Origin of the sequence: Siphonobacter sp. BAB-5405 (assembly GCF_002872335.1) — a bacterium.
Classification (GTDB): Bacteria; Bacteroidota; Bacteroidia; order Cytophagales; family Spirosomataceae; genus Siphonobacter.
In genome coordinates this window covers 1-57,671 of the sequence record NZ_NJAG01000010.1, presented here as the reverse complement: position 1 = coordinate 57,671, position 57,671 = coordinate 1, and the positions used below count along the sequence as shown (strand labels likewise).

At 48.6% G+C, this 57,671-nt stretch carries 44 protein-coding genes (1 of these 44 running past the window's edge); 22 read left to right on the top strand and 22 right to left on the bottom strand.

The window, feature by feature from the left end:
- Positions 1-369, top strand: the 3' portion of a protein-coding gene (locus BWI97_RS09845; protein WP_094810483.1) for a helix-turn-helix domain-containing protein. 6 nt of this gene lie to the left of the window's left edge; only the last 369 of its 375 coding nucleotides appear in the window; its start codon lies off the left edge, out of view; it ends in the stop codon at positions 367-369.
- A gap of 158 nt (positions 370-527) precedes the next feature.
- Here the strand turns inward: BWI97_RS09845 and BWI97_RS09840 are convergent, their stop codons facing one another.
- Positions 528-1,163: a hypothetical protein gene (locus BWI97_RS09840; RefSeq protein WP_102200890.1), complete on the bottom strand. Its 636-nt coding sequence runs from the start codon at positions 1,161-1,163 to the stop codon at positions 528-530.
- A gap of 149 nt (positions 1,164-1,312) precedes the next feature.
- Between BWI97_RS09840 and BWI97_RS09835 the strand changes: the two genes are divergently transcribed.
- The 3 genes from BWI97_RS09835 (at position 1,313) to BWI97_RS09825 (ending at position 4,089) form a co-directional block, all read left to right on the top strand.
- Positions 1,313-2,059, top strand: a complete 747-nt coding sequence (locus tag BWI97_RS09835; RefSeq protein WP_102200889.1) for a LytTR family DNA-binding domain-containing protein — start codon at positions 1,313-1,315, stop codon at positions 2,057-2,059.
- A gap of 286 nt (positions 2,060-2,345) precedes the next feature.
- The gene (locus BWI97_RS09830) at positions 2,346-3,377 is read left to right on the top strand and encodes a DNA cytosine methyltransferase (RefSeq protein WP_102200888.1); all 1,032 of its coding nucleotides are present in this window, start codon (positions 2,346-2,348) and stop codon (positions 3,375-3,377) included.
- Positions 3,340-4,089 carry a type II restriction endonuclease gene (locus tag BWI97_RS09825; RefSeq protein ID WP_102200887.1) on the top strand — a complete coding sequence of 250 codons (750 nt, stop codon included), beginning with the start codon at positions 3,340-3,342 and terminating at the stop codon, positions 4,087-4,089. The genes BWI97_RS09830 and BWI97_RS09825 overlap by 38 nt, the downstream gene beginning before the upstream one ends.
- A gap of 103 nt (positions 4,090-4,192) precedes the next feature.
- On the opposite strand, the gene BWI97_RS09820 is transcribed toward BWI97_RS09825, so the two are convergent.
- From BWI97_RS09820 to BWI97_RS09805, 4 genes are all read right to left on the bottom strand, one after another.
- Positions 4,193-6,730, bottom strand: coding sequence for a TonB-dependent receptor (locus BWI97_RS09820; protein ID WP_369826555.1), 2,538 nt, complete (start codon positions 6,728-6,730; stop codon positions 4,193-4,195).
- 368 nt (positions 6,731-7,098) lie between these two features.
- Positions 7,099-8,946 carry a hypothetical protein gene (locus BWI97_RS09815; RefSeq protein ID WP_102200886.1) on the bottom strand — a complete coding sequence of 616 codons (1,848 nt, stop codon included), beginning with the start codon at positions 8,944-8,946 and terminating at the stop codon, positions 7,099-7,101.
- A 78-nt stretch (positions 8,947-9,024) separates the two neighbouring features.
- Entirely contained in the window at positions 9,025-9,456 is a 432-nt protein-coding gene (locus tag BWI97_RS09810; protein WP_094810473.1) for a hypothetical protein, read from the bottom strand.
- An 82-nt stretch (positions 9,457-9,538) separates the two neighbouring features.
- Positions 9,539-10,012: a septal ring lytic transglycosylase RlpA family protein gene (locus tag BWI97_RS09805; RefSeq protein WP_102200885.1), complete on the bottom strand. Its 474-nt coding sequence runs from the start codon at positions 10,010-10,012 to the stop codon at positions 9,539-9,541.
- Positions 10,013-10,903: 891 nt separating this feature from the next.
- Between BWI97_RS09805 and BWI97_RS09800 the strand changes: the two genes are divergently transcribed.
- From BWI97_RS09800 to BWI97_RS09765, 8 genes are all read left to right on the top strand, one after another.
- The gene (locus tag BWI97_RS09800) at positions 10,904-14,119 is read left to right on the top strand and encodes a SusC/RagA family TonB-linked outer membrane protein (RefSeq protein WP_233207797.1); all 3,216 of its coding nucleotides are present in this window, start codon (positions 10,904-10,906) and stop codon (positions 14,117-14,119) included.
- 45 nt (positions 14,120-14,164) lie between these two features.
- Positions 14,165-15,643 carry a SusD/RagB family nutrient-binding outer membrane lipoprotein gene (locus tag BWI97_RS09795; protein ID WP_102200884.1) on the top strand — a complete coding sequence of 493 codons (1,479 nt, stop codon included), beginning with the start codon at positions 14,165-14,167 and terminating at the stop codon, positions 15,641-15,643.
- A 49-nt stretch (positions 15,644-15,692) separates the two neighbouring features.
- The gene (locus BWI97_RS09790; RefSeq protein ID WP_102200883.1) at positions 15,693-16,187 is read left to right on the top strand and encodes a hypothetical protein; all 495 of its coding nucleotides are present in this window, start codon (positions 15,693-15,695) and stop codon (positions 16,185-16,187) included.
- A gap of 41 nt (positions 16,188-16,228) precedes the next feature.
- A complete protein-coding gene (locus BWI97_RS09785) occupies positions 16,229-17,353 on the top strand; it encodes a histidinol-phosphate transaminase (protein ID WP_102200882.1) in 1,125 nt (374 codons plus the stop codon).
- A 131-nt stretch (positions 17,354-17,484) separates the two neighbouring features.
- Entirely contained in the window at positions 17,485-17,838 is a 354-nt protein-coding gene (locus BWI97_RS09780; RefSeq protein WP_094810463.1) for a CD225/dispanin family protein, read from the top strand.
- 122 nt (positions 17,839-17,960) lie between these two features.
- The gene (locus BWI97_RS09775; RefSeq protein ID WP_199182001.1) at positions 17,961-18,242 is read left to right on the top strand and encodes a CD225/dispanin family protein; all 282 of its coding nucleotides are present in this window, start codon (positions 17,961-17,963) and stop codon (positions 18,240-18,242) included.
- A 3-nt stretch (positions 18,243-18,245) separates the two neighbouring features.
- Positions 18,246-18,668 carry a DUF2752 domain-containing protein gene (locus BWI97_RS09770; protein ID WP_094810458.1) on the top strand — a complete coding sequence of 141 codons (423 nt, stop codon included), beginning with the start codon at positions 18,246-18,248 and terminating at the stop codon, positions 18,666-18,668.
- A gap of 294 nt (positions 18,669-18,962) precedes the next feature.
- Positions 18,963-20,474 (top strand): T9SS type A sorting domain-containing protein, encoded by a 1,512-nt coding sequence (locus BWI97_RS09765; protein ID WP_094810456.1) that lies wholly within the window; start codon positions 18,963-18,965, stop codon positions 20,472-20,474.
- Positions 20,475-20,563: 89 nt separating this feature from the next.
- On the opposite strand, the gene BWI97_RS09760 is transcribed toward BWI97_RS09765, so the two are convergent.
- Positions 20,564-21,826 (bottom strand): acyltransferase family protein, encoded by a 1,263-nt coding sequence (locus BWI97_RS09760; RefSeq protein ID WP_102200881.1) that lies wholly within the window; start codon positions 21,824-21,826, stop codon positions 20,564-20,566.
- A gap of 235 nt (positions 21,827-22,061) precedes the next feature.
- On the opposite strand from BWI97_RS09760, the gene BWI97_RS09755 reads away from it, so the two are divergent.
- A complete protein-coding gene (locus tag BWI97_RS09755) occupies positions 22,062-24,242 on the top strand; it encodes a M28 family peptidase (protein ID WP_102200880.1) in 2,181 nt (726 codons plus the stop codon).
- A 275-nt stretch (positions 24,243-24,517) separates the two neighbouring features.
- Here the strand turns inward: BWI97_RS09755 and BWI97_RS09750 are convergent, their stop codons facing one another.
- Positions 24,518-25,015 carry a cupin domain-containing protein gene (locus BWI97_RS09750; RefSeq protein WP_102200879.1) on the bottom strand — a complete coding sequence of 166 codons (498 nt, stop codon included), beginning with the start codon at positions 25,013-25,015 and terminating at the stop codon, positions 24,518-24,520.
- A 194-nt stretch (positions 25,016-25,209) separates the two neighbouring features.
- Between BWI97_RS09750 and BWI97_RS09745 the strand changes: the two genes are divergently transcribed.
- Positions 25,210-26,643 carry a S41 family peptidase gene (locus BWI97_RS09745; protein ID WP_102200878.1) on the top strand — a complete coding sequence of 478 codons (1,434 nt, stop codon included), beginning with the start codon at positions 25,210-25,212 and terminating at the stop codon, positions 26,641-26,643.
- Between the two features lie 67 nt (positions 26,644-26,710).
- Here the strand turns inward: BWI97_RS09745 and lon are convergent, their stop codons facing one another.
- On the bottom strand, positions 26,711-29,233 hold the full coding sequence (gene lon / locus BWI97_RS09740) for an endopeptidase La (RefSeq protein ID WP_094810446.1): 2,523 nt from the start codon (positions 29,231-29,233) through the stop codon (positions 26,711-26,713).
- Positions 29,234-29,466: 233 nt separating this feature from the next.
- On the opposite strand from lon, the gene BWI97_RS09735 reads away from it, so the two are divergent.
- Complete coding sequence (locus BWI97_RS09735; protein WP_094810445.1) at positions 29,467-30,432, top strand: YheT family hydrolase; 966 nt, start codon at positions 29,467-29,469, stop codon at positions 30,430-30,432.
- Between the two features lie 114 nt (positions 30,433-30,546).
- Here the strand turns inward: BWI97_RS09735 and BWI97_RS09730 are convergent, their stop codons facing one another.
- The 7 genes from BWI97_RS09730 to BWI97_RS09700 form a co-directional block, all read right to left on the bottom strand.
- A complete protein-coding gene (locus BWI97_RS09730; protein ID WP_102200877.1) occupies positions 30,547-31,782 on the bottom strand; it encodes an MFS transporter in 1,236 nt (411 codons plus the stop codon).
- Between the two features lie 110 nt (positions 31,783-31,892).
- Positions 31,893-32,672, bottom strand: a complete 780-nt coding sequence (locus BWI97_RS09725) for an ABC transporter permease (protein WP_102200876.1) — start codon at positions 32,670-32,672, stop codon at positions 31,893-31,895.
- A gap of 541 nt (positions 32,673-33,213) precedes the next feature.
- Entirely contained in the window at positions 33,214-34,140 is a 927-nt protein-coding gene (locus BWI97_RS09720) for an ABC transporter ATP-binding protein (protein ID WP_102200875.1), read from the bottom strand.
- A gap of 100 nt (positions 34,141-34,240) precedes the next feature.
- A complete protein-coding gene (gene rodA, locus BWI97_RS09715) occupies positions 34,241-35,551 on the bottom strand; it encodes a rod shape-determining protein RodA (protein ID WP_233207796.1) in 1,311 nt (436 codons plus the stop codon).
- 7 nt (positions 35,552-35,558) lie between these two features.
- On the bottom strand, positions 35,559-37,529 hold the full coding sequence (gene mrdA / locus BWI97_RS09710; RefSeq protein WP_102200873.1) for a penicillin-binding protein 2: 1,971 nt from the start codon (positions 37,527-37,529) through the stop codon (positions 35,559-35,561).
- Between the two features lie 269 nt (positions 37,530-37,798).
- Entirely contained in the window at positions 37,799-38,125 is a 327-nt protein-coding gene (locus BWI97_RS09705) for a hypothetical protein (RefSeq protein ID WP_094808678.1), read from the bottom strand.
- A 150-nt stretch (positions 38,126-38,275) separates the two neighbouring features.
- Positions 38,276-38,629: an MmcQ/YjbR family DNA-binding protein gene (locus BWI97_RS09700; protein ID WP_094808677.1), complete on the bottom strand. Its 354-nt coding sequence runs from the start codon at positions 38,627-38,629 to the stop codon at positions 38,276-38,278.
- Between the two features lie 287 nt (positions 38,630-38,916).
- Here BWI97_RS09700 and hslU point away from each other — a divergent pair, with 287 nt between their 5' ends.
- Positions 38,917-40,314, top strand: coding sequence for an ATP-dependent protease ATPase subunit HslU (gene hslU, locus BWI97_RS09695; protein WP_094808676.1), 1,398 nt, complete (start codon positions 38,917-38,919; stop codon positions 40,312-40,314).
- A gap of 12 nt (positions 40,315-40,326) precedes the next feature.
- A complete protein-coding gene (locus tag BWI97_RS09690; protein ID WP_094808675.1) occupies positions 40,327-40,665 on the top strand; it encodes a hypothetical protein in 339 nt (112 codons plus the stop codon).
- 46 nt (positions 40,666-40,711) lie between these two features.
- Here the strand turns inward: BWI97_RS09690 and BWI97_RS09685 are convergent, their stop codons facing one another.
- The gene (locus BWI97_RS09685) at positions 40,712-42,262 is read right to left on the bottom strand and encodes a DUF5723 family protein (protein WP_102200872.1); all 1,551 of its coding nucleotides are present in this window, start codon (positions 42,260-42,262) and stop codon (positions 40,712-40,714) included.
- A 311-nt stretch (positions 42,263-42,573) separates the two neighbouring features.
- Between BWI97_RS09685 and pfkA the strand changes: the two genes are divergently transcribed.
- A complete protein-coding gene (gene pfkA / locus BWI97_RS09680) occupies positions 42,574-43,548 on the top strand; it encodes a 6-phosphofructokinase (protein WP_094808673.1) in 975 nt (324 codons plus the stop codon).
- Between the two features lie 66 nt (positions 43,549-43,614).
- On the opposite strand, the gene BWI97_RS09675 is transcribed toward pfkA, so the two are convergent.
- Entirely contained in the window at positions 43,615-44,376 is a 762-nt protein-coding gene (locus BWI97_RS09675) for a YdcF family protein (RefSeq protein WP_102200871.1), read from the bottom strand.
- Positions 44,377-44,470: 94 nt separating this feature from the next.
- On the opposite strand from BWI97_RS09675, the gene BWI97_RS09670 reads away from it, so the two are divergent.
- A complete protein-coding gene (locus BWI97_RS09670) occupies positions 44,471-45,910 on the top strand; it encodes a redoxin domain-containing protein (RefSeq protein WP_102200870.1) in 1,440 nt (479 codons plus the stop codon).
- Between the two features lie 36 nt (positions 45,911-45,946).
- On the opposite strand, the gene BWI97_RS09665 is transcribed toward BWI97_RS09670, so the two are convergent.
- The 3 genes from BWI97_RS09665 to BWI97_RS09655 all read right to left on the bottom strand — a co-directional run bounded on the left by BWI97_RS09665 (position 45,947) and on the right by BWI97_RS09655 (position 48,580).
- Entirely contained in the window at positions 45,947-46,786 is an 840-nt protein-coding gene (locus BWI97_RS09665; protein WP_102200869.1) for a sugar phosphate isomerase/epimerase, read from the bottom strand.
- A gap of 61 nt (positions 46,787-46,847) precedes the next feature.
- A complete protein-coding gene (locus tag BWI97_RS09660) occupies positions 46,848-47,753 on the bottom strand; it encodes a DUF58 domain-containing protein (protein WP_094808682.1) in 906 nt (301 codons plus the stop codon).
- A 326-nt stretch (positions 47,754-48,079) separates the two neighbouring features.
- A complete protein-coding gene (locus tag BWI97_RS09655) occupies positions 48,080-48,580 on the bottom strand; it encodes a septal ring lytic transglycosylase RlpA family protein (RefSeq protein ID WP_094808669.1) in 501 nt (166 codons plus the stop codon).
- Positions 48,581-49,051: 471 nt separating this feature from the next.
- Here BWI97_RS09655 and BWI97_RS09645 point away from each other — a divergent pair, with 471 nt between their 5' ends.
- Both BWI97_RS09645 and ychF read left to right on the top strand, forming a co-directional pair.
- Positions 49,052-49,372 carry a DUF3276 family protein gene (locus BWI97_RS09645; protein WP_094808668.1) on the top strand — a complete coding sequence of 107 codons (321 nt, stop codon included), beginning with the start codon at positions 49,052-49,054 and terminating at the stop codon, positions 49,370-49,372.
- A 213-nt stretch (positions 49,373-49,585) separates the two neighbouring features.
- A complete protein-coding gene (ychF, locus tag BWI97_RS09640; protein WP_102200867.1) occupies positions 49,586-50,689 on the top strand; it encodes a redox-regulated ATPase YchF in 1,104 nt (367 codons plus the stop codon).
- A gap of 76 nt (positions 50,690-50,765) precedes the next feature.
- Here the strand turns inward: ychF and BWI97_RS09635 are convergent, their stop codons facing one another.
- Both BWI97_RS09635 and abc-f read right to left on the bottom strand, forming a co-directional pair.
- The gene (locus BWI97_RS09635; protein ID WP_158242728.1) at positions 50,766-52,073 is read right to left on the bottom strand and encodes a DUF5103 domain-containing protein; all 1,308 of its coding nucleotides are present in this window, start codon (positions 52,071-52,073) and stop codon (positions 50,766-50,768) included.
- A gap of 94 nt (positions 52,074-52,167) precedes the next feature.
- The gene (gene abc-f, locus BWI97_RS09630) at positions 52,168-54,105 is read right to left on the bottom strand and encodes a ribosomal protection-like ABC-F family protein (RefSeq protein WP_094808666.1); all 1,938 of its coding nucleotides are present in this window, start codon (positions 54,103-54,105) and stop codon (positions 52,168-52,170) included.
- A 477-nt stretch (positions 54,106-54,582) separates the two neighbouring features.
- Between abc-f and BWI97_RS09625 the strand changes: the two genes are divergently transcribed.
- Positions 54,583-57,627, top strand: a complete 3,045-nt coding sequence (locus BWI97_RS09625; protein WP_102200866.1) for a TonB-dependent receptor — start codon at positions 54,583-54,585, stop codon at positions 57,625-57,627.
- The last annotated feature ends 44 nt before the right edge of the window (positions 57,628-57,671 follow it).

Here is a 57,671-nt window from a genome sequence, read left to right as displayed (position 1 = left end):
GCAGAATGTGCCGGTGATGCGGTGAAACTTAACGGAAGAGAATACCCCTGTACGGTCAGCTTGGCAATGGATCTGGTCGGCGGCAAGTGGAAGACGGTGATTCTGTACCATCTTAAAGAGACGAGCAAACGGTACAGCGAATTACGTCGGGAAATGCCCGACATCACGGAGATGACGCTGAGTCTGCAACTCAAGCAACTGGAAAAAGACGGGCTGGTCTCCCGAGCCGTCTACGGTGAGAAACCGCCCATCAAAGTCATCTACCAGCTCACGGATTTCGGGAAAACCTTCATTCCCGTACTGGATGCGGTTACGGCCTGGGGAAATTTCATTTTAAAGGAAAAAGGGGAAGTGGTGTATCGGTCCTGAATCCGTGGGCGGGACTTGACTACTGATAACGCTTGAAAGCCGCACGCTCCCGAAGGCTCAGTACGGCAAACGTTTCCGACCGCAAGTTGCGTGCTCGCCCCACGCCTGCAATGACATAAAGCGTACTCCTGACGAATGCCCCCCCTTCCCTCCGCATCTCAAACCGCCTTGCGTCTGGACTGCCGACTCATGAACCAGACCATGAGGATCAGCCCCAGCACCGATGGTCCGAGCTGGCTATAGGGCTTGAATTGCGGTAACGCATTTCCCGAAAAGGCAGACAGCAACGCACTGAATGCCGAAAACATTTTATAGATGTGCTCGTACAGCCATCCACCTTTGAGTCGTTCGTGCAGCCAGTAATGTTTGACGACATCGTAGGTAGTCACCAGCGACAAGGCCCCGAAGGTGGAATACGTTACGGCCGGGTTCCAGCTAGCGTCGGAAGACTTGGCAATCCACAGAAAACAGACACCCGAAGTCAGGGCGATCAGAGCCCAGACTACGTCCTGCCGGGAACTGCGGTTTTCGCGGAGTTTGACCGTCCGCCAGCCCGCATAGCTCACATAGCCCGCCAGCAAGGTCAGCATGACCAGAAATGGACTGGCCCGAAAAAACACCGCACCGAGCAGGCCCGTACCTACCACTACGCTGATGGCATACAGAAACCAGCGACCGAATCGCGTATGAGCCCCCTGCTCTTTTGGAACCACCAGGGCCAGCAATCCGAGGCCCAGGGCAATCAGGCCGAAGCAAATGTGAATGATGAGATTAATGAGATGGAGGATGGGCATAAAACGTCCGTTTTGAATGGTGAAGCTCAAATCTGTCGGACTTTTCGGTTCCTTCCCCGCTCTCGGTGACCAGATGATTTCGCTAGTGACCAAGTTCTTTCGTCACTGTTTCCTTTCGCAGGCACCCGTTCTGCTCGTAAATTGCCCCTATGGAGAAAGTTTTACGTTCAGTATTGGTTCGTAACCTGTTGGGACTGCTGGCCTTGCTGGGCGTGCATTACGTATCGGATCGGTATTACATTCAGGAGCGAAGCGGTACGAATCAGTACCTACCCTATCTCTTCCTGCTTGGTCTGTATGCCTGGCTGGTATTTCACAATCGAATCCTCTACGAACGACTGTACCTGCGGCAACGCAAACGCGAATACCTGTTGTGGACGTTACTGATCATGGGCCTCAATACGGTAAGCATGTACACGATTCTGAAACTACAATTTCGGGTAGATTACACACTGCCGCTCATCCTTAGCTTCTGGGTACATACGCTGGCGGGCTTCGGGATTTACGCGTTTTACCGCAGTACGCTACCAACCCCGGCCGTAATTAAACCTGCCCTAAGTGAACCACTGCCTTTAACAAATACAGGGGAATTGAGTTGTCTGGTCAATGGGGAGAAAGTGGTCATTCCTCACGGTGAAATCAGGTATCTGGAAAGTCTGGAAAACTACGTAAAGATCATCACCGTCCGAAAAACGCAAGTGACCCGCCTGACGATGAAAGAAGCCGAAGAGCGGTTACCCAAACCGACCTTCGTACGAATCAGTCGATCACACTTAATCAATACCGCCCACCTCGAAACGCTCGAATCCGACAGTCTGACCATCGGCGGAAAAAGCCTGAAGATCGGGAAAGTTTACAAACGGTATGTGAGTGAGCAATTGACGGAATTGAAGTAGAAGTGCTTTGGGTTAGGCTTTGTTAAATACAGGTAATGTTAGAAAAAAGGTTATGATAATAGCAAGAATAATAAATAGATTCAAACTAAGACATTTTTTTATTAAACATTTATTATATAAAATATAATTTTTTAAATAATTTTGTTATTTACAATTTCATATATTAATATCATTAATAATTTTCACTTTAATTAAAGTAGAGTAGTACACAAATAGTCTACATTGATCTTAAACTTATTGAAGCCTTAATTATAGAGCTATTAAATGAGTTTAGATAAGCATAATTATGATTAAAATAGAAAAAAAAGAAATGCTAGGGTCAACATTTATTGACCTATTCGCAGGAATCGGAGGATTTCATCTGGCACTAGATTCATTAGGATCAGAATGTTTATATGCATCCGAATGGGATAAATCAGCAGCGAAAGTATATCATAATAATTTTAATATAATGCCTGATGGTGATATAACTAAAGTAAGTGAACTAGATATACCTAAGCATGATATTTTGTGTGGAGGATTCCCTTGTCAAGCTTTTTCAATTTCAGGAAAGCAAAAAGGTTTTGAAGATACTAGAGGAACACTATTTTACGAAATACTAAGAATTGTAGCATATCATAAGCCCAAAATAGTTTTCCTAGAAAATGTCAAAAATCTTATAAAGCATAATAATGGTGAGACCTTTGTTATTATTGAGAATTCTCTAATTGGATTAGGTTATGACGTCAACTGGCAAATAATTAATACAAGCCATTTTGGTCTTCCACAAAATAGAGAAAGAGTGTATATAATTGGCTTTAGAAAAGATTTGAATGTTAAAAATTTTAAATTTCCTAGCCCTATTAATACTTCAGTAAAATTAAGTGATGTGTTAGAGGAAAATCCTATTGATGCTAAGGTAATCAATAGATTAGATGTAGAATTTTATAAAAATTACATTCCACAATTACAGCTGTTTGATAGTAGTAGTTCCATTAACAAACCTATTCAAATAGGAAAAGTTAACAAAGGGGGGCAAGGTGAAAGGATATACCATCCCGAAGGACATGCTATCACATTATCTGCTAATGGAGGAGGCGTAGGTTCTAAAACGGGCTTATATTATATTAATAATCAAATCAGAAAGTTAACCCCTAGAGAATGTGCGAGATTACAAGGATTTCCCGAAAGTTTCATAATTGATGAATCCAAATCTAACGCTTATAAACAATTTGGCAATAGTGTTTCTGTAAATGTACTACAGAACATATTAATCGAAATTGTGAAGTCTTTAAAAAAACATGAACAGTTCTCAACTTCTGGGGTCTCAAACGGCTAAAAATGGATTTCTTAATGAAGATGATATTGTTGCTAAATTTAATAATTGGCAAATTGATAATGATGTACGAACATGGCTTACTATTATGCAGTATGATTTCAATGAAATAGAGTATGTAAAAGCGATGAAGATCATCAACAGTAAAACAGATGTACAAGCTCAAATAACAGTAAAGTTAAAGGAAGCAATTGATGCTCAAAATATTCAAGTTAAATTAGTAAGTAATCTCAAAGGATTTAATCAAATAGACAAGAGATGGATTAATAAATATATAGAATTATGGAATATTCCAGAATCAATATCTTATATATTAAAAAGATTTACGGGAGATATTAAACCAACAATTAAAAACCCAAGAGATAAAAGAAGAATGTTTGCAAATGAGTTTACAGAAGATGAACAAAGACACTTAATTGATTGGTTAGAAAACCACAAGTCATTAATAGTAGCAGATATACTTAAAGGACGAGGTCAGTTAGCAGCAGAATGGATGTTAGTAGCTCAAAAATTAAAAAATAATTCAAGATGGATTTTGGTAGCAATGAATTTCTGTATGAATCACTACAGTCAAGGGCCTATCGAAATAACCAAAAGAGGTACTATAAAAATTGGTAAAATTACTATGCAGAGGAAAGGTGGGGACGGAGGAAGAATTACAGCAAATATGCTTCAGTTTAAAATTAATCCAGCGGAATTATTTGAATATGCTTAACAATTATAATCCGCCACTGCCTATTATTTCAGTTTCTATCTTAGCAAAAAGGTAATCGCAGCCAACTACGATTACCTTTTTCTATTCTATTACCAAAGATTGCTTAATACGTATACCGAATCGTTACCCCATACATCCGCTGATCGCCCACAATTCCGGCGTATTGGCCGTAGCTGCCGGGAGCGGCCAGTAACATTTCGTAGTAGTTTTTATTGAAGATGTTGCGGGCCCAGGCAAAGAAACTTAAGCCATTGGAGGCCCGGAAACCGGCCCGGCCGTTCGTCAGCGAGTAGCCTTCAATATTCAGGTACTGCGAAGGTGATGGACTGGATGAAAACTTCGAGCGATAAAACACATCCAGACCCAGGAAGTAATTGCCTTTCAGTCCCAGCAGGTTGCCATTGGTATGGGCTTCTCCGCCAACCGACCCCGACCACTTGGAAATACCCGGTAATTCACCGCCTGAAATATCCTTAAAGGCCTGGGCTCCTCCGACTTCCTCCAAAGGTACGGGAGCGTTTGTAAACCGTACGTACTTGCCATCGGTATAGGCTACTGCTGCGTTAAAATTCAGGTTCGTAAAACGCAGGCTTCCGTCCAGCTCCACGCCCTGTACCCGCACTTTTTCGGCATTAGCCAGATACCCCCGGTTTACGCCCGGCTCCGGCGTTTGTACCTGCGTCTGGAAATCGTCGATGTCCGAGCGGTATACCGTCAGGTTCAAAATGGAATTAGCCGAAGGTCGGGTTTTGATGCCCAGTTCCTTGTGAGCCACGTATTCGGGTTTTACATTCGCCAGGTCAATCAGGGTTACGCCGTTCGCCGTAGGCAATCCACCTACGTTTACCCCAATGGGCTTGTAACCGATGGAGTACGTAGCATAGGCGTTGATTTTGCTGGTAGCTTTGTACTGAAGCGAGAGTTGTCCGGAGAAATTACCCTGATCATAATCCGTGTGGAAGGACTGATCAGTGTATACCAGCCGCTTCAAGGCTAAGAGAGCCGCATCCGTCGTTTGCAGGCCGCCGTAGGTCTTGCGGTCGTAGTCCACCACTTTCTTGTCGTAGTTATAACGTACACCGGGTAAGAAGTGTAGTTTTTCGGTAATGGCCCAATCTGCCTGAGCAAACACGGCTAGACTGGTACTGCGAATGCGGTTATTGGTGCGAATACCAAAGTTATCGAACAAGCCCGGCGTTTTCCATAAAGCACTGGTGGTACTCTGAGCGAAACGCCACTGGGCTGAACCCGCCTCTTCCGTTTGTACCGGATCGGATTTCAAATCCTGCCAGAGTCCGAATACGCCAACCACGCCACTGATTTTGGAAGAAATCTTACCCGAGTATCGAATCTCCTGCGACCACTGATCATGCACCGAGTTACCGGAAGAAATCGTGAATACGGGCAAACCAATGTAATCCCGGTCGTTCAGCGGCGTCCACTTCCAGTACCGCCACGCGGACGTAGCCGTCAGCGTTCCGTTTCCAAGCTTAATATCCGCATTCACTGACACGCCCCCCAGTTGGTTGTCGGCTTTGGAAGGTGTATCCAGATCCAGTTTCCGTTCAAAGGCACTCTGGTAAGGTAGCTTATAGCCTAAATCAGCAATAATCGCGTTGAACTGCCGGTATGCAGCCCGCTGCGTAGGTACGACACCTGCCACGGGCCAACCGTATCCGTTCGGTTTTTGATTGGACACATCGCCAATCAGGGTGATTTTTACGTTGTCGCTCGGCGTGTACAGAAACTGTCCGCGAACGCCAATGTTATTGATGTCGTTGATGGGCAATTGCGTATGCACGTTGTAAAATAGCCCATCCCGTTGCGTACCCGTAAAGGAAACACGAGCGGCCAGTTTTTTACCCAGCGGTCCCGTCAGGGATCCTTTCGCCTGAATGAACCCGTAGTTACCGTAGCTCAATTCGAAGTTCGCTCCGGGCGTGAAGCTGGCGGCCCGGGTCGAAATATTAAACGCTCCCGCCGTGGTGTTTTTTCCAAAGAGCGTTCCCTGGGGACCACGTAATACTTCAATCCGATCAATGTCAATAAAATCCAGAGCCGTAGCGGCCGGACGGGCATAGTATACACCATCGACGTAGAACCCTACGCCGGGGTCAATACCGTCGTTGGTGAGTCCAAAGGTGGAGCCCAATCCTCGAATGTTCAGCGTGGTATTCCGGGCATTGGATACGTACAATTGCACAGTAGGCACCAATTCTTTCAGTCGGTTGACGTTGAAGGCACCCGCATCTTCAGCCCGGGAACCCTGAATAACGGAAATGGGGATGGGTACCTCCTGAGCCGATTCCTGACGGCGACGGGAGGAAATAATCACGTCGTCGAGTTTGTTAGAAGCGGGATCCAGGTTGATCGTCACCTGTTTGTCATTAACGACTACTTCTTTTTTGGTATACCCCACAAAGGATACGATGAGCGTAAAGGGCAGTTTTTGTCCGGTCCGGAGGTTGAACTGACCATTGGCGTCCGTACTGGCTCCGTTGGTCGTTCCCTTGATAACGACGGTGGCCCCCACCAGCGGGTCGCCGGAAGACGCATCCAGTACAATTCCGGAAACGGTAGCATTAATAATGGGTTGATCCTGAGCTTTTCCTGAAAAAGCAGTCAGCAGCAAGCTGACCATAAGCATTATGGTAGTGGTTCTCATGTACAAGCGAAAGAAACGTCTTGGGAACGGATGTATGGTTTACTACAAATGGGTTAAAATCACGGTAACTTCTAGAAGAAATCCGCTATCGAAAGTCAGGAAGCTTTCAACAATAAGGGACGACTCTTGGAATCATAGATGGCTTTTGAAAGTTGCGGTGGCAAAACTAATGAAATAAAAGATATAGTATATAGTTTTAGTAGACTTTATGAAGAAAATTGTATTTCCGAGATGTAACTTATACTAAATAGCTCCTGATGCAGGATCTAAACCCTGTACCAGGAGCTATTTAGTAATCCTTCACTAGTACCTGTACGTGCCAGTTTCCAACTGCCTTGGCCTAATTACTTTCCAATCACTACCTCATCAATATAGAACCGTGTGGGTGACGTAGGAATATCCGCATTCGGTAAAGGCGGGTCGTTGGTTTCGTTGGGCGTTTGTCGGTTGGGGAGATTACGGTAGGGTCCGGTCCGCAGCGATAAGCGTTCGATGGATTTAACCGCCTCGGCCAGCTGAGCTTTTTCCAGTACCATTTTGCCGTTGACTTTCACCGAATAGTGTCCACCCGGCGTTGCTTTCGTCTGGACTTCCAGCTCGTACCAGCGACCTTTTTCATAGGATTGTAGTACTTTTTCGGTACTGCCATCCGTAGCCATAAGCTGATTTTTTTCGTTGAAACGAATCCGTACGGGTCGGTTCCCGTATTGATCGGTTAAGTCGATCTCCAATAACCCTGTATTCGTTGGATCGGCGTATACCTTTAGTTTTGTCGTTACCTGGGTTCCTTCTTCAAATACCCGGATGGCCCGGGCGTAATCGTACAAATCCTGGTCTGCCAGCAAGAGACTTTTGCCCGATTTTCCGGGCGTTTCGACCACCGATATCGGAGCCCATTTCGGAGCGTAAATGTTCCAGTCAGGAATGGCCCCTTCGGTTTCTAACGCATCAAAATTGTCTTTTACCGTACCTTTTACGCGGTACGTGACGGGTACGGGCGTCCGACTAACCCAGATATCTTCCTTGTTCATGCTGTAACTCATCCACAGGTCATTACCCGGCGGGTTTCCATTCCCTTCTTCGATGCCCCGCATGTAACAGGGACCGAAATCCTTCCAGCGGCCGGTATACCGTCGGGGCGGCAATTCTCCCTGAATCAGTAGCATGTGATCAAACAGGATCCCGTCGTCGCCCGTTACTACGACGAGTGGAAAGCGATACTGCGTTTGTTCGATGGGATTGTAACTCAGGGCGTACCGGCCATCATCCGTCCGCTGCCCCCATTGCTTCCCACCGGACATGACCAGCGTGGGGACTTTCACGGGTTGGGAGAACGTTTTGCCTTCGTCCGAGGAAAGAGCCGTGAGTGATTTTTTCCAGAGAGCGACCACTTTCCCGTCTTTACGGTGGTAGTACGACAGGGCCTGTCCGGCCTTTTTGTGGTTGTAAAAGCCATCGAGCCCGTTGTCTTCGTCGTACCACTGAAAGGTCATGAGCGGGTCCTTCAGCAGATCGTCGCAGGCTTTCACGAAAGCTGCATCCGTTGCTTTTTTATAGAACGGATAACTCGTATTGGATTCATTCCAATTAGCATGACTGGTGTAGCGAATGAAATAAATGGGTCCGTAGGTTCCGTCTTTGTAGGCTTCGCGTACCACCCGTCCGATGCCTCCTTTTCCGAAGGGATCTTCGGTATGACCGTAGAAAGCCAGCACCAGCAACCGACCATTCGGAGCCACGTAGAAACCCATTCGCTGGTGCATCATGTAGCCCTTGTACCCTTCCGGAATTTTGACACCCGCCGGAGCCTGGTACGGCGGAAACACCACCTGAGGCTTGTTCCAGTGCCGACCGTCTTTGGAAGTCATGACCAGCGTTTGGCCTGGAGCCACGTGTTCATCCACGGGATTGCTCAGGTATTGCTGATAGAACGTGCCGTTCCAGTAACAGAGATTCGAGGCATGGTTGTACGTCCAGCCGTGATCGTCGGCGGTTTCGGGGTGGGTACGGTTGGCCCGCAGGGTTTGTCGGTTTTCGGTACCAATGGCGTACCGTAGACGACCTTCGTGAAGCGTAGGATCGATGGTTTCGCCACCGATGTAGCGGACGGGTTCCTGCGGACTGCCGGTCTGAGCGTAGCCATTCAGTACCTGAAAAAAGGCCAGCCCGAGCCAAAAGGAAGTTGATTTCATACGCCAAAATAAGAACAGATGCCGGCGTACCTACTCGAAGGGCAAGAAAAAAGCCCTGTCACGTGGACAGGGCCTGTACTAGTTTTTCAGTTTTCGCCAGCCAATGTTCTTGAGCTGGTCGGCGTATTTACGGAACGTTGGTTCGGTCACTTCACTCAGGCTAAGCGAACCCCGGAGGAGACCGGACCGGTGATTGCCTTCAATGTAATACTCACAACCGGGCAGTACATCCAGCGTGACCTCCTGCCGCAGCCGGGGTACCAGCGTTAGTCCACTCAAAGCCGTTTCGATACGGACGGTACCCGGCTCGAGTTTAAGAGCCATGCTACCCCAGCTATCGAGTTTGCCAATGTATTTGCCGTTGATCCATACTTTGAACCGGCGGAAAAAAGCTTTTTTCTCCCCCACTCGATACAGATATACTACCGCGTCCTCGACGGAGGACTCTTCCTCGGATTTACCCCAGACCAGGCCGGATAGCCAGGAAAGCGGGTGAAGCGTCTCATCCATACTCGTTGTGATTAGTCAGTGCGAAGGTACAAAACCCGGAACGGCTTTGGAAAAAATAGTGCCGAGATTGGAGAGATTTAATCTAGTGATGAATCCGCAGATCCGTTTTTCGCCGCAGTAAGGAATCCGCGGCAAAGTACGTCACTTGTGGATCAAGGTCAGCCAGTGGTTTGGGAGACGTGGCCCCGCCCCAGCGTAAAATTCGCAGCTTTACTTCACCTACTCCTTTGCCCAGGAAACCCAACAGGCGGGCTCCGGTTTCGGAAAGATCAATCAGGCGATGATGTCCATACGGGCCCCGGTCATTAATTCGAACGATGATGGACTTCTGAGTAAGCGGATTAATTACTTCGACGAGTGAATTAAACGGTAAACTACGGTGGGCCGCCGTGAGGAACGTCTGGTTGAATAATTCGCCAGCTGCTGTCTTTTTTCCCTCAAACTTGGAATGATAAATGGAGGCCAAACCCGTTAACTCTTTGATACTCTGTGCTTTTGCTTTGCAGAAAGTCAAACAACTCAAAAGAGCCGAAATCTTCAATACGGGTACATTCATGGGGTATATGGATTCGGTAAGCAGCACAAAAATGAACGCAATCGTCCAAACTGCCAAATTAAATCGGAGGTCTACGCATTAACAACGCTAAAAACCTTGGTATCAGTCTTCTATAAAAACTATCTCTGTAGGCATTTAGTATATGCGTATTAGAATTATTCAATTTAGACCGCTTCCATTGAAAGCCTATCCAGAAACCTACTTGCTAAGTTTCATTGCATTTTTTTAATAAAAACTTTATTTATATCATTAATTTAATTTTGGTTAATTTGGTTTTATCAAAATATTATCTCGATTCAAGCAAAAAATAAAGTTCATAATTTGGTTTTTTGAATTTTTGCCTATAATGTTGTACCTATAAAAAATTCAAGTTCAGTACGTCTTCTTATCGCAAATATTCCTGGCCGCACTTGGAGGATTTGCTTCAGTAGAGAAGTAGACTTTATCCCCGTAAAGTTTACGCAATGAATTGACGTATAGACTCAACGTCAATTCCGATTCTCCGTACTGAAACTACTCTTTCTCGATTTCTGACATAACAGTTCCAGTGACTCACGGGCCATCGGCTCCGTAGCACTTCAGCCACTGCATGAGCTACTTTCCGGAAGTAGATTCATTCAGTTTACGTTACGGTTCCGCAGGTCACCGGGAAAGATTGCGGCCCTTTCCCTAGACCTGCGGCCGTTCGTAACCTTATCATTCCAGTAGCCCCTGATTCCCAATTACTACTTAAACTACCCATTACCAGTCATTTTGAATCTGTTCCTTTCTATGCAGTAAAACCTGATTGAGTGCATTTCGCTTACCCCAGGCGAAAGCGACCCCACGAATGGCCGTATCAGGGGGTTTGCCGAAGCTGCTTCCCGCTTGTTCACACACTTGACCATTCTTATGAAGAGAAAATTACTCTGGCTGTTTGCCGTATTAATGGGTTGGTCGATGGCCGTTTCCGCTCAGGATCAGGTTCTGATCGGAAAGGTCTTCTCTGACGACGATAAACTCGGTCTACCCGGCACTTCGGTATCCATCAAAGGAACCACCATCGGTACGACTACCGATTCCGAAGGCAAATTCAAACTTACCCTTCCCTCGGGCGGAGCTACGCTGGTGATTTCCTTCATTGGCTATATTAAACAGGAAGTAGCCGTAACGACCCAGACTTCGCTTGACGTGTATTTGAAACCGGAAGCGGGTCAGCTCACGGAAGTGGTGGTAACCGCTCTGGGGATTCAACGGGAGAAAAAGGCCCTAGGTTACGCTCAGCAAAGTATTGGCGGAAAGGCCGTTTCGGAAGTTCGCCCCGCCAACGTGGCCAATGCCCTGTCGGGTAAAGTAGCAGGTCTACGCATTCAGGCGGGTACCGGACCGGGTTCGGGTTCAACGATTCAGATTCGGGGTGCCTCTTCCATTACCAACAACAACCAGCCGCTCATTGTCATCGATGGCGTACCCATCGAGCAAAGTTTTAGTAAGCGATTGGGCGGTGGTATTGCCGACATTAACCCCGAAAACATCAAGGACGTGTCGGTACTGAAAGGTCCTTCGGCTTCGGCTCTGTACGGTTCGCGGGCGGCCAACGGCGTGATCTTGATTACGACGAAAGACGGCTCCGGTCAGCAGGGAATCGGCGTGGAAGTGAATACTAACTATACGGTCGAACGCCCCTGGATTTCACCCAATTTTCAGAATACCTACGGCGGTGGAAACGGGTATCGCACCTGGTACCGCAACGGCTGGAGTGGCTCGATTACCGATCCGGCAGAAATTGCTCAGTACCGGGCTGTCTACGGTCCGAATGCTCCACTGACGGGTACAGAGGGAACCGATGAAAGCTGGGGTGCCCCGCTGGATGGCCGGCTAGTTCGCCAGTGGTGGACGGGTACGGACGTGGCTCCGCTCACGCCCATGCCCAGCAACTACCGGGATTTCTGGCAGACGGGCAGTACCTGGTCCAACAACGTGGCTATCTCCGGTGGTAATGAAAAAGGAAGCTTCCGTCTCGGTTTAGGCCGACTGGATCAGAAAGGCATTATGTATTTCAATGATTTCCACCGCAATAACTATAAACTGAATAGCCATTACAATTTCACCCCTAAACTAAGCGTAAACGTCTCCGCCGAGTACATCAAAAGCGGCTCGGGTAATCGGGGTTATACGGGAGGTCAGGAGTTTATCTGGTCGCACCGACAAACCGACTGGAATAAATTACGCGACTGGCGGAGCTATACCAACGTGCACATTCAGCCCCCCGGTGATACGGATCCACCAAACTGGCAGCATACCTTCTTTACGAATCCCTACTACAGTCAGGAAATGTTGCCCACGTCGGATACGCGAGATCGCCTCGTCGGAAACATTGCTCTGAATTACAAAATCCTCGATGATCTGACGCTGACGCTTCGCTCGGGTACGGACCTCTGGACGCAGACCGTCATTGCCGTCAGTAATTTCGAACGCGTCCGGAACGGTGCCCGCTCGTACGGAGCCTATAACGAGGAAGTACTCCGTCGGCAGGAAACCAATACTGACGTTCTGTTGACTTACAAAAAAGACATCACGGAAGCGTTCTCAATTAATGCTACGGCGGGTGCTCTGCTGCGTACCAACTACTACAAACGCAATTATACCAACGTGGGTCAGCTGGTGATTGATGGCGTCTATAACCTATCGAACTCCATTGCCACGCAGAACACCGTAGCCAGTGCCATCGAACGCAAGGAAAGTCAGTCGGTATTCGGAGCCGTGAATTTTGGCTGGCAGAATATGCTCTTTCTGGATGTAACCGCCCGAAACGACTGGTCATCGACCCTGCCCTCAAACAACCGCAGTTATTTCTACCCTTCGGCGGCTCTGAGTGCGGTAGTTTCGGATCTGGTACCCAGTTTAAAAAACAACGTCCTTTCGTTTTTGAAAGTACGCGGCAGTCTGGCTCAGGTGGGTAACGATACGGATCCCTACGGACTGGCCGAAGTGTATACTGCCGGAACTTCCTGGAACGGCTCCCTACCCGAATTTTACGTACCAACCCGTAAACCCAATCCCACCCTGAAGCCCGAAATCACAACGGGTCAGGAAGTAGGTCTGGAGGCTCGCTTCTTCCGGGGCAAACTCGGTCTGGACGTTACCTATTACAGTCAGACGACGAAAGATCAGATCATTCCCGTTCAGCTCTCGAAGGCAACGGGCTATAACAGTGCCATTCAGAACATCGGAAAAATGCGGAACCGGGGTCTGGAAATCAGCCTGACGGGTACGCCTGTCAAACTCGACAATGGGTTTACCTGGGACGTAGCTCTGAACTTTGCCCGTAACCGCAATACCGTACTGGAACTGTTACCCGGTGTACTCAATAATCTGGTTATCAACGAACGGCGGGGTCTGACCCTCGAAGCCCGGGCGGGCCAACCCTACGGAACGCTGTACGGCTACGGATTCGAACGGGTACAAAGCAGTGATCCCGCAGCCGCGTACTATGATCCAACGGGTCAATACGCGGGTCAGTTGGTACTCACGAACGGATTACCCGTCAAATCGACTACGCAGAAAATTCTGGGTAACGTACAACCCGACTGGATGGGTGGTTTCTCGAACACCTTTTCCTACAAAGGTCTCATCCTATCCGCTCTCATCGACGCGAAGATTGGCGGCGATATGTACGACGAAGGCACGGCCAACGCCCGCTGGACGGGCCAGTACGCCGAAACGGCCCTTGGGCGGGAAGAAGGCGTCATTGGAAAGGGCGTAGCCGCCGTCCGCAGTGCCGAAGGTGCGTACACTTTCACGCCAAACTCAACCATCGTTTCGGCCAATCAGTATTACGGCTACAACAACCCGCGTAACTACCACGAAGCGGCCATTTTCGATGCTTCCTACGTGAAGTTACGGGAAGTGTCGCTGGGCTACCAGATTCCCTCGGCTTTCATCAAACGATTGCGACTGCAATCGGCCAAGATTTCAGTGGTAGGACGGAACGTGGCCATGTTGTTCAAAAACCATCCCCACGCCGATCCCGAAATTGACGCCAATGGCGGTAATGCTCAGGGTTTTGGCTACGGCGAACTTCCCTCTTCCCGCAGCATGGGTTTCAACCTGAGCCTGGGTTTCTAACGCCGGAAAAGAGCTTTTATTCTGATCAACATTATTCCCTGACGAATGAAAACATTGACGATAAAAACGCTTGCCCTCGCCACCGGAATGGCCCTGATGACCTCGGGCTGCACGGGTAGCTTCGATTCGGTAAACGACAATCCCAACAGTCCGACCAGCGTATCTCCACAGTATTTGCTGACCTACGCTCTGGAAAAATCCATTGACCGGTACTGGGGCAGCAATACGCGTTTCGAGCGACTCAACCTCGACGCCGCCGAACTCTGGATTCAGCACTTGGGCCGCAACATTTATTCCAACGAAGGCGATAACTACGAGGCTTCGCAGGCCTTGATGCTTAACAACTGGCAGTCGTTCTTCAACGATTCACAGCTCAACCTTCAACGCATTCTGACCATCACGGATGAAAAAGGCAGCAACCCCCACGCTAACTACTACGGTGTAGCTCTGGTCATGCGTACCTGGGTGTTTTCGGTGCTCACGGATACGTTCGGTGCCATTCCGTACTCGCAGGCCTTGCAGGGCGGTACGGATGCTCCCGTACTGACGCCCAAGTACGACGCTCAGGAGCAGGTGTATACGCAAATGCTGGCGGACTTGAAAACGGCCAATGAAAAACTATCGGTAACTGGCCCAGCCATTGCCGGCGATATCGTCTACAACGGCAGTGTGCTGAAATGGAAAAAGTTTGCGAATTCCCTTCGTTTACGACTGGCCAACCGGCAAGCGGCCAAGAAACCCGCCGAATCGCGGGCCATTATGAAGGAAATTCTGAGCGACCCGACGACGTATCCCATTTTCACCAGTAACGATGACAATGCCAGTCTGAAAACCACCACATCGCGTCCGTCCAACAATGAGTGGAACGAAACGATGATCTGGGGTAGTCGGACGGACTGGAATCTTTCCCAAACGCTGGTCGATAAGCTGGTCGCCCTGAATGATCCGCGTCTGGGTGTATACGGGAGTCAGCAGGGGGGCGTCTGGCTGGGCGTACCCAACGGACTACCCGACGCCATTGCGACGACGTATCTGGCCCGAGCCGCCAAAATTGGTACTGCGTTCACCAAAGCCGATGCTCCGGAAGTCATCATGACTTGGTCTGAACTGAATTTCATTCTGGCCGAAGCCGCCATTGATGGAGACATTGAAGGCGGAGCTACGGTAGCGAAAGAGTACTTCGAAAAAGGAGTTAACGCCTCCATGACGCAGTACGGCGTAACGGCCCCGGCTTCCTATTTTACGACGGTGGGTACGGTAACCCGGGAAAAAATTCTGGATCAGAAATGGATTTGTCTCTTTGCGAACGGCGTCGAAGCCTGGGCGGAATGGCGTCGGACGGGGCTGCCCGTATTCCCGGCCAAAGACCCGCGTTCGGTTTTTGCCAACGACGGCGTACTCCCCACGCGACTCCCCTATCCCGGCTCGGAAGCTTCCCTCAACGCAACGAATATGAAAGAGGGCATCAGCCTCAACGGTGGTACAGACGATTTCAAAACCAAACTCTGGTGGGCCGAAAAATAGCGGGACGTACCCCGTTTTCCTATTGTCCATCTAAGCACTTAAGGATTCCATGAAGAACATACTGACGCCCCTGGCCTTGCTTGCCTGTTTAGGTTTCATTACCGCCTGCGAAAAGGCCGAAGATCCTTTTGTTCCCCGGGAAGTGGCCCCCGCTCTGGTTCAAATCGTGAATGCAACCTATCAGACGGATTTTGCTACGGAACCGAACGTGCCTTCCGACAGTACGGCTCCACTGGCTCTGAAAATCCGGGTACTGAAGCTCGATAAAACCAATATTCTGGATCATACCAAGGGCATTGACTCCATTCCCGTACCGAATCTGAATGTCAAGCTGTTGAAACGCGACGGCACCGCCCTGGGTGAGGGTACTACGGATGCTTCCGGTACGCTTACCCTTACGAAAACCTGGGCTGAACTGGGTCTGGTGCCGAACTACGCCAACCCGCCCCTCAAGTACTATAAAGGACAGATCATACGGTTGTCCTGGACGGGTGCGGTGAATGGCGTGGCCTTTACCCGATTTTCTTCTGTATCTGTTCGTTAATGCCTTTTTGAATCGATTCATAACCACTAAACGCAGCATCCATGAACCGTCGTAACTGGCTTAAATCCGGGGCCTTGGCCGTTGCCGGAGCAAGCGTACCTGATTTCTGGCGACCCGCCGAAGCCGCAGCCGTCGGACTGCCCAAGCTGGCGGGCCTGCCCATCAAAGCCCGTTTGATGTCGAATGAAAATCCGTACGGGCCCTCTGCCAAAGCTCAGAAAGCGATAGCCGAAGCGATTTCGAGTGGCTGGATGTACCCCCGCGAGTCGATCATGACCTTTAAAAAAATGATTGCCCGGGAAAACGGCGTCAGCGAAGCCCACGTCCTGCTCGGAGCCGGTTCGGGCGAGTTACTGATGGCTTCCGGCATTCATTACACCCTAAAAGGCGGAGCCGCTACCAATATCGTAGGCGGTGACCCGACCTACATGCAACTGTTGCGGACGGCCCTGGCCCTGGGAGCCGAATTCAAAAAAACGCCGCTGACGAAGGATTTCACGTACGATTTCAACGGCATGGCGGCGGCAGTCAACGATAAAACGTCGCTCGTTTACCTCTGCAATCCGAATAATCCAACGGGTATTCTGGAAGATGCTTCAAAAATGACGGCTTTTTGCGAAGACCTCTCCAAGAAGAAACCGCTGTTCATTGACGAAGCGTACATGGATTACGCGGCTGACCCTAAAGCCAGCAGCATGACCGAACTGGTCAAGAAAGGACATAACGTACTCATTGCCCGCACCTTTTCCAAAATTCACGGTTTTGCCGGTTTACGCATCGGCTATCTGATTGGCCAACCCGATACGCTTCGGGAAATCAACAAATTCTGTACGGGCGGCGGCAGTATGTCGGCCACCTCCGTGAAAGGAGCCATTGCCAGTTACATGGATACGGATTTTCTGACCTACTCGAAAGCCAAATGTCTCGAATCGAAAGAATATCTCTACAAAACGCTGAAAGACAAAGGATACGACTATCTGCCCTCGTCGGCAAATTTCGTACTCTTTCCCATCAAAACGGAGGGTAAAAGCTTCGTGGAAAAAATGGCCCAGAAAGGCGTAGCACTCAAAAGCTGGGAGTTTGCCGGACAACACTGGTGCCGCGTTTCGATGGGTACACTGGATGAAATGAAAACCTTTGGCGAAGCCTTCGGTACATTAGCCTGATCAACCTCTTCTTCTATCTGTTACCGCTCTGGTTTACCGGAGCGGTTTCTTTGTTTTAGGTACCGCTGTTTGTTTCAGAATTTCCTTATTATTGCTTATTGATTGATGTTCACCACTAAACCTATCTATGCATGAGTATTACCCCTCCTTTTCCGCCCAACCCAGGGCTCAACCCAGCTACGCCTCTAAAACCCAAAAACTGGCTTACTGAAAATATCGTTGCGACGGTTGTGGGCCTCTTTTGCTGCTGCGGGGTTAATGCGATTACCGGCGTCATTGGCATCGTATTCTCGACGCAAGTCGACACGAAATACAACGCGGGCGACTACGCCGGAGCGGAAAGTTCTGCCAATACGGCCAAAATTATGTTTTACGTAACGGCCGGTCTGGTAGCTCTGGGTGTTATTTTGAATATTATCTCTTTCTTCTTGTACGGAGGGCTGATGTTCAAACAAATGCAGGATAATTATAATTACAGCATGTAACCCAAAACGAGCCAACTGTCAAGGGGTACCTGCCTACTTTTCGAACGCTCGCTGCCTCACTTTTAATCTCCGCTAACGCTTCTTCTTTCCTCTGTATTTTTATGGAAAATACCCCCTCCTACATGGCTCCTCCCAAACCGTACAACTGGCTGGTACCCGCTATCCTGGTCACGCTTTTCTGCTGTAACTATCTGGGTGTTGTGGGAGTTGTTTACGCCGCCCGGGTGGAAACCAAGTATAATTTAGGTGATTACGCGGGTGCCGATAATGACGCCCGTCAGGCCAAACTCTGGACGCTGGTTCCGCTGGCCGTGGGGGTTATCGCCTGGATTATCCTTATGGTATTCTACGGAGCCCTGATCACCAGTACGATGCGAACCGGAGGCGTACCTAATACCTATTAACGAATGGCTCCTGCCTTACGACTTTTTTTATACTGGATGGTGGCGGCTATGACCATAGCCGTCGCCTTTCTGTATTATGAATTCAACCCCGTTGAACACGCTTTTTTCCCACCCTGTTTATTCCGGCAGTATACGGGATTACACTGCCCGGGCTGTGGGGCTCAGCGGGCGTTACACCAACTTCTGCACGGCAACATTCGGGAAGCTTTCCGCTACAATGCCTTGTTATTGTTGATGATTCCGTACGTGAGTCTGGGCTTTGTGCTCAGCGTTCGCACGCATTTTCACGGAACGGGTTACGAGACGATGCCGCAGGCTTATCGTAATCCCCGAATCATTATTGGGATCCTGATCGTCATTTGTTTATTCTGGATTTTTCGAAACATTCCGGCAGAACCCTTTTCGTGGCTTGCTCCGCATGATTAAGTATATAAACTTAAAATCATTCCAATGTCAATAGTGTTCCGTTTATTGCCTAACTAGCAGTTCAAATGTTTCTGATCTAATGAGAACGTATATATAAAATAACTCAAAAAACTGACAGTAAGGTTCTGATAATTAACCAGGAACCGCGAATTATCACTTAAAACGTATACACAAATTTTTATATACGCTAATGCTTGCTAGCCAGCCATTGCTCCGTATATTGCCTTCAATTTTTGCTTAGCCACTCATTAATGACGATTAAGACCGGCTATTCGAACAATCAATTCGTCTTCTATGAAAAAAAATTACCTATCTGCTTTCCTTCTGGGGAGTTTATTAGCAGCAGGCACCGCCAAAGCCCAGCTAGTAATCAATGGTACTAAATTCTCTAATTCGGGATACGTAAGTAATTACTCCTCCTATACCGAAGTTAAGTCCGCATCCAACTCAAATTACGCAGCCAGCAACCGTTCTGTGTTTGAACACTTTGAGACGTCACCACAGGCTCTCCGGGTAGACAATGCTTACGAGGCTAATTTAGCCGATGGTAGTACTGATGAGTTTAAAGGACCTAATGGCTCCCCCGGCGTTCAGGGCGTAAGTGGTTCCGTAGCCCCCAATTTTCATACGCTGATTCTGAACAACGGAGCAACGTTCGCAATCACGAACACGAAGGGGGCCAATGTGTATGGCTCGGCCCAGCTTAACAACGGCATCACCACAACCAACCGATCCCTGCGGCAAGAGGGTGCCCTCCGCTTTCAGAACGGAGCTACGTACCAAAACGGCAATACAGACGCCCGGCACGTAAACGGCTATGTCAGTAAGGTTGGTAACAATGAATTTACGTTTCCAGTCGGTTCGGGTAGCGACCTTCGCACCCTGAAAATGTCAGCTCCGAGTGCCAACTCCCATTTCAGTACGGCCTGGAATACCAGTCAGCCTGCGAATACTTCGGCTAAAGAAAACGCCATTCAGGCCATTGCGGCAGCTGGTTTCTGGGACTGGATTACCGTTACTCCCAGCTCATCTCCTCTGACCATTACAGTTTCCATTCCGGATCTGAGTGCGTTCGCAGGTACTGAAAGCCTGCGACTGGTGGGTTGGAACGGTTCGCAGTGGGTATCGCTAAGCAGTGGTCCTTCGGCAACGGGTAATACGGAAAACAGCACGCTGCAAGGTATCATTCCGGCTAATAGCTCCACCATTACCGCTCTGGCCATTGGTAGTAGCTCCGGAGCACTGCCGGTATCACTGGCAGCGTTTACCGCAAAAGCCGTAGATAATCAGAAAGCGGCTCTGGATTGGGTTACTGCGGGGGAAAAGAATAACGCCTTTTTCGAAGTACAACACTCCATCAACGCTCAGCAGTACGAAACAGTTGGGCAGCTGAAGGGTCAGGGAACGACTTACGCCCGCACGAGTTATACATTTACGCACGACGGACTGAGTCCGGCCAGCATTCATTACTACCGCCTCAAGCAGGTCGATCTGGACGGAAGCTTTACTTATAGTCCCGTTCGTTCGGTGAAACTGGAAGGCTACCTGGGCATTGAGCTGTACGCAACGGTAGAACCCGGCCGTACGGTAAAAGCTTTTGTCAAATACGGCGATGATCAACTCTCCGACCAGGCTACTGTATCACTCGTCGATCTGTCCGGCCGTAAGCTTAGTTCAAAAGCGGTATCGCTACAGAAAGGTACGAACCCGGTTGAGTTTTCCGCGGCTTCCCTCGGGGCAGGTCTGTACCTGATTCGTCTGGAAAATGCTTCTCAAAATTCAACAGTGAAAGTGGCTATTCCATAAAGCTGTTGCTATTCTATTTCTAAAAGAGAGGCGTTCCGAAGTTCGGAACGCCTCTCTTTTTGTACGTCAGTAATGCTATTGTTATTTTTTTAAACTTTCACTACGACTCCTTTTCGGTATAAAACCCAAACGATCAGTCCCCAGAAAGCCAGGTACAGTAAAGCCCAGGCCACAGAAGCATTCATTGGATTGGAAAATTGCGGAGCCAGTAGATCGCTATACAGATAATGCTGCAGACTCACGGACTTTCCGTTCGTGTGAACCGGAATCGCGGAAAGAATGCGGGGAATGATTCCCGAGAAAAAGAAAACAAGCATGGGATTGACTCCAAACACGACAAACGGCAGCGTCCACCCTTTACTACCTTTGACATCAGTCCAATAGTATAGTCCACTCAATACCACCAAAGCCCAACCCGCGGCTACTAATACGTACGAACTCGTCCACAGGGCTTTATTGATAGGAAATACAATATGCCATACACTTCCAAGTACAATACCACCCAGACCTGCCAGCAACAAATACCGGGCTTTCTGCGGACCCGTCAGGCTTGGTGTACGCAGTAAGGTACCAGTCAAAAGCCCCGCAATGCCCGTACCGAGAGCGGGTAAGGTACTTAAAATTCCTTCCGGGTCCCAGGTTTTGGCACTCGCCCATAAATGGCCCGGCAACAACGTATAATCCAACCAGGCGGCCAGATTGGTTCCTTTGTCCTGATTGGCTTCACCCACACCGGGTACGGGAATCAGCGTCATTAGTCCCCAATACAACAGCAGTACGGTCACCCCTACAACGGCCTGTACCTGCCAGGAAGTTCGCAAGTACAGCACCGCAATTAGTCCGTACACCATCGCAATGCGTTGCAAAACACCGGGAATGCGGACTGTCTCATACGCATCAAAACCGCCAAAGGCCAGAAGGATCATGAGCAGGAAGGTGCTAAGGGCGACATAGAATTGATACTTCTTTTCGTATTCGCTGAATAAAGCCCAGGCAAGTATCGCCATGATCGCCAGTCGTCCCAGCAGCAAAGTTGGCCCTTCCAGACCCGGCAATTGAATTTTCGAGAAAAAGAATAGAAACCAGCCCAGACAAAAAATGCGTAGGGTTCGAATCGCAATTTTTAGCAGTGTATCCGAATCCCAGCGTTTATGCGGCATAGCCAGCACGACCGACCCCCCTACGATGAGCAGAAAGGTGGGAAAAACCAGGTCTGTGGGGGTATACCCGTGCCATTCGGCGTGAAGCAATGGAGGGTAGACGTGACCCCAGTCGCCGGGATTGTTGACGACCGTCATGAGCATAATGGTAAGCCCCCGAAGCACGTCCAGTGAAAGTAAGCGGTTTTTCATAGAAAGAAAGATACGGAATCAACAACCCGCAAAAATGGGCAAGCCATACGGATTCTGCCAGGAATGGCAGGAATTGATTTCAACAAATCTACGATTTGCGTAATTTTCAACGGTATTTTCTTCCTTGGACCTTATTTTCCGTGGCCTTTCCTGTATTTTTCAATCAGTTTTCGAGGACTCGCTTTTGTTTGTCTTTCGAACCCCGTCTTTCACCCGTTTCAACACGTTCTTTCCGATGAAAACCGTACTTCTACCCCTATTCGCCTTTGGACTGACGAGTCTGGTACAAGCCCAGCAGCTTACCGGATTTACACCGAACCGTCAGACTTCTGAGCTAAACCTGGAAGCTGAATTCAAGAAACACCAGTCGGCGGCGACTTATAAAGAGCATTTAACCCGTCTGACGAGCGTACCACACGTAGCCGGTACTCCCGAAAACGAGAAAGTCCGCGATTACATCGCTGAAACCATGCGAAAAGCAGGCTGGCAGGTGGACATTTATCCGCATGACATTTACTTACCCAAAGGTCCGGGCGAAGTGGCTGTGGAAGTCGTACAGCCCATTCGGCAGCCCCTCAACATCCGCGAATATCTTTTTCCGGAAGACAAATACGCCAGCGACCCCCGGCTGATGCCCGGCTGGAACGCCTACTCCGGGTCGGGCGATGTGACGGCGGAAGTGGTGTACGCCAATTACGGTCGAAAAGAAGATTTCGAGAAGCTCAAAGCTCTGGGCATTTCGGTACAGGGCAAAGTCGTACTGGCCCGGTATGGCGGTAATTTCCGGGGCTACAAAGCCCAGTTTGCTCAGGCCGCAGGTGCGGCGGGCCTCATCATTTATACCGATCCGGCGGACAATGGCTACGCCAAAGGTCTGACGTTTCCGGAAGGTCCTCAGCCCAGTGAAAGCGTTATTCAACGCGGTTCTTTGTTGACCGTAAATTATACGGGTGATCCGTTGACCCCTTTTGAGCCAGCACTTCCCATCGATGGCAAAGTGAAGGTAAAACGCCTCGATCCGAAAGACGTGGATTTGCACAAAATTCCAGTAACTCCCATTCCGTACGCCTCCGCTCTGGAAATCATGAAGCAAATGAAGGGAGCGAAGGCGGTACCCGCAGGCTGGCAGGGCGGCTTGCCCTTCACCTACCGACTCGAAGGCGGACCGGGCCTGACCGTACGCCTGAAAGTGAAACAGGAGATTGCCATTACCCGCGTGTACGAAGTTGTGGGCACGCTGACGGGTACTGAATTTCCGAACGAATGGATCATCGCCGGATGTCATTACGACGCCTGGGCTTACGGTTCAACGGACCCTAATAGCGGTACGGCTATGCTACTGGGCCTCACGGAATCATTGGGTAAACTGGCGAAAGCCGGGCAGAAACCCCGCCGTACCATTAAAGTGGCCCACTGGGATGCGGAAGAATTCGGTGTAATCGGCTCGGCCGAATGGGCCGAACAATTTCGGGATGAACTGACCAAAAACGCCGTGGCGTACATGAACTTCGATGCTGCCGTTTCGGGTCGGGTATTCGGGGCCAGTGCTTCGCCTTCACTGAAAAAGCTACTTATTGAAGCCACCCAAGCCGTAGCGTATCCGGATTCCAACAAAACGGTCTATCAGCATTGGCTGGCTCAGACTTCGCCCCGCAGTGGCAGTACGGTTGGAATTGCGTCCTCGGCTCCGGCACTGGCGGCCAATGAGCCGACCATCGGTAACCTCGGTGGTGGCTCCGATCACATCGGTCCATACATGCACGTGGGCGTACCTTCCCTCAGTGCAGGCGTGGGCGGTCCTACGTTATATCACTCTTCCTACGACGATCTGTTCTTCTACCATAAATTCGTCGATTCTACCTACAAGATGGGTCCAATGGTGGAACAGGTGGTCGGAACGATGGCCCTGCGACTCGCCAACGCGGACATCCTGCCCTATGATCTGGTTCGCTACGCCAGTGACCTGACCACGCACTTGAAAGCCGCCGAGAAAGCGATCAAGGCCTACGCTCCTACGTACTCCATCGAACCCTTACTAGCCACAGTAGCGGATCTGAAAAAGAATGCGGAAGCAGCGGAAGCAGCCCGCCAAAGCTATCTGGCGGCGGGTCGTACGGATAAAGCTCAGGAACTCAACAAGATTATGCTTCAGCTCGAACAGTCGTTTATTGATAAGAAAGGCATGGCCTTTGGCTCCTGGTACCGTTCCCTGTACGCATCCTCGGATCCGTACAGTGGCTATGCGTCCTGGATGTTACCCGGTTTGTTGTACGAGGCTTCCTTAAAATCGACCGCGAATCTGCCGGACCTGGAGAATCGGTACAAAACGGCAATTCAGTCCCTGAGCGGCAAGCTGGCTAGTCTGGTACAAACCGTAAATAAGAGTACGGGGGCTTCGCTGGGCGGTAGTAAATAGCTTGATTCCAAGGATTTCATTCAGCCAAGGAAAGTTCACTAGCTCGCTCCGATTTATAACCTCATGGAATGATCGGGGCGGCACTGGTCGAGCGTCTCCGACGCGAATCCTTAACATCCTATCCCCCGCATTGCATACGGGGCTATTGAAATTAAACCCCTCCGGGGTTACAGTTTCAGGTCTGTTCCCCGGCTCGCCCGATCATTCCATAAGGGTTATAAATCGGAGCGAGCCGGGTGAATGCTAGTCGGGCGTCTACGACGTAAACTCAATTCCTACGTATGCCATTCCGGCATTTCTTTCGCACCCGTCACCGGATCCTGCGATGGCATGGGTACGGCAGCAATGTTTCGATCCGCTTGGGGACGGTCGCCCTTTTCACCCTTCAGTAAATCCCAGTCTTTGCCTTCGGGATACGCTCCTACCACGCCAAAATCACTACTGGCTTCGAGCTTCTTGTGACCAACGCCCGCTGGAATCACCAGCACATCGCCCGCTTGCACGCGGATCGCCTGCCCTTTTTCGCCACCCATTTGTAAAGTGGCTTGTCCGCCGTAGACGCCCAGTACTTCGTGCGAAATACTATGGTAGTGGTGATAGGGATACACTCCATTTCGCCAGGAATTACGCCAGCGATGTTCGGAAAAGAGCGTCTCGAATCGCCGGGCCAGGTCCTTTTCTCCCGCTTTAAAAACCGCGGAATAGATCAATAAGGGTAAGGCGTTGTTAGGTATTACACCATCGTCTTTGAAATGCAAACGTTCCGGTTTCATGAAAGAAGGACGCGTTAAAGGAGTATGACAGTACGGACAGCCTGGGGCGAAAGAAGTATACCAATCCCTGCGAACGTAGCCTTTTCGGCACGCCCCGTCGCTAAAAATGCGGCGAGTATCGGCTAGTGTTTTCCGTTGACTAACGTCCGTTTTCAAGCCTGCGTATAGGTCAGTAAACAATCGCAACCAGCACCGTGAAATACGCAATCACTTATTCCCTACTGGCCCTTGCCTTACTGACGGGCTGCAAAAAAGATACGGATGCGACTACGCCCGCTACCCACTCGGAAGAAAATACGCCGATTAACCAATGGATTTACGAACAAATGCAGGCCTATTATCTCTGGACGGATCAGCTACCGGTGGAAAATACGACCGATCAGACCCTCGCTCCGGAGGATTATTTTAATTCCCTGCTCTACACCTATAACGCAACGACGAATCCGCAGGGCGACCGTTTTTCTTACCTTTCTTCGGATGCCGAATCGCTGGAAGCGGCCCTTAACGGGGAAAGCCTGACCACGGGTATGCAATTCCGGCTCTTTTACCGGGATAATGCGAATGTAAATGTGGTGGGGCAGGTACTGTACGTACTGAAAAATTCACCCGCTGATCTGGCCGGTTTCAAACGGGGGGATGTCTTTACGAAAGTGAACGGTACGACATTGACCGTTAACAACTACAGTGAATTACTGTATGGGTCGGGAACGACGTCCGCATTTACCCTCGGTACAGTCAATACCACCACGGGCACCCTGGATGATACGAGTACCACCCGATCCGTAACGGCAACGACTTTTCAGGAAGATCCGGTTTACCTGGATTCCGTGTACACCGTCAACGGAAAGAGCGTAGGTTATCTCTTGTATAACCAGTTTGTATCGAGTCCGAATGGCTCGTCCAGCAATGCGTACGACAATCACCTGCGGCAGATTTTCGCCCACTTTAAAGCGGCGGGCATTCAGGAGTTGGTTCTGGATTTACGCTACAATCCCGGTGGATCGGGTGCTACGGCTATCAATCTGGCCAGTATGATTGTTAAATACAGCGGTGCCAATCAGGTTTTCTACCGCGAAGAATACAACACTGAGCTGAATAAGTATCTGCAGCAACAGTACGGTAGCGATTCGTTCAACGCCTATTTTACCAATGAAGTTAATAATGTGGGGAATCAGATCAGCAAGGTTACCATCCTGACGTCGGAATGGACGGCCTCCGCAAGTGAGCTGGTGATCAATGGATTAAAGCCGTACATGAACGTGCAGCTGATTGGCGAAACCACGTACGGAAAAAACGTAGGTTCGACCACCCTGACCGACGATTCGGGTAAGATCAAATACGCTCTGCAACCCATCATTGTTAAAGTCTACAATAGTCTGGGGCAATCGGATTACACGGCAGGATTTACGCCCGCTATCGTACTGTCGGAACCCTTTAACCTGTATCCGCTGGGCAGTACGCAGGAGGCCTTACTGCAAACAGCTTTGTACGGAAGCAGTACTTCCGGTCGGCAGGCGGCGGGCATCCATGCCGTGGCTTCTTCGCTCACTCAAAAAACGCTGTTTGGAAAACTACTGATTCGAAGCAAAGATCAGCGTATTCAGTCCTTTTTTAAAAATCGGTTTTAATCTAATGCTTTTTAAGCCAGAAAGGCTGCCTTACCGGGCAGCCTTTCTCGTTTGTAGTAATTCAGTATTAATTCAATACGACCACTTCGGTGGTGGTGGTATCTACTGGTTTCCCTTTATCCTCGGGGAATACGAAGTTGATCGGGCGTTCCACTTTTTCTTCCAGCAAAGCCACTTTCAACACGTCTTCCACCCGGTCGGCATAGTGGAACGTCAGATCCTGGATGTACGATTTATTGATTTCTTCAATGTCCTTGCGGTTCTTCGTACACAGGATCACCTCTTTGATACCGGCTCGTTTCGCAGCAAGAATTTTCTCCTTGATGCCACCCACGGGAAGTACTTTTCCACGCAGGGTAATCTCACCCGTCATGGCCAGATTCGACTTCACTTTCCGCTGCGTAAAGGCCGAAGCCATCGAGGTAATCATCGTAACCCCCGCCGACGGTCCGTCCTTCGGTACTGCCCCCGCCGGTACGTGAACGTGCAGGTTATAGTACTCGAAAAGTCGTTCGTCAATGTTGAGTTCTTCCGCGTGAGCTTTCAGATAACTAAGGGCCGTAATGGCTGATTCTTTCATGACATCGCCCAACTGACCCGACAAGGTAAGCGTACCACGTCCCCGGTTCAGGCTTGATTCAACGAACAGAATTTCACCCCCCACGCTAGTCCAGGCCAGACCCGTCACGACACCAGCGGTATCGTTATTGTCGTACTCGTCCTTGTCAAACGTTTCGGGGCCCAGCAGTTTGATTACATCTTCGGGCCGAACGGTTTTGGGATACTCTTCCTCCAGAGCGATGGCCTTGGTGATTTTCCGAACCAGCGAACCAATTTTCTGCTCCAGGGCTCGTACCCCCGATTCACGGGTATAGCCTTCAATGATTTTCTGAACGGCTGCGTCAGTAAAATTCAGCATTTTACCGTCCAGGCCGTGTTCGTGTTTTTGCTTGGGAATCAGGTACTTCTTACCGATTTGTACCTTTTCTTCCATGGTATAACCCGTCAAGTCAATGATCTCCATCCGGTCGCGAAGAGCGGGCTGAATGGGTTCAAGCGAGTTGGCTGTTGCAATGAATAGTACTTTCGACAGGTCGTATTCTACTTCCAGATAATTATCCTGGAAGCTGCTGTTTTGCTCGGGATCCAATACTTCCAGTAAGGCCGAGGATGGATCGCCCCGGAAATCGCTTGATACTTTATCGATTTCATCCAGAATAAAGACTGGGTTGGAAGATTTCGCCTTCCGAATGTTCTGAATAATCTTACCCGGCATGGCACCGATGTACGTTTTCCGGTGGCCCCGGATTTCGGACTCATCATGTACACCACCCAGAGCCATTCGTACGTATTTACGTCCGAGGGCTTTGGCTACGGATTTACCCAGCGAAGTTTTACCGACGCCCGGAGGGCCATACAGACACAAAATGGGGGCTTTCATGTTGCCCTTCATTTTCAGTACGGCGAGGTATTCGATGATGCGTTCTTTGACTTTCTCCAGTCCGAAGTGATCCTGATCCAGAATCTTCTGAGCTTTTTTAAGGTCAAAGAAATCTTTGGTATGCTCGTTCCAGGGTAGGTCCACCATCAGTTCCAGGTAGTTCATCCCAATGGGATACTCCGGCGACATCGGGTTGGTCCGACGTAGTTTGCTGATTTCCTTTTGAAACTGTTCACTGACCTCCTTGCTCCATTTCTTCTGAGCAGCTTTAGCCTGTAAGGCATCAATTTCCTGTTCGGGGGAATCAATACCCAGCTCTTCCTGAAGCACTTTGATCTGCTGCCGGATGTAGTAATCCCGCTGTTGCTGATCAATTTCACTGCTGGCTTTCGACTGGATTTCCCGTTTCATTTCCAGCAACTGAATGTCCTTCAGCATCACCTCCAGCAGCTTAGTGGCCTGTTGTAGTGAATCGAACGTTTCCAGCAGGGCCTGCTTCTCAGGCTGATCAGCGTTGGTATTCGCCGACAGGAAATGAATCAGGAAGTTATTGGATTCAATGTTATCCAGGGCAATCTGAGCTTCGCGGGGAATTTCCGGATTCAGATTCAGACTTTTATGAGCAGCATCCCGCAGGGACTGAATCAAAGCTTTGGCTTCGCGGTTGGGTTTAGCCGGGAAATTGTCATCCACGTACGAAACCTTGGCCAGAAAGTGCGGCTCTTCTTTCAGAAACTCTTCAATCTGAAAACGCTTTTTCCCCTGTACGATAATGGTGACATTACCATCGGGTAAAACAATCATTTTCAAAATATTAGCCAGCGTACCAACCCGGTAGAGATCATCCGCAGTAGGCTCCTCCTTCTGGGGATTCGCCATGGCTACTACTCCTACTACTTTATTCTTGGACTTGTACTGCTTTTTAACCAGACGAATGGATTTCTGACGACCTACAGTTACCGGAATAACCATTCCCGGAAACAACACAATGTTCCGGATGGGTAAGATGGGCAATTGTTCGGCATAGGTAGCGGGGTCATCATTATCATCAAAATCTCCGGCAGACAGCGGAATCATTTCCATACTGTCAAAATCAGACATTTCGACCAGACGCAGGTTAGCAAGGGAATCCGTCTTTTTATTATTCATATAGCAAGTACCTGTCATGTTGGCAGGAAAAACAATCGATCGAAAAACGAAACTACGAAAAAGTTCGCGGTAGGTATAAGGCGAAAGGACTGTGCCAGGAATAAATTACGCAGTGGTTTCGCCCTAACTCCTACTTAAACGTATAGTTCTTCGTTAATATCAAAAAATAATATACCATATTTTTACAAAACTTTTTCATCCGCCCCCTTGCTTTCCTGTAGCAGCGACCTGATATGCCGATCCTTACTCATTCTACCTATACTGCTCCGTTCTGGATGCAGAATGCTCATTTCTCCACGATTTATCCGAGTACGCTGCGACGCGTGGCCGGAGTGACGTATACCAGAGAACGTCTGGAATTGGTGGATGGTGACTTTCTGGATTTAGACTGGAGTTGGTCCCAGCAGCCCCATCCCTGCAAGCCTTCGCTGGCTTTGCTTACGCACGGTTACCTGGGAAATTCGACCCGTCAATACATGCTTGGAGCCGTGCGGGCCTTCAATGAAGCGGGCTTCGACGCTTTAGCCTGGAATCACCGGGGTTTGAGTGGCGAGGCCAATCGGCTCGAAAAAATGACGACCCACGGCAGCACTGACGATTTGGCTGAAGTAATTCAATATGCACTGGGCAAAGGTTATACCTCGATTTCGCTCGTTGGTTTCAGCAAGGGCGGAAATTTAGCCTTGAAGTACGCCGGCGAGCAGGGTTCGCAACTTTCCGACGCTATCCAGTCGGTAGTGGCTGTCTCTACCCCTACGGATATGCCGGGGAGTATGGCCGCCTGCCGGGGCACCTTTTATGAATGGTACTTTCTGCGAAAATTACGCAAGTTTCTGTCGACACGAAAGCATCTGATCGATCAGCAGCTATACGCTCAGTTTGATCGCTACCGTACCCTCGACGACTTTTCCAACGAATATATTTCACCCTTTTTTGGCTGGAAGGACTACGCAGAAGCGACCTCGGCTTTACCCTATCTTTCTAACATTCGGGTACGGAGTCTGCTGCTTAATGCTCAAAATGACCCCATTCTTTCGCCCAGCTGTTCTCCCGAAACGCTGGCCCGGCAATCGGATTACCTGTGGCTGGAAACGCCCCGTTTGGGCGGCCATTGCGGCTTTTATGAGGCCTCGAAAGATGGACTGTACTGGGTGGACCGCCGTATTGTGAATTTTGTGCAACAGGAACCAAAGCTTTAGCACGCCGAAGCTTGGTTTCATCGTACAAGCTGTTCGTACTGCACACGCCTGGTTATACGCTTCCGAAAATTGAAACTTCCGGAAGCGTATAACTGACACCTGACTCTGCGGCTATTATTCCACGTAATCCAGTTCTTTGGCAAAGGTTTCTTCCACGCTCCAGTTGGAAATAAATGCCAGGATCAGACACACTATTCCTACCGTAAGGGCCGAACCAATCAGGCCCAGCGAAGGAATAAAGGCTTTAAACAGAATACTGATGGGAATCACGGCTCCGCGAACGAAATTAGGAATGGTCGTGGTAACCGTAGCCCGTAGATTGGTACCAAATTGCTCGGAAGACATCGTGACAAACATGGCCCAGTAACCCGCAAAAAATCCGAGGGCAAAACACAGCCAGTAAAAACCCTGCGGGGATAATCCGCTGGAATTCAAGTAAAAAATAACTAGTGAAGATAGAATAATCAGATAAAAATAAATGGCTTTTTTCCGGCTACGAATCTGCTGACTCAGCAAACCAACGCCTATATCACCCAGTGAAAGTCCGGCGTACAGGTAAGCGATGGTGAGGTTGGGCCGGATACCACTTACCCCCAGGGCTTTCACCAACTCCGGTGCGGAAAGAACCAGTACCGAAATCACGTACCAGATGGGAATACCAATGAAGATACAGGCCAGGTATTTCCTGAACCGGGCACCGTTTGTAAACAGACTCAGGAAATCGCCTTTCGTCACGTTGGAATGTTCGGTTTTCTCAAATAGATCCGATTCATAGGTACCGATTCGCAACGTCAACAAAGCCAGTCCCAAACCGCCACCGATAAAGTACAGCATTCGCCAGTTCGGAATCCATTCGGGGAGTAATGCCGCAAATACGGCTCCCGAAGCTCCAAAACCCGCTACGATCAATGTCCCGTACCCGCGTTTTTCCTTGGGCATGGTTTCATTGACGAGGGTAATCCCGGCTCCCAGTTCACCGGCCAGCCCCACACCCGCGATGAAACGCAGGACGGCGTAGACGGTCAAATCGTTAATGAGACCGTTGATAGCATTGGCCAGCGAATACATCACGATCGAACCAAACAGTACGGATTTGCGGCCTTTCTTATCACCGATAACGCCCCAGAAAATACCCCCGAGCAGCATCCCGGCCATTTGCCAGTTAAAAAGTGTAGTACCCTGAGCCAGTAATTGATCTTCAGGAACGCCGAGTTCCCGCAGGCTCGGATTACGAATGACGCCGAATAAAATCAGGTCGTAGACATCCACAAAATAGCCTAATGCCGCTACCAGAATGAGCGTATAGGCCGAACGTGTAGAAGACGTAGACAGGGATACTGAAGTTGACATGGATTGCAATGAGGTACGTTAAAAATCCGGCCAAAATACGGCAGTCCTGCAAAACATCCAACGCCCTAAACTCTTTTAATTTCTGTTTAATCTTCTATTTTATTTGGCATTTATCCCATATTACGGCGGAAAATGTCCAAATACCCGATTATATTCAGAACAACAAAGTATCCGATACTAATCCATTCGTGCTTTTGTAACAGGCCCTCCGGCTGTAACCGAGAAGACAGAATCGTATACGCGTACGGAAACCAGTCAATGTATTTCCATGGCTGCTGCAACAGAATGGGTGAAAGCACTAAGCCCATCAAGGCCATGCCGATGGGTACGATGAGATTCTTGATTCGGGTAGCCAGCCAGTAATGAATGCCCGATATCGCCAGCGTTGCCAGATAGGCTTTTGTCGTTGCCTTCAGCCACATCGTTAGATCAGGCCCCTGATTACCAAAACCATATTTTTCGTTGATAAACGAAAGAGTGAACCCGGCTACTATAATGAGAGAATTGAACAAAATGAAATTCAACAGTATTAACGCCTGAATGAGCAGCAGCTTTCCTAGCCAGACGGAGGCTTTGGGGAAGGGTTGCGTAAAAACATATTTCCAGGTATTGGAACGATGCTCAATGTTTACGACCATACTGTTGATGAGTACAACGAAAAAGGGCAGAAACAATACAATGTTGATTTGCCAGCAACGCCCCGCAAATAAATCCCACGCACTGATGGCCGCTTTAGCTGGCATGAAAAAGTTTTGGGGTTTGGCTAGGTAGCCAATGCACAGGAGTACCGGAGCAAAGGCCGCACCCGCTACCGTCAGCCAGAAAGCGGCGGTATTGCGGGTTTTCAGCATTTCAATGCGAAAGGATTGAGGAATATAGGTGAGGAGCATGGGTTTTGTGTTGAGGTTATAGAAGGGTTCAATTTATACAGTAAGAGGTCCGATCATAATAGGGCTGTTTTTAGTCATGCTGGGCTGGTCTTCCATCGTTATTCAATCAACTAGTATCATAGGATGGTTATTTCGTCCTGTAAATGCGGCTGGTTGTTTAGTCCGTATCGCGAACACCGCTCTTTTCATCCTGCACAAAGCCACCGCGTTGCGGATGAAAAAGGCGGCTTTTCACGATAGGACGGGGACCGGGTTTAAGTCGCCCATGTAGAAATCGGCAAACTTCAAACAATGATTAACTACATAAATCATCCGAAGACGAAAATCTCTCCCGCCCATGAGCCATTCCATGGGGGCCACCATGGAATGGCAACGGAACGACCTATGACAGCCGCAACGCGGTGGCCTTACAGCAGGCTGTTGTCAGTCGTGGAGGGGTCCAGCCTGGAAGGCTCATGGGCTCCTAGTCGGCCAATAAGGAGGACCAAACTCGGTCTAGGTAAATAACGAAACTCCGAATCAACAAACTTCAAAATCAACTTTATACCAGCGACTCCATACGAAGTGGCCCCGTAATTTCCAGGAACATTTCTTCCAGATCGGCTCCCTGCAAGCTGAGTTCGTATACCTCAAAACCCGCCAGTACCAGCGACTGATTCAGAGCCGCTACCTGCGATTTACTTTCGAAGGGAATACTAAGTTTACCATTGGCAAGCCGTTGAACAGAGTACTGCTGGCGGAGTAAGGCCTCGGCCTGGTCTACATTATTAGTTTCCAGTTGTAAGCTACGTTTCTGTACCTGAGCCGATTGCAGCTCTTCAATACTTCCCTGAAACAGTAACTTTCCCTGATGAATGATGCCGACGTGGGTACACATCCGTTCCACCTCGGCAAGCAGGTGGCTCGATACAAAGAAGGTAATGCCGTGGTCGCGATTGAGGGTTTTCAGCAGTTCCCGCATCTCGATGATCCCGGCGGGGTCTAGGCCATTCGTGGGTTCGTCCAGAATTACCAGTTCGGGCTGATGTAAGAGGGCAATGGCCAGTCCCAGGCGTTGCTTCATACCGAGCGAATACGCTCCGGCCCGCTTCCGGGCCGCCGCCTGTAGGCCTACCATAGCGAGTACTTCCGGGATACGCGACGCAGGGACCTGGGTATACCGACGGGCAATTTCCAGGTTTTGTTCACCCGTCAGGTGTAGATACAGGGAAGGTTGCTCGATGAGCGAACCAATTTTCTGAAACAGTTCGGAACGGTTGGATTCCAGCTCCTGACCGAAGATTTCCACCCGTCCGCCACTCGCCCGTAACAAACCGAGTATGAGCCGGATAGTAGTCGTTTTTCCGGCCCCATTCGGACCCAGGAATCCGAAAATAGAGCCTTTGGGTACGCTTAGATCAACCTGACGAACAATCGGTTGACCCTTGCGGAAATAAAATTCCAGTTGGTGGGTTTGCAGGATCGGCATAGGTGTAGGAAGTTATTGCTTCCAAATACGTCGATCCCTAACATCCAGCCCACCACTTTAGGCTGAAAGGCGAAAAGCAATGGACTGACGGTTAACCCGCTTATACCCGTGACATAATTTGAGAACGCTGAGCGTCAAGCTTCAGGAAAATGAATAGCAAAATGGTGAAGGACCACAAACTCGACCCCCCATAGCTAAAGAAAGGCAGAGGAATACCAATGACTGGCATCAACCCAATGGTCATACCAATATTCACCAGAAAGTGAAAGAAAAATATAGAGATAACGCCATACCCATACACGCGGGCAAACTTAATGCGTTGCCGCTCAGCTAGTATAATTAATCGCAGGATTAGCCCGATTAGTAAGCCAATCACCAGTATGCTGCCCATAAAGCCGTGCTCCTCCCCTACGGTACAGAAGATAAAGTCGGTACTTTGCTCGGGTACAAAGTCAAACTTGGTTTGTGTACCCTGCAGGAAGCCTTTCCCGAAAATCCCCCCGGAACCAATCGCAATTTTGGACTGAATCACGTTCCAGCCCGCCCCGCGTTTATGACTGTTGGGATCGATCAGTACTTCAATTCGGGACCTCTGGTGGGGAGCCAGCACGTCGTTAATGATAAAATCCGTCGCCAATACCATACTGATACAACCCACGTAAATGAGTCCCATGGCCGTATAGGTCTTGCGATTTCGTTGGTAACGGGGTAGAAAAAAGATGACTAAAGCCCCCACAATGGCCAGTCCAATGGCAATATTCAGGGTTTCGACGGTTAGCGAAAGAACCAGTAACGTTGCCGCCACGATGATGATCAGTGGATAAATCCCCGGCAACCCTTCCCGATACAGCATCAGTAGCAAGCCTACAATCACCAGAGCCTGACCCGTTTCGTCGGAAATTCGAATCAAAATCATCGGAATCAGCATGAAGATTCCCACGTTCAGCTGATCCTTGAACCGGGTAAGGTTGGTCCCGGGCGTACTGAGATACTTCGCTATTGCTAACGCCGTGGCCATCTTCGCGACCTCAGCGGGCTGAAAACCGATCGGTCCGATCCGGAACCAGGAGTGCGATCCTTTGATATTAGCCCCCAGAAAGAGAACGGCAATCAATAGCAGCAGGACGAATCCGTAAATGAAAAAAGCGAACGTTTCCCAGAATCGGTAATCAATCACCAGAATCGCAATGATAATGAAAACGGCAAAACCCGCGAATACCAGCTGTTTCCCGGAATTCGTATCGAAATTAAAAATACTGATGGGTTGTTCGGGATTGTAAACGGCGGCGTAGATATTCAGCCAGCCTACCACCACGCAGGCTATATACAGGGCTACGGTAATCCAGTCCAGTCGGTTTAAAACACTATTCTCGCGGGAAGCCAATTTCTTATTCTTTAAAAGATGATTCAAACCTTACCTATTGCATCGTAATGAAATCATATACCGAAAACTGGGGGTAAGCTGATTTGGTCGCCGGTACCGATTTCACTTTTCCATTTTCTACAATCAGAATCCGGTCTTTCGGCAACAGAGGCGTTGGCTTTTTCCTGGGAGAAGGCGGCGGCAGGTACAGGAGATTTTTGTTCATCAGTTCCCGCTCCAGTCCTTTGTGACTAACGGTTCCCTTGATGTACTTCTCGGCCACCATCATGGCAATGGGAGCCGAAGTCGTTCCTCCCCACTTTCCGTAATCGACCACCGCGGCAATCGCAATTTTAGGATTATTACGCGGAGCAAAGCAGATGAATACGGAGTTATCCGCGGGGCCTTTCGGGTTTTGCGAGGTTCCCGTCTTTCCGCAGATTTCAAGGTCCGGAATGTAGGCGGCCCGCATCACCGTACCCGCCCGAACGGCATCTGACATACCCGCAATCAGGGTTTCGAAGTGCCGGTAATCAACATCTACTGAATGTTTTTCTTTGAATTCGGGTAGTGGATCGCCCTTGGGGTTACCAATGGCCCGTACCAGGTGCGGCGTAATGTACCAGCCCCGGTTGGCAATAATCGCAGCCACGTTCGCCAGTTTCAGCGGCGTAACGAGCAACTCCCCTTCCCCGATACCTACGGAATAGATGTTGGAGAATTTCCAGTTGTTTTCGCCTTTGTTACGTTTGTTGTAGTATTCGACATCCGGCAAGAGACCCTTACGTTCGTAGGGTAAATCCACGCCCAGTTTTTGGCCAATTCCGAATTTGGCAACCCGATCGTGCCAGCGGGTCAATCCTACTTTCGATTTTTTGAAAACGTTGGTTTCGTCGTTGTTGTAAATGATTCGCCGGAAGACGTGGTAGAAATACGGGTTACAGGACATCTGAATGGCCCGGTGCAGTGTACTTGAACTACTGCCGCAGTGACAGTTCATACGAATCCCTGAGTGCCCCAGAACCGTACCGGGCGTAATGGCTCCGTCCTGCAAACCTACCAGCGTTTCGATGGTTTTAAACGTAGAACCCGGTCGGTAGGTACCCTGCAAGGCCCGGTTAAGCAGGGGGTTGAATGGATTCAGAGCAAGGCGAGCATAGTTTTTGGAGTAGTTACGCCCCGATAACATTTTTGGATCGTACGTGGGAGCCGATACCATGGCCAGAATTTCACCAGTACTGGGATCAATCGCCACCAGACTGCCCGACTTGTTCTGAAACAAACTGTCCGCGTACTGTTGCAATTCCACGTCCAGCGAAGTATACAGGTTCTTTCCAGCAACGGGAACGATGTCCGCCGCTCCCCCTTTCCAGGGACCTTTTACCACGCCATGTACGTCTTTCATGATGTACTTCATCCCCCTACGACCCCGAAGGATTTCCTCGTACTGCTTCTCCAGACCACTCTGTCCGATGTAATCCCCCTGGCGGTAGTAATTTTCACCGCGTTCTTCCTGATCTTCCAGTTGTTTGGGGCTTACCTCGGCCACGTACCCGAGTGTATTCGCCAGAGCCGATGTATTGTACGTACGGAACGCACTGGTTTCGAACGTGAAACCAGGATAATCCACCATGGCATCCTGAATACGGGCAAAATCCTCGACGGAAAGCTGACGCATGAACAGGGAAGGCTTAAACTTGGAATACGTTTTCGCCACGTTGTACATACTGTCAAACTGAACTTTGGTAACACCCAGCAAATTACACAAACGGAGTGTATCCGGAATGCGGGCCTTTTTGGGGGTGATAAATAAATCGTACGTCGGCGTATTGTAGACAATCAGATTTCCCTTTCGGTCATAAATCTGACCGCGATAGGGAATCTGCACGACCTGTTCAATCGCATTGCTAACGGCTGCCTCCGAGTAGCCTTCGTCAATCACCTGTAGATAAAATAATTTGGCCAGATAGATCAGGGCCACCAGTATCACTACTCCTTGTATAATTCCTTTTTTGACTTCTTGCATATTTCCCCGACAAGCCCTCTAAATCAAACGATTCTCCCTACAAAATTTGTAGTTTTTAAAGGATTCGCCAAAAAGAAAGTTCAATCCTAAGTAAAAATTAATACAGGGGGACGCGAGGACTTGCTTTAGCCCTAACGCCGCCGTGAAGGAAGATATTTTGTCCAACCAAAGACTCGTCGTTTCATCAGCAACGACCGTGTACTGATTTTGTCTTTTCTCGTGACGGGAAAGACCTTCCACATAGCCTGCATTTCTTTGTTGATTCGAGCTTAGGGCCTGGTAGTAAACGCTATCATTTTTTCTTTTTTTCGCGGGGACTCTCCAACCATGATTTTACTGATTTGCTGTTGGGCTAACAACTCTTTTAAAAGTTGCGTATTCTCCGTGGGCTGATTATCCAGCAAGTACTGCACCTTTTGCTTCGGGTCAAATAACGGGGTGCCGGGCCAGGCTTGCCCTTCCGTAAGCATCAGACATTGATCGCCTTCTTTCATAACAAAAAGCACCGGCTTGTAAGTGGGATCTAAGGCTGCCCGTTGACAAGAAAAACCGCCTAGAGCTAACCCAAGTAAAGCCATCCAAGTATACTTTCTCATAAGCAGAGCGATAAAGGGGTATGAAATCTGATTTTGGTATGCTCCATTACATCCAGCTTGCTGAACGTATACGTTTAATAAACGCTGGCATGCGGTAAGATCAGCTACAACAGATGTTAAAAATTTTACGTTTAACCCCTGAGGGTCAATTTATTGCTTCCCTACTCTCTGTCCGTACGCTTTCACTTGCCGGGCTGAAGCCAGAAACCGCCAGGCTTTCTCTAGCAGCAGCTCCACATCTTCCAATCGCACCAGCGTCAAATCTACCAGGATGACGGGATGATTTCGGTAATGATCCGTCAGAAAAAATGTATCAGGAGCCTGTTCCAGATACGTTTCCCGTTCCTCGGGATTCAGCTTTATGGCCAGTGTCTGGCCGTCTTCCTGCAAACGACCGAGTAATTTGCGGCCTAGATGAAGCGAAGGTGTTCCATAGGCAAGTCCTTCGGTTACGTGCGGGTATTCCAGGGCCAGACTACGAACGGTATCGTAACGGACAGCCATATGAAAAACAGGTTTAGAAAAATGACGTATGGTCAGACGGTATCCCGTCCGATGGCCTGACAAGATACCGCCAAAATTACACCTTCTTCGGCCTGTCAGCCCGCACGGTTTATTAGAATCAGGCTTGTGGTACCATCTTTGTATAGGTTACTGGTTGCCGATTCGTTATGTGACGTTGTCATCTTGTCAGCTACACCTGTTTCGTTGGTTTACTGACACTTTTGTTGATTTTTCCTGTGTATCCCATTTGACTGGCCAGGAATGTACCGTTTTACAGAAATTCATCTATGACTCCCGGAGAAGCCAAAAGTCTCGAAGCTCTTACCCCCCGTCAGATCGTGGCGGAATTAGATAAATACATCATTGGTCAGCACGAAGCGAAGAAAAATGTGGCCATTGCCCTGCGGAATCGCTGGCGGCGGATGAACGCTGCCGCAGAAATGCAGCGGGAAATCATGCCCAACAATATTCTGATGATTGGGCCTACGGGTTGCGGAAAAACCGAAATTGCCCGCCGGCTTGCCCAGCTTGCCGATGCTCCCTTTACCAAAGTGGAAGCTTCCAAATTTACGGAAGTGGGCTACGTGGGCCGCGATGTGGAAAGCATGGTACGCGATCTGGTGGAACAGGCCATCCACATGGTACGGGCGGCTAAAAAAGAGTCCGTGAAAGAACGGGCGGCTCAGTCCGTAGAAGAAGTAATCCTTGATGCCCTGATTCCGCCGGTTAAACAACCCACGGGTTTTCATTCGTCCTCCGTTAGCGTTTCGCCCGAAAATGCCTCCGATGCGGAACTCAACGAACGAACGCGGGAGCGTTTCCGCGAAAAAATCCGTACGGGTGAATTGGACAGCCGCAAAATTGAAATCGACGTTCAGCAAAGTACCTCGCCCAACATTGGCGTGATGGGTGGTCCCATTGACGAAAGTTCCATGATGAACATCCAGGAAATGCTTTCGGGAATGATGCCTAAACAACGCAAAAAGCGGAAGGTAACCATTGGCGAAGCAAAGCGGATTTTGCTCGACGAAGAGGCAGCCAAGCTGATTGATATGGATGAAGTGAAGGAAGAGGCCATTCGGAAAGCCGAAAACCTGGGCATTATCTTCATCGATGAAATTGATAAAGTCGCCGCCAAAAGTGGCGGTTCGGGTCCGGACGTATCGCGGGAAGGCGTTCAGCGGGACTTACTGCCCATTGTGGAAGGTTCGACGGTGAATACCAAATACGGGGTTATTCATACGGATCACATTTTGTTCATTGCCGCGGGGGCTTTCCACGTCTCTAAACCCAGCGATCTGATTCCGGAGTTACAGGGCCGTTTCCCGATTCGGGTCGAGTTACAGCCGCTGACCAAGAGCGATTTCGTGCGGATTCTGAAAGAACCCCGGAACGCCCTGACCCGCCAGTACGAAGCCATGTTACAGGCCGAATCGGTAGGTTTGTCTTTTAACGAAGAAGCCCTGGATGCGTTGGCCGAAGTGGCGTTCCAGTTGAATACGGAAGTTGAAAATATTGGAGCCCGTCGTTTGCAAACGGTAGTCAGTCAATTGCTGAACGACGTTCTGTTTGACATTCCCGATCAGATCGGACCGAATGCTCAGGTGGTAGTCACGAAAGAACTCGTCGAACAGCGTCTGGCAGGACTGGTACAGAATCGCGATCTGAGTCAATATATTCTTTAATCCATTGATTGAATGGTAGTTTTTGGAGTTATCGTTACGGTTATTGGAGCCATTGCCTTTCTCATTGGCTGGACCGTCTTACAGAAACGTCGGAGCTGGATGAAAACCACGGGCCGCACGTTTGGCCAGGTGGAAGACGGCCGGATCGTTTATGAAGTAGCGGGTCAGAGTTATGCTTTACGCATCACCCGCACCAATTTACAGGGACGGTCACTGCCCATCCGCTACGCCCTCGACAAACCCGGCCAGTCCCGCGTTGATGCTCCGCTGGCTACCTGGCTGGCTCCTGGTTTTTTTCTGTTGCTGGGATCGGGCTTGCTGCTGATTGGCATCGGAATGATCAAGAGTTAAACGAAAAACCCCGAACTGCTTAGTCCGGGGTTTTTCGTTTCAGTACTTATTTCTTCTTCAAAAATCCAAATAAGCCTCGCTTTTCCCGTTGCGGATAACATTTCAGATTCGATTCCGGAGCTTTCTGGTAAATAGGAATCTGGGCACCGAAATAAAATTCCACCCCTTTAGGATTACCGATATTGAGGGTGGAAAGCAGATTGTCCGAACCGAAGTAAACAATACCCAGGCGGGCCCCCAGGCCCAGAGCCAGTCGGCTGTAATTATCGGTCAAGGCGACCGGCATGGCCACTTCTACCCATTTTCCTTCGTACCGGGGCGTTACAGCCAGAACCGAGGGCATGGTGAAAGCAGCCCGTTTATTGGAGACAAATCCCTGCATGAGCATGGCATTGACGTATACCTTTTCCTTGACATTGTAATCAATGCTTGCCTGCAAACGGGTGGGCAGAGCGGTACGGTAAGCCGCAATCCGTTCGTTTTCGGAAGGATTGAGGGTTTGATTCAAACCCAACATAAAGCCATCAATTCCCTGCATCCCCGTGAAGTTATCTTCCGCCAGAATGGCATCCCGCCGCTGTAGTTTATACGCTTCCACGTAATTGGGATTCTTGTATAGAATTCGTCCTATGTCCAGTAAGGATACACTGATCCGATACAAGTACTTATTCTTGCTTGCGTCACGATGTACCCCGTATCGATCCCGGTACGAGTACTTCCGAACGTCCGGACGATATTCATAAACCATTCCCAGATCAGCTCCCCAGCCGCTACCCGCCGGAGCGTTTCCCAACAGCCAGACCGGTGAAAAGCTGACGCTTTGGAAAGCCCCTTCATTCGTGATTCCGTACTGAGCATCTACGGACTTAAGACGAACGGCGGCTTCGGTAGCATACGTTGGGTCCTGAACATATTCATAGTCAATATTCCGACCCAGAATATGGCCCTGGTGCAAACCAATGACGCGTTTCACGGTGACACCCACTTTCACAAAATCTTCGTCTTCGTCGTACATCACGCGGGCGTAGCTTCCCGAAAGCTCGACCATACCGTTGGTATTCGCGTACAGATGCGTACCAAAGTCCTCAGGTTCAATGGATCTTCCTATCGTTGTTCCGTTTTTGATTAACTGAGCAACCGATTGAGATGTATGCGTTAGAGCCGCTCCAGCCCGAATACGCGTATTAAACGAAAGAGCATTTTTCTCGTTTAACGTAATTAGTACACCCGGTCCTCGCACTTCACCCCCAGCCCGCAGGTGCTTATCGCGACCGTTGAGCTTTTCTCTTAGGTACTCCTGATCGCGGAAGATGATTCCTTTGCTGGGCCCCCGGTATTTGGAAGAAACCGTATTCGTCAGCATGGCAATCGGCGAATACGGAGCCTCCCAGACCAGGTAGTTGTTATAGAGATAGTTTTCGTAACCGGCTAAGTGAATATGTACTTTGTAACGGGTATCCACGGCCGAGGCCGGGTTGGCGTATACCCCGTGAATGCCTGCGTAGTTGCTGCCCGTCTGCCCTAACAAAAACTGAGCTGAAACGTCAGACGCAGTTCCACCTAAAAGTATGGAAACAATTGTGATTACTCTCTTCATACGGGTTTCCCCAAGGGTCTTCACCCTTCTCCTTTAGTACGATAATGATAAATGTTTATTGGATTTATTTAAGATGGAAGGATACGCCAAATTTTCGAAAAATAACTGATAAAGTGTGCCCCTATGTACGTAAAAACATGGAAAATAAGATTGAATCTTATTAAATTACCATGAACTCTTTGATTTTTGAAGTTCATAAAGCCAATCGATCCAAAGAAGCTGTAAATTTGCATCGAGTTTACGAGGGCCTGCTCAAAAGTTCCGTAATCCCATTTGTAACCAAAATAATCTAACAGGGTTTGACCACAAATATGAAGCGTATTGCAGTGTTTACCTCCGGGGGAGATGCTCCAGGCATGAACGCCTGCATTCGGGCGGTCGTACGGGGTGCCATGTACCACAAAGTTGAAGTATTTGGTATTCGGCGGGGGTACAGCGGCATGATCGAAGGTGATATTTATCCGATGACATCCCGCGATGTCTCTAATATAATTCAACGGGGAGGCACTATTCTGAAGTCCGCCCGTTCGCGTCGCTTTACTACGGCTGAAGGCCGCCAGCAGGCTTACGAGAACCTGAAAGCCTTAGGGATCGAAGGGCTGGTAGCCATCGGTGGAAATGGTACTTTCACCGGAGCTGAGATTTTCTTCAATGAGTTTAAAATTCCAACGGTAGGTGCTCCGGGTACGATTGATAATGATCTGTACGGAACGGATTATACCATTGGGTACGATACGGCCGTAAATACTTCACTCGACGCGATTGACAAAATTCGGGATACGGCTGATTCGCACGACCGCGTATTTTTCATCGAAGTGATGGGCCGCGATTCGGGTTACATCGCCATTCAGTCGGGTATTGGCGGTGGAGCTGAGTTTGTGGTGGTACCGGAAGATCTTTCTGAACCCGTTTCATCCGTCATTAAAACTTTGAAGCAGGGCTTTGTGAAGAAGAAGTCTTCTTCCATCGTAGTCGTTGCAGAAGGAGAAAAAGAAGGCCGGGCTACCGAAATTGCCGAAAAAATCAAGAAAAGTATTGACGTTGAAGTGGACATTCGGGTCACGACCCTTGGGCACATTCAGCGGGGCGGTGTTCCTTCTGCGTACGATCGCATTTTAGCTAGCCGTCTGGGCCTGGGTGCCATTGAAGGTTTGCTCCGTGGTCAGAAAAACGTCATGACGGGTATCGTAAACAATCGTCTGGTGTATACACCCTTTATTGAATGTATTACCAAGGATAAGCCCATCTCCGACGATCTGTTACGCATGGTGCATATTCTTTCTTAGGGTAAGGATGATAGAGTATAGAGCGGAGAATCTTTGTTTTCGACTCTTTACTCTATCATTTTTACCCTAGGAAAGGTACCCCATCACCCAGTATACGACGTAACCTACCATCTCGTGCATCATGCGGTAGGTACACAACAGGTTGTATTCTTTAGGTACCAGAAAGTAATCCCAGGCGGTTTGCCGCTCGGAGGCAAAGAAGTCCGTTGGATAAGGGGTTACCTGTATATTTTCTTTCTGAAAACAGCCGACCGCCCGACGCATATGAAACGCTGAAGTCACCAGCAGTATTTTCGGTTTATTATTACCAAGCATTCGAGCCGTATGCGTAGCATTCTCTCTTGTATTGCGGGACGTTCCTTCCAACATAATATTCGACTGGGGCACTCCTGAAATATGTAGTAACTGAGCCGCTGCTTTGCCTTCTGAAGTAGAATCAGCCTGAGCGGACAATATACCTGATCCTCCCGAGATGAGAATTTTCTTTACTTTTCCTTCTTTGTATAAAAGTAAAGGCTGCAGAATCCGGTCAGCAGAGTTACCAAAAAATACTTTTCCATCTTTATTACCCGTTATTCCGCCGGTCAATATAACGGCGATATCATAGCTTTCATCCGCTTTCAAGGTTACAGGAGCATATTCCCAGGCTAGGGCCAATTCGTTCGTTGTAACATCAGTACTACTTACAAACAGCCAGGCCAGCGTTGTCCAGATAGCCCATTGTTTCCGGCGGGGTGACTTTGAAAAAGCAGCTATCACTAATCCATACACCAGAAAGGTGATGGGCATCAATAGATAAAATAAAATTTTAGAAAGTAAAAAAAACATAGATAGCTGTACTTAAACGTTTGTAAGATGGCGGCCAAAGGTCGGCAACTTTAGGCGTGAAACCTTACCTTTGAATGACAATCTGTATTCTTCTATGCTTCGTTATTGCTTTACCTTTTTACTTAGTTTTTTAGCGTATACCCTGTCGGCTCAAAGCGGCTATAAAATTACGGCCCGTATTCAGGGTTTACGTGATAGCACCTGCTATCTGGCCTACTATACGGGCCTCGGCAGTGGTCAGTTTTTCGTACAGGATACGGCAAAGGCCGATGCTCAGGGCAATGTCATTTTCACCGGTTCCCAAAAACTACCGGAAGGGCTGTACGTCATTTCCATCTCGCAGTGGAAACTGTTTGATTTAATTGTCGATGCCGATCAGGACTTTGAGCTGATTACGGATAAGGAAAGTGTTGCGGCGGGCAATCCGCCCAAGCAAATGAAAGTAGTAGGGTCCATGGAAAATGAACTTTTCTATGCCTTCAACCATCAGATGCAAAGCCGGATTGAACCCTTACAGCAATTGCGGCAAACAGCCCAGTCGGACCCGACCGCAGCGGCCAAAATGAAAGCGATTCAAAAAGAACTGACGGAGTATCGCAAGAAATTCATTCGGGAACACGCGGGATCGTTTACGGCCCAGTTGTTCAAAGCAGCTGCCGAACCGGAAATCCCCGCGGCCCCGCTCCTCCCCAACGGCCGCCCGGATTCTACCTTTGCGTACCGCTATTACAAAAATCACTACTTCGATGGCATTGATCTGAGTGACGAACGGCTCCTGCGGACACCCTTTCTCCAGCAAAAACTAGAGAACTTCTTTGAGAATCTGGTGTATCAGTCCCCCGACTCGTTAAGCAAGGAGGCCGATAAAATCATGAGCCGGGCCAAAGGAACGGAAATGCGTCGGTACCTGGCTTACTGGATGACGAGTCGTTACGAGCAATCGAAAGTGCTGGGCGTAGATGGCTTTTTTGTACACATGGGCGAGAAGTACTACGTGGGCGAACCTGCCCTTTGGGATTCCAGTACGGTAACCAACTTTAAAAACCGGATTGCCATTCTGAAGCCCTTACTGGTCGGAAAAACTATTCCGAACATGTACCAGACCGATACCCTGGGCCGTCCCCTGAATTTACACGACCTGAAGGCCAACTACACAATCGTATTCATTTATTCAGATGATTGCGGACACTGCCGGGATTCCATGCCAAAAATGAAGGCTTTTTATCAGAAGTATAAAAACCGGGGCGTGAAGATTTATGCGACAGATTTACGGCGTGACCCGAAGGAATGGCGAAAATTCATCCAGGAGTACAAGATTCAGGAGTTCACGAACGTCATCGATATCCATAAGGATGCCAAGACAGCCCAGACCGTTCACTATACGGATTACCTGAAAACCTTTGATGCCCAGGCGACGCCAACCATTTACGTACTGGACAAAGACAAAAAAATTATTGCCCGGAAGATTCCCGCCGAGGAACTCGAAAATTACTTTGAGTTTATGCTGAATCAGCAGGCCAAGAAAAAATCCTAAATGAAAAGAGCAACTGTCGTAACAGTTGCTCTTTTTTTATTTCAGCGTTTTCAGATACGCGATTGTCTGGGGCACCTGGGTTTTAATGTTCGGACTTTCGTCTTCTATATAATAATGTTGAATGCTGGTTTTTTTCGCCGCTTTCATAATGGCCGGTAAGGGTAATTGCCCCGTCCCGAGTGCTACGTCGTTTTCGACGGGTGTACCGCCGGATAAATTACCCTGCACCCCTTTGCGTAAATCTTTCAGGTGCATGAGCTTGAAACGCTTGGGGTACTTCTCTAACAATTGTACGGGGTCCTGCCCGGGAAAATACGTCCAGAGAATATCCATTTCGAAGCTTACGTAATTAGGATCCGTTTTCTGAACGATGTAATCAAACAAGGTACCCTTTTCGTACGGCTCAAACTCAAATCCGTGATTATGGTAACAGAAGGTCAGGCCGTGTTCTTCTTTCAGGATTTTGCCTACCCGGTTAAAATTGGCTACGGTTTCTTCCGCCATGGCCAGCGTAAACGGTCCTTCGTGCGGAATCCAGGCGACGCGTACGTATTTGGCTCCCAGGGTCTTGGCGTTCTGGGCCACTTCCGCCGTTTTGTTAAGAAAGTCGGGGTACCCTACCCCAAACGAGGAGCACTGCATGCCCCGTTCGTCCAGCAATTTTCGAATATCCTGAGCCGTACGGCCAAACAGATTGGAAAACTCCATATCCGTAATGCCCAGTGCTTTGATGGTATCCAGCGTAGCGGCTACGTCTCGCTGGAAACTGTGACGATAGGTGTACGAAACCATTCCGGGCTTTTGGGGCGTGGATGGTTTTTGAGCGAAGGCCGAAAAGGCCGTGAGTGCTAAAAGCGGGATTAACTTTCGAATCATGGTTTAGAAAGAAAAAGAACGGATCAGGTATAAAGACGACAGAACAGCCCCTTGTCCCTGGCTAACGCATTTTGGAGCGTTTCACCAAATACGCTGATAAAATCGGATCAAAACCTTTAGAAATGTCTGCTTCAATAAAATCAATCTTGTACTGATTGCATTTCATCCGCAGATCGTAATAAAATTTCTGGATGGCATTTCGGTAATAGTCCCGTACCTGCCCCGGCTGCACCCGAACCCGCTCGCCCGTTTCGAGGTCAATGAATTCGTACGGCCGTTCTTCAAAGGCAAATTCTTCTTCCGTCTGGCGATCGCTGACGTGAAAGAGCAATACCTCGTGCCGATTGTGCTTCAAATGCTGCAGAGCCGAAAAGAGCTTATCCGAATTTTCAATGTCGTCGAACATATCACTGAAAATAACGACCAGCGAGCGGCGGTGAACCTGCTCGGCAATCTGGTGAATCACTTCCGCCACGGAAGATTTGCGGTTGGGTTTGGGCTGCTGGAGTAGTTGTTGTAATTGCAGAAAAATCTTGTGGATGTGTGAGGCCGTCGACCGAGTTGGCAATTGCACTTCTACGCCTTCCGAAAAAGTGGTTAAGGAAACGGCATCCCGCTGTTTTTGGAGCAGGTACGCCAGTGCCGCCGCCGCCAGAATACTAAAGGTAATTTTCCCGTTCGTTTTTTCGGGATAATACATGGAAGAAGACGTATCGAGTAACAGATGACAGCGAAGGTTCGTCTCTTCTTCGTATTGTTTGGTATATAGACGGTCGGTTTTGCCGTATACTTTCCAATCTACGTGCCGGGTACTTTCACCGGTATTGTACAGGCGATGTTCAGCAAATTCAACCGAGAAGCCGTGAAAAGGCGATTTATGCAAACCCGTGATGAAGCCTTCCACCATTTGTCGGGCCAAAAATTCAATATTTCCGTATTCTCGGGCTTTGGTAAGATCCAGGGCCATGCGGTACGAGTGATTAAGGTTTAGGAGATTCGTAATCAGATCCGGCAAGCTATTGTTACTTACAAGGGATAGCTTTCATTTCCCAAGTGATTTTCAACCTTGGCCAGTAACTATTCTTATAACCTTAAATGAATAACGGAAAAAGCGGGTAATGTTTAGGGAGAGCAGCTAAAAACTTTTAAGTATGGGCAAAAAAAGAACCGCAACCTCCGGAAAGCTTTTAGAGACTGAACCAGTTATCTCTATCCACTGAACGAAGCTTGCGGTTAAGAAAAGCTGCCGCTGAAACATGTAATGGTACACTCTTTGTTGTACCTCCCTAAAATCTACTCTAGTGCTGCCATGTCCGCCCTGGCGGTAATCGTGGCGTTATCTTCGAGAAGATATTTGTTGGGTCGGAGTAAAACGATACCGTTTGTACCCACTACCCTAAGGTTTACTTGTGCGACGCCGGCTTGAGTCATACCCAATTTTTTTGCGGCATCAAAGGAAAGATCTATATCGCGATTCTTTCCGAATGGCCCACGATCAATTACTCTGACGATGGTTTTACGGCCATTTTTGAGATTAGTCACTTCCACCATTGAACCAAATGGTAAGGTTTTGTGTGCACACGTACCATTTTTTAAACGTTCGCCGCTGGCGGTGATTCTACCAAAGTACTGTTTACCGTAGTAAGTAGCCCGACCCCGATATTCTTTCCCCAGTGGTTTTTTGACTGGAGGGTATTTCTTGTAATACACCGAATAATGAGCCTGAGCAATACAGGGCAATATACTTAAGTTCAGTAACATTGCTGTTACCGCTCTACGTGTCCATATATTCATAGGCAGTTCGTTTTGTGGTTCAAAGAACTAACGTTATGCTTCAGCAGCGGCGGGAGCACTTCGGGCGAATTGCCTTGAACTGAGTAGAGTTCAGCTACAAACGTACGACAAATTTCTGAGACTGGTACTATTTTCCACGTTTTAGGCAAAAGATTGTTCAGAAAGTTATATAAATTCCACAGGTTGAAAATTGACATCCACTTATTTTTTATTATATTGGGCGGTACAAAAAAGTACTAAATCTTCTGCCGATTTAATACTGGGTAGAAGAATAAACTGAAACCTGTTCAAAAGGTTTTTGATCATTCTTTTTAACCTTCTGACTAAAAAAGCTGCCCTTTCCTGCTGCCAGACTCTAACCATAGATTATACGGTTTGTATAAATACCTACCTTATTTTCTACGATTTTTTTGCGACCAAACGCTTTCTTTCTATTTTTACCAGCGACTCAAACCATAAACTTCCAAAATTGTGGCTGAAAAAGAACGAGAAGAACTCTACTCGAAACGTGTAAAGGCTGGGAAGCGGACTTACTTCTTCGACGTGAAATCCACCCGTGCCAACGATTACTACATCACCATTACTGAAAGTCGTCGTTACCCCCAGGGAGATGGATTTGCGTACGAAAAACACAAAATGTTCCTGTACAAGGAAGATTTTGACAAGTTTGTAGACGCTCTCAAAAACGCCGTAGATCACGTCAAGACGGAGTTGATGCCGGAATTCGATTTCACGCAGTTTGCTGCTCGTGAAGAAGACGACGAGTACCGCAGCGACCTGAAATGGGATTAACCACAATCTGTTTGCTATGATTAACTGATACCCCTAACAGTTTTATCTGATTGTGAAGAACTTAAGAAAGCCTTTGCTTTGGCGAAGGCTTTTTTCGTTTATATAGTCGTACCTTTGCGGAAGAGAAGGTTCAGCAACGCCGGGAATAGTGGTGTAGCGGCCTTCCTACGCGTGTATCATCACTGAGTTTATAAATCAATATATTCCTTACCCATGGGTTTGCAATGTGGAATCGTGGGCTTGCCGAACGTCGGAAAGTCTACGTTATTTAGTGCGATATCGAGTGCCAAGGCCGAGGCGGCCAACTATCCGTTCTGTACCATCGAACCCAACGTAGGCGTAGTGGAAGTACCCGACGAACGCCTCCGTACGCTCGAACAACTGGTTAACCCGCAGAAAGTAATTCCTACAATCATTGAATTCGTAGATATTGCTGGTTTAGTGAAAGGAGCCAGTCAGGGAGCCGGTCTGGGTAATAAATTCCTGGCTAACATCCGCGAGGTAGACGCCATCATTCACGTGATTCGCTGCTTCGATGATGATAATATTGTTCACGTCGAAGGACGCGTTAATCCGGTATCGGACAAGGAAATCATCGATTACGAATTGCAGTTGAAAGATCTGGAGGCCGTAGACCGGAAACTGCAACGTATTGAGAAAGCTGCCCGTGCCAGCGGTGACGCGAAGGCAAAGGCCGAAGTTGAAATTCTTTACCGCTTTAAGAAAACGCTGGAGCAGGGTAAATCAGCCCGTACGGTTGAGGTATCGGAAGAAGAGAAATCAGCCGTAGCCGATCTGCACCTGCTGACGATCAAGCCCGTCATCTACGTAGCTAACGTGGATGAAGCCAGCCTGAGTCAGGGTACGAACGAGTGGGTTGAGCAACTGAAAACGGCCGTGGCCGAAGAGAACGCCCAGGTGATCGTCATCTGTGCGGCTATCGAAGCTCAGATTGCCGAAATCGAAGATCTCGACGAACGTCAGATGTTTCTGGAAGAATATGGATTAAAAGAGTCTGGTCTGAGCCAGCTTATTCAGGCATCTTACGGGCTGCTAAATCTGATCACCTACTTTACGGCGGGTGTGAAGGAAGTACGGGCCTGGACGATCCAGCGGGGCTGGAAAGCTCCGCAGGCAGCCGGAGTCATTCACTCGGATTTTGAACGCGGTTTCATCCGGGCAGAAGTAATCAAACTGGCCGATTACGATCATTATAAGTCAGAAGCGGCTATCAAAGATGCTGGTAAAATGGCGGTCGAAGGAAAAGAATATGTAGTACAGGATGGTGACATTATGCACTTCCGTTTCAACGTGTAGCTTTTCACCGATTCAGTATTTACTAAAAGAGGGAGCTTCGTGAAGCTCCCTCTTTTTATAAGTAACAAGTTTTCTTTTAATTATGAATCACCTGATAGCCAATCAGCTGATCGGCCCGACTGCCGGGTGAGCGGTGGTAAACGAAGATTTCGTACGTGTTCTGCGTCATGGAATGCGTCCCTTCAATGGGTACTTCATTCGCTTTATTTCCATCAGGCACGGCGTACATGTAGTTGTAAACGCCTTGTTTCAACAAAATCGTAGCCTGATATGCCTGTGCCGAAGGTTCGTAGTGCATCTGATTGTCTTTCGAAAGTTCGAAAAAATTAAATCCTCCCACCACGTACGGTATCTTCCCATCTTCCCGCTCGGCTGAACGCAGGGTAAACGTGACGGGGAAATAATCCGGATCGCCAAAGTCATCCCGTGTGGAAACGGCAAATAGTCCGTCGAGATCATTTTGCTGCAAATACGACTTTCCGGCCTGTCCATCGTCCGGAAAGAGAAACGCCGCATTGAAATTGGGATTGAAATCCAGTCGGGCTACGTTGATGCCCTTCACCTGCCGGCTCCGAATGTCAAACACCCGAAACTCATTGCTTCCCGGAAACAGGTTTTCATTATTGAAGAACCGGTACTCCAGTGTGCGGTCAAACTCCTGAACCATATACGGCTTCAATCCCACCACGGTACGATCCCAGCGGTAGTTCTGACGAATCACAATATACACGTCCTGCTTGGGATTCAGAATGGGATAATTCCCATACTTCAGGGCAAAATCAACCTGCTGATGCGTATTGCGACGCGGAATATCCTGCGAAAAACTGACGCGTCCCCCAACACTTACCTTCTGATCGAACGCCATGAATCGCCGCGTGAATACAACATCACTTTCCCGCCGACCCTTGTATACTACCAATACGTAATTCCCACTCACTTTTACCCGGGGCAAATCCAGCCAGAAATGAGCGTAACCTACTTTGGTACCCTGGGCTACTCTGACGTCGTAGATTGGAAATTCATTGAAATCGGGTAAAAACTCGACGTCGTTCAGGGCCGAAGGCTGCCAGTTGGCATTGCAATGCAAAATCTTGGCCCGAAACTGTGGTTGATCCTTGCCCAGCCAGTCAAATTCCAGCCGCATGGTTCCTCCCTGATTCAGGTCCAGTACGGGTGGTTGCAGCACGTCGTTGCTAACTACAGCACCCGTAGCAAAGAGCAAGGGCGTTTTGACGGAGGCATCGTAGATAAAATCTTCGTAGCGGAGCGGTCCTTCCCGCCGACTATTTTCCAGGGCCTGGGCAATCAATTGGTTTACCAGAAAAATAAGGCCGATTGCCAGTACAAATGAGGTTAGCACTTTCATAAAGGATTTTCGCTTCATAAGGATATAAAAAACGCTGAGGACTCGCATTTTAGTGGATCAAAGTATCTCCGCTAAAACCCGAATCCTCAGCATTTCTTATGAATATGCAGGATTATGCCAGCTTTTCCAGGGATTCTACTTCCATCATCGCCGACTCCCAGGCGTCGTTAGCTTGCGATAGCTGCTGTTTCACCCGGTCGTATGCTTTCTGAACCTCATTGAACTTAACCGTATTTTGATAAATATCCGGATCAGCCAACTGAGCTTCGGTATCCGCTTTCTGCTTTTCAAGCTTACTAACCTGACTTTCCAGCTCTTCCACTTGCTGCTGTAACTTTTTGAGTTTTTGCTGGGACTGTTTCCGCTCCGTATCCGATACCGTCGGTTGCGGTTTCGCCACCTTTACTTCGACTGGCTTTTCGGTACGGGCGGCACCCGACTCTTTGCGGATGGCCTCGCGTTCCTGCTGCCAGAGTACATACTCATCGTAGGTACCAGGGTATTCCTTGATCTGCTCGTCTTCGATGTACCAGATTTTATTGGCTACTTCCGACACGAAATACCGGTCGTGCGAGACAATCACGTAGGTTCCTTCGTACTGTTGCAGGGCTTGGATCAGAATATTCACTGAGATCATGTCCAGGTGGTTGGTCGGCTCATCCAGAAGCAGGAAGTTAGCTTCCGAAAGTAGCATTTTCGCTAAGGCTACCCGCGATTTTTCACCCCCTGACAATACTTTAATTTTCTTGAATACGTCGTCGCTGGAAAACAGAAAACAACCCAGAATGCCCCGTAACTGAGCTTCCGTTTTGTCCGTACCCATTTCCCGTAATTCGTCGATGAGCGTATTCTCGATGTTCAACGCTTCCAGCTGGTGCTGAGCGTAGAAAGCGAAAGCCACGTTATGACCGATCTGCCGTTTTCCTTCAATGGATTCCGTACCGGCGATGATCCGCAGCAGCGTCGATTTTCCTTTACCGTTGGCCCCGATCAGAGCGACTTTATCACCCCGCCCCAGGTACGCGTCCGTATGAGTAAGAATACGTTTTTCACCGTACGCCTTCGAAACATCTTCGAGCTGGAAGATATTTTTCCCGGGCTGAGTAGCCAGCGTAAATTTGAAGTTTACCCGAGCGGTATCGTCGATAACCTCATCCACGAAATCCAGTTTTTCCAGCGATTTCACGCGGCTTTGTACCTGACGAGCTTTACTGGCTTTGGCTTTAAAGCGTTCGATGAAGCGTTCGGTCTGGCGAATTTTGGCCTGCTGGTTTTCGTACGCTCCCCGCTGGATTTCGTTTCGCAGTGTTTTTTCTTCGATATAAAACGAATAGTTACCGGGGTAATAATTGAGCTTCCCTCCCGATACCTCTACAATGATATTGACGCAATTGTCGAGGAAATAGCGGTCGTGCGAGACAATCATGACCGCTCCCTCGTAGTTACGCACGTAATTTTCCACCCATTCGATACTGGGTAAGTCCAAGTGGTTGGTGGGTTCATCCAACAGCAGTAAGCTGGGTTTTTGCAAAAGCAGTTTTGCCAGCATTACCCGCATCCGCCAGCCCCCGGAGAAGCGTTGGAGCGGCACCTGTAACTCTTCGGTTTTGAAGCCCAGACCTTCGAGGATTTCTTCAGCTTTGGCCTGAATCGTATACCCATCCAGAGCTTCGAACTCTTCCTGATACTTAGCCAGCTTATCGACGAGCTCATCCCGGTAATTCGTCTCCATTTCGTGGAGCACTTCGTCGATCTTTTTCTGGAGCACCATTTCCCGCTCGAAGGCCTGCATAGCTACGTTCAGAATTGACTCACTCGATTCGTAGCTTAACAAATCCTGGTTGAGAAAGCCAATGGAACAATCGCCGGATTTGGAAATGGTCCCCCCGTCGGGCGTATACTCACCTACGACGAGCCGCAAGAGCGTGGATTTACCCGTACCATTGGCCCCGATCAGTCCGATGCGATCTTTGGGTTTAATATGAAGAGAGGCCTCGTCGTATAATGCCCGACTGCCGAAGTAGAAACTTAAGTTATTGATGGAAAGCATAGAAATAAGAAAGATAGCGAAAATTCTGCTCCGCCACGAGTCCGGTTCAAAAGTACGAACCTTCCGCCAGAAGTCAGCATTTTCATTAGGCTTCCTTCTGGATTTCGTCCCAGGCAGAAGCGTAATTTTTCATTCAGAGAGGTAAGTTAGTCACTGAATTAATTTTTCAGGAAAGGCGTTAGGATTTGCGAAACTTACATCTTAGAATCGTACAAGAAAAGTTTGCTGCTTAAGTATATTTATCTACCTCCCGTATCCACCCTCCAAAATATAACTATTACAATAATTATCATTTTTGAAAATCATTGCATTATCCAAATAAAATATTTAATTTTTAATTATAAATAGAAGATTTTAGTAGTACTGTAAAGAAGTTATCCTTCATTATTCTAAAATTTATATCTGTATACAAACTCAGGCTTTTTTTGAATTTGTTTATACTTTTGTAAGAATTTTCAATTCTAATTCTTAACCATAATGAGAAGACTGTTACATCTATGTTTCCTGGTCGGAGCACTGTTGAGCGGCTATAGTACAATTGCCCAGGACAGAGTCGTGACGGGAAAAGTCACCTCCTCAGAAGACGGAACCCCTTTAGTTGGCGTAAGCGTTCAGGCCAAAGGAACCAGCCGCGGCGTTAACACCGACGCCACGGGTACGTACCGGCTTTCCGTCCCGGATAATTCTACTTTGGTTTTCAGTTTTATCGGCATGATTACCCAGGAAATTGCCGTGGGTAACCAGACCCAGATTGATGTACAGCTGGGCTCCAATAGCCGCGAACTTACCGAAGTCGTAGTAACGGGTTTCGGCTCGCAGATCAAGCGAGACGTGACGGGAAATATTGCCAAGGTTGATTCTAAAAAACTTGAAAATATCCCGAACCCCTCTTTTGAAGCGGCCCTGCAGGGAAATGCAGCCGGTGTACAAATCACCCAGGGTAATGGTAAGTTAGGACAGGGTATTTCGGTACGTGTTCGGGGTACTTCATCGATTTCTGCCTCGAGCCAGCCTTTGTACGTAGTTGATGGGGTGCCCATTAACACGCAAAACCTTTCGAATAATACGGCTCCTACCAACCCCATTGCCGATTTGAACCCGCAGGATATTGAGTCCCTGGAAATTCTCAAGGATGCTTCGGCTGGAGCCATTTACGGAGCTCGTGCCGCGAATGGCGTGGTACTGATTACGACCAAACGCGGAAAAGCAGGTAAGACGAACGTTAACGTAGGTTTCCAATACGGCTCCAGTAAGCCGACTAACCTTCGTGATTACATGACCGCCCAAGAATGGTTGTCTTATTTTAGAGTAGCTGCGGCGAACACAAACTCGACTACCTCGCTCACTAACATTATCAATCGTTCAGTTGCCGGGACGCGTCCTGATTCAACTACCTATGATTGGCAAAAAGCTGCTTTTCAGGATGCTCCCTTCAGTCAAACGGATTTGAACATTTCCGGGGGTAATGAAAAGACGAAATTCTACATCTCGGGTCAATACCTGGATCAGAAAGGGATTCTTATTAAAAACTCCCTGGAACGTTATACCGGTCGGGTTAATCTGGATCATAAGGCCAACAACTGGCTTTCGATCGGAATGAATATGAGCTTGGCCCGTACCCTGCAGAACCGCGTTTCTAACGATAACGCGTTCTCCACACCCATGCAGGCCGTAGCGATTCCGCCCATTACTCCCTTGATTGATCCCCGAACTGGATTGACTTCAGGTACACCTCCCGGAGTTTCGGCTAACTTCCCTATTTACTATAACCCCTTCGTTTCTGCTAAATATTCGGATTACAAGACGTTAGTTTTCCGTAATATCAGCAATGTATACGGTCAGGTAGATTTCACCAAATGGCTTAGTTTCCGCTCTGAATTAGGGGTTGATCTGTTAAACCAGAACGAAAACACCTATTACGGTACGCAAACGGTTCGTAACGTATCGGGTGCCGCCAATGGTTTGGGTGAAAGTCGTTACTCGCAGGTCATGAACTATAACACCAATAACTACTTTAGCTTCAACAAAGCAATTGGCGACGTTCATTCCATCACGGCTACGCTTGGTATGTCGTATCAGGAAACCCGGATTGACGAGAACTTTGTGGAAGGACAGCAGTTCCCCTCGGATGCATACCGGTTTATTGCTTCGGCTGCCGACATCACCGGAGGTTCTTCGACGCGTAGCCGGTTTGCGTTTCTTTCCTATTTCCTGCGTGCCAACTATAAATTTGCTGACAAATACTTAGTAGGCTTAAGCGGTCGGGTAGACGGATCAAGCCGGTTTGGTAACGATTCCAAATACGGTTTCTTCCCTGCTGTTTCTGGCGGATGGATTCTTAGTGAAGAGAAGTTTTTGCAGGAGGCAAAAGTGTTAAGCTTCCTGAAGCTGAGAGCTAGCTACGGTTTAACCGGTAATGCTGAAATCACCAACTTCCCTGCCTTGGGCCTCTGGTCTTCTTCGGGTTACGCGGGTGTAGCTGGTCAGTCGCCGAGTCAGTTGCGGAACCAGGATTTGAAATGGGAAACGACTACCCAAACGGATATTGGCCTTGATTACGGAATCCTGAATAACCGGATCAATGGAGAGATTGATTACTACGTTAAAAATACGAATGACTTGTTACTTTCCGTGAACGTTCCCGGAACGGCAGGATTTACGACTCAGCTGAGAAACATCGGAAAGATGCAGAACAAAGGCTTCGAATTTACTTTGAATAGCCAAAACCTGATCGGAGCCTTTAAATGGAGCACCAGCCTAAACGTTTCAAACAACAAAAACCGGGTAGTCGAAATTGATAAGACTCCTTCGGGCGAGCCTGTCCCCATCACAGGTGGTTTTGATCAGGTTAACCGAGCGTATCCTGGTCAGCCCCTGGGTGCTTTCTACATGATTGAATACGCGGGTGTAGACAAAACGAATGGAGATGCCCTGTACTACCGAAATGATACGGAAGGCGACCGTACGACAACCAATGATCCTGACGAGGCTCAGCGGGTGTTCATGGGAAGCCCCCTACCCACATGGTTTGGAGGGATCACCAACACTTTCTCCTACGCTGGTTTCGACCTGAGCATCCTGTTTAATGGGCAGTTTGGTAATAAAGTGTATATGGCCGGTGGTAAGTTTGAAAGAGCTTCTGGTGACTATTTCGACAATCACCTGGCTTCTGAACTGGATTACTGGACTCCCGAAAACCCCAATGCCTCAACGCCGGAACCCCGGTTGGGTGGATCGAATGGTACCGCGGTCTCCAGTCGCTATTTGTCGGATGCCTCTTACGTTCGTTTACGTAATATCTCTTTCGGTTATACGATTCCTAAACCTGTACTGAACCGTTTAAAGGTAGATCGACTCCGCGTGTACTTCCTGGCCCAAAACCTACTGACCTTTACCAAGTACACGGGCTGGGATCCTGAAGTTAGTACCGATGCTGTTTCAGGAAACATTGCAGCAGGACAGGATTTCTATTCAGCACCACAAGCCAAGACGCTTACGGTTGGTTTACAAATTGGATTCTAATGCTGTGGAAGGAATATTTAACATTCAATTCAATGAAAAAACAT

Bases quoted from the DNA above. Each gene is read 5' to 3' on its own strand.
- BWI97_RS09840 (WP_102200890.1), bottom strand. From the start codon at position 1,163: ATGCCCATCCTCCATCTCATTAATCTCATCATTCACATTTGCTTCGGC.
- BWI97_RS09835 (WP_102200889.1), top strand. From the start codon at position 1,313: ATGGAGAAAGTTTTACGTTCAGTATTGGTTCGTAACCTGTTGGGACTG.
- BWI97_RS09830 (WP_102200888.1), top strand. From the start codon at position 2,346: ATGATTAAAATAGAAAAAAAAGAAATGCTAGGGTCAACATTTATTGAC.
- BWI97_RS09825 (WP_102200887.1), top strand. From the start codon at position 3,340: ATGAACAGTTCTCAACTTCTGGGGTCTCAAACGGCTAAAAATGGATTT.
- BWI97_RS09820 (WP_369826555.1), bottom strand. From the start codon at position 6,730: ATGGTCAGCTTGCTGCTGACTGCTTTTTCAGGAAAAGCTCAGGATCAA.
- BWI97_RS09815 (WP_102200886.1), bottom strand. From the start codon at position 8,946: ATGAAATCAACTTCCTTTTGGCTCGGGCTGGCCTTTTTTCAGGTACTG.
- BWI97_RS09810 (WP_094810473.1), bottom strand. From the start codon at position 9,456: ATGGATGAGACGCTTCACCCGCTTTCCTGGCTATCCGGCCTGGTCTGG.
- BWI97_RS09805 (WP_102200885.1), bottom strand. From the start codon at position 10,012: ATGAATGTACCCGTATTGAAGATTTCGGCTCTTTTGAGTTGTTTGACT.
- BWI97_RS09800 (WP_233207797.1), top strand. From the start codon at position 10,904: ATGAAGAGAAAATTACTCTGGCTGTTTGCCGTATTAATGGGTTGGTCG.
- BWI97_RS09795 (WP_102200884.1), top strand. From the start codon at position 14,165: ATGAAAACATTGACGATAAAAACGCTTGCCCTCGCCACCGGAATGGCC.
- BWI97_RS09790 (WP_102200883.1), top strand. From the start codon at position 15,693: ATGAAGAACATACTGACGCCCCTGGCCTTGCTTGCCTGTTTAGGTTTC.
- BWI97_RS09785 (WP_102200882.1), top strand. From the start codon at position 16,229: ATGAACCGTCGTAACTGGCTTAAATCCGGGGCCTTGGCCGTTGCCGGA.
- BWI97_RS09780 (WP_094810463.1), top strand. From the start codon at position 17,485: ATGAGTATTACCCCTCCTTTTCCGCCCAACCCAGGGCTCAACCCAGCT.
- BWI97_RS09775 (WP_199182001.1), top strand. From the start codon at position 17,961: ATGGCTCCTCCCAAACCGTACAACTGGCTGGTACCCGCTATCCTGGTC.
- BWI97_RS09770 (WP_094810458.1), top strand. From the start codon at position 18,246: ATGGCTCCTGCCTTACGACTTTTTTTATACTGGATGGTGGCGGCTATG.
- BWI97_RS09765 (WP_094810456.1), top strand. From the start codon at position 18,963: ATGAAAAAAAATTACCTATCTGCTTTCCTTCTGGGGAGTTTATTAGCA.
- BWI97_RS09760 (WP_102200881.1), bottom strand. From the start codon at position 21,826: ATGAAAAACCGCTTACTTTCACTGGACGTGCTTCGGGGGCTTACCATT.
- BWI97_RS09755 (WP_102200880.1), top strand. From the start codon at position 22,062: ATGAAAACCGTACTTCTACCCCTATTCGCCTTTGGACTGACGAGTCTG.
- BWI97_RS09750 (WP_102200879.1), bottom strand. From the start codon at position 25,015: ATGAAACCGGAACGTTTGCATTTCAAAGACGATGGTGTAATACCTAAC.
- lon (WP_094810446.1), bottom strand. From the start codon at position 29,233: ATGAATAATAAAAAGACGGATTCCCTTGCTAACCTGCGTCTGGTCGAA.
- BWI97_RS09735 (WP_094810445.1), top strand. From the start codon at position 29,467: ATGCCGATCCTTACTCATTCTACCTATACTGCTCCGTTCTGGATGCAG.
- BWI97_RS09730 (WP_102200877.1), bottom strand. From the start codon at position 31,782: ATGTCAACTTCAGTATCCCTGTCTACGTCTTCTACACGTTCGGCCTAT.
- BWI97_RS09725 (WP_102200876.1), bottom strand. From the start codon at position 32,672: ATGCTCCTCACCTATATTCCTCAATCCTTTCGCATTGAAATGCTGAAA.
- BWI97_RS09720 (WP_102200875.1), bottom strand. From the start codon at position 34,140: ATGCCGATCCTGCAAACCCACCAACTGGAATTTTATTTCCGCAAGGGT.
- mrdA (WP_102200873.1), bottom strand. From the start codon at position 37,529: ATGCAAGAAGTCAAAAAAGGAATTATACAAGGAGTAGTGATACTGGTG.
- BWI97_RS09705 (WP_094808678.1), bottom strand. From the start codon at position 38,125: ATGAGAAAGTATACTTGGATGGCTTTACTTGGGTTAGCTCTAGGCGGT.
- BWI97_RS09700 (WP_094808677.1), bottom strand. From the start codon at position 38,629: ATGGCTGTCCGTTACGATACCGTTCGTAGTCTGGCCCTGGAATACCCG.
- hslU (WP_094808676.1), top strand. From the start codon at position 38,917: ATGACTCCCGGAGAAGCCAAAAGTCTCGAAGCTCTTACCCCCCGTCAG.
- BWI97_RS09690 (WP_094808675.1), top strand. From the start codon at position 40,327: ATGGTAGTTTTTGGAGTTATCGTTACGGTTATTGGAGCCATTGCCTTT.
- BWI97_RS09685 (WP_102200872.1), bottom strand. From the start codon at position 42,262: ATGAAGAGAGTAATCACAATTGTTTCCATACTTTTAGGTGGAACTGCG.
- pfkA (WP_094808673.1), top strand. From the start codon at position 42,574: ATGAAGCGTATTGCAGTGTTTACCTCCGGGGGAGATGCTCCAGGCATG.
- BWI97_RS09675 (WP_102200871.1), bottom strand. From the start codon at position 44,376: ATGTTTTTTTTACTTTCTAAAATTTTATTTTATCTATTGATGCCCATC.
- BWI97_RS09670 (WP_102200870.1), top strand. From the start codon at position 44,471: ATGCTTCGTTATTGCTTTACCTTTTTACTTAGTTTTTTAGCGTATACC.
- BWI97_RS09665 (WP_102200869.1), bottom strand. From the start codon at position 46,786: ATGATTCGAAAGTTAATCCCGCTTTTAGCACTCACGGCCTTTTCGGCC.
- BWI97_RS09660 (WP_094808682.1), bottom strand. From the start codon at position 47,753: ATGGCCCTGGATCTTACCAAAGCCCGAGAATACGGAAATATTGAATTT.
- BWI97_RS09655 (WP_094808669.1), bottom strand. From the start codon at position 48,580: ATGAATATATGGACACGTAGAGCGGTAACAGCAATGTTACTGAACTTA.
- ychF (WP_102200867.1), top strand. From the start codon at position 49,586: ATGGGTTTGCAATGTGGAATCGTGGGCTTGCCGAACGTCGGAAAGTCT.
- BWI97_RS09635 (WP_158242728.1), bottom strand. From the start codon at position 52,073: ATGAAGCGAAAATCCTTTATGAAAGTGCTAACCTCATTTGTACTGGCA.
- abc-f (WP_094808666.1), bottom strand. From the start codon at position 54,105: ATGCTTTCCATCAATAACTTAAGTTTCTACTTCGGCAGTCGGGCATTA.
- BWI97_RS09625 (WP_102200866.1), top strand. From the start codon at position 54,583: ATGAGAAGACTGTTACATCTATGTTTCCTGGTCGGAGCACTGTTGAGC.